This is a genomic window from Spiractinospora alimapuensis (genome assembly GCF_018437505.1).
GTDB classification, from domain to species: Bacteria; Actinomycetota; Actinomycetes; order Streptosporangiales; family Streptosporangiaceae; genus Spiractinospora; species Spiractinospora alimapuensis.
In genome coordinates, this window is the sequence record NZ_CP072467.1 from 3,534,909 (window position 1) to 3,592,579 (window position 57,671).

Annotated in this window: 51 protein-coding genes, 1 tRNA gene and 2 pseudogenes (2 of these 54 cut by a window edge); 31 read left to right on the forward strand and 23 right to left on the reverse strand. The window is 67.5% G+C overall.

Features of this window, described 5'->3' with window-relative positions:
* The 11 genes from J4H86_RS16395 to J4H86_RS16445 form a co-directional block, all read left to right on the forward strand.
* Positions 1-463, forward strand: partial view of a DUF4231 domain-containing protein gene (locus J4H86_RS16395; RefSeq protein WP_236538628.1) — the 3' portion only. Its footprint begins 446 nt before the window's first position; the window shows 463 of its 909 coding nt (coding positions 447-909); its start codon lies beyond the left edge, outside the window; the stop codon is at positions 461-463.
* Positions 464-515: 52 nt separating this feature from the next.
* The gene (locus J4H86_RS16400) at positions 516-1,298 is read left to right on the forward strand and encodes a helix-turn-helix domain-containing protein (RefSeq protein ID WP_236538629.1); all 783 of its coding nucleotides are present in this window, start codon (positions 516-518) and stop codon (positions 1,296-1,298) included.
* Positions 1,299-1,385: 87 nt separating this feature from the next.
* Positions 1,386-1,781, forward strand: coding sequence for an ATP-binding protein (locus J4H86_RS16405; protein ID WP_236538631.1), 396 nt, complete (start codon positions 1,386-1,388; stop codon positions 1,779-1,781).
* Positions 1,782-1,915: 134 nt separating this feature from the next.
* The gene (locus tag J4H86_RS16410) at positions 1,916-2,761 is read left to right on the forward strand and encodes an RNA polymerase sigma factor sigma-70 region 4 domain-containing protein (RefSeq protein WP_236538632.1); all 846 of its coding nucleotides are present in this window, start codon (positions 1,916-1,918) and stop codon (positions 2,759-2,761) included.
* Positions 2,758-3,582 carry a protein phosphatase 2C domain-containing protein gene (locus tag J4H86_RS16415; RefSeq protein WP_236538633.1) on the forward strand — a complete coding sequence of 275 codons (825 nt, stop codon included), beginning with the start codon at positions 2,758-2,760 and terminating at the stop codon, positions 3,580-3,582. Before J4H86_RS16410 ends, J4H86_RS16415 begins: the two co-directional genes overlap by 4 nt.
* Before the next feature lie 122 nt (positions 3,583-3,704).
* Positions 3,705-4,109, forward strand: a complete 405-nt coding sequence (locus J4H86_RS16420; RefSeq protein WP_236538634.1) for a plasmid replication, integration and excision activator — start codon at positions 3,705-3,707, stop codon at positions 4,107-4,109.
* Positions 4,110-4,206: 97 nt separating this feature from the next.
* The gene (locus tag J4H86_RS16425) at positions 4,207-4,470 is read left to right on the forward strand and encodes a hypothetical protein (RefSeq protein WP_236538635.1); all 264 of its coding nucleotides are present in this window, start codon (positions 4,207-4,209) and stop codon (positions 4,468-4,470) included.
* Complete coding sequence (locus J4H86_RS16430) at positions 4,470-5,906, forward strand: FtsK/SpoIIIE domain-containing protein (protein ID WP_236538636.1); 1,437 nt, start codon at positions 4,470-4,472, stop codon at positions 5,904-5,906. The genes J4H86_RS16425 and J4H86_RS16430 overlap by 1 nt, the downstream gene beginning before the upstream one ends.
* Entirely contained in the window at positions 5,906-7,588 is a 1,683-nt protein-coding gene (locus J4H86_RS16435) for a helitron helicase-like domain-containing protein (RefSeq protein WP_236538637.1), read from the forward strand. The genes J4H86_RS16430 and J4H86_RS16435 overlap by 1 nt, the downstream gene beginning before the upstream one ends.
* Positions 7,585-7,776, forward strand: coding sequence for a helix-turn-helix domain-containing protein (locus J4H86_RS16440; RefSeq protein ID WP_236538638.1), 192 nt, complete (start codon positions 7,585-7,587; stop codon positions 7,774-7,776). The genes J4H86_RS16435 and J4H86_RS16440 overlap by 4 nt, the downstream gene beginning before the upstream one ends.
* Positions 7,776-8,987 carry a tyrosine-type recombinase/integrase gene (locus J4H86_RS16445; protein WP_236538639.1) on the forward strand — a complete coding sequence of 404 codons (1,212 nt, stop codon included), beginning with the start codon at positions 7,776-7,778 and terminating at the stop codon, positions 8,985-8,987. The genes J4H86_RS16440 and J4H86_RS16445 overlap by 1 nt, the downstream gene beginning before the upstream one ends.
* Before the next feature lie 75 nt (positions 8,988-9,062).
* Here the strand turns inward: J4H86_RS16445 and J4H86_RS16450 are convergent.
* The 3 genes and pseudogenes from J4H86_RS16450 to J4H86_RS16460 form a co-directional block, all read right to left on the reverse strand.
* A tRNA-Ile gene (locus J4H86_RS16450) sits at positions 9,063-9,136 on the reverse strand.
* Positions 9,137-9,201: 65 nt separating this feature from the next.
* Positions 9,202-10,835: pseudogene (locus tag J4H86_RS16455) on the reverse strand (glycoside hydrolase family 13 protein).
* Between the two features lie 126 nt (positions 10,836-10,961).
* A pseudogene (locus J4H86_RS16460) lies at positions 10,962-11,891 on the reverse strand (LacI family DNA-binding transcriptional regulator); the annotation flags it as partial.
* Between the two features lie 224 nt (positions 11,892-12,115).
* Here J4H86_RS16460 and J4H86_RS16465 point away from each other — a divergent pair.
* The 3 genes from J4H86_RS16465 to J4H86_RS16475 are packed head-to-tail and all read left to right on the forward strand — an operon-like array spanning position 12,116 to position 15,212.
* Positions 12,116-13,423, forward strand: a complete 1,308-nt coding sequence (locus J4H86_RS16465; protein ID WP_236538640.1) for an ABC transporter substrate-binding protein — start codon at positions 12,116-12,118, stop codon at positions 13,421-13,423.
* Between the two features lie 5 nt (positions 13,424-13,428).
* Entirely contained in the window at positions 13,429-14,325 is an 897-nt protein-coding gene (locus J4H86_RS16470; RefSeq protein ID WP_236538641.1) for a carbohydrate ABC transporter permease, read from the forward strand.
* Positions 14,322-15,212 (forward strand): carbohydrate ABC transporter permease, encoded by an 891-nt coding sequence (locus J4H86_RS16475; protein ID WP_236538642.1) that lies wholly within the window; start codon positions 14,322-14,324, stop codon positions 15,210-15,212. Before J4H86_RS16470 ends, J4H86_RS16475 begins: the two co-directional genes overlap by 4 nt.
* Before the next feature lie 120 nt (positions 15,213-15,332).
* On the opposite strand, the gene J4H86_RS16480 is transcribed toward J4H86_RS16475, so the two are convergent.
* The 9 genes from J4H86_RS16480 to dnaA all read right to left on the reverse strand — a co-directional run bounded on the left by J4H86_RS16480 (position 15,333) and on the right by dnaA (position 27,668).
* The gene (locus J4H86_RS16480; protein WP_236538643.1) at positions 15,333-16,094 is read right to left on the reverse strand and encodes a DUF3566 domain-containing protein; all 762 of its coding nucleotides are present in this window, start codon (positions 16,092-16,094) and stop codon (positions 15,333-15,335) included.
* 42 nt (positions 16,095-16,136) lie between these two features.
* Positions 16,137-18,701, reverse strand: a complete 2,565-nt coding sequence (gene gyrA / locus J4H86_RS16485; protein WP_236538644.1) for a DNA gyrase subunit A — start codon at positions 18,699-18,701, stop codon at positions 16,137-16,139.
* Between the two features lie 65 nt (positions 18,702-18,766).
* Positions 18,767-20,704 carry a DNA topoisomerase (ATP-hydrolyzing) subunit B gene (gyrB, locus tag J4H86_RS16490; protein WP_269134474.1) on the reverse strand — a complete coding sequence of 646 codons (1,938 nt, stop codon included), beginning with the start codon at positions 20,702-20,704 and terminating at the stop codon, positions 18,767-18,769.
* Between the two features lie 304 nt (positions 20,705-21,008).
* Positions 21,009-21,263: a DciA family protein gene (locus J4H86_RS27660; protein WP_394356387.1), complete on the reverse strand. Its 255-nt coding sequence runs from the start codon at positions 21,261-21,263 to the stop codon at positions 21,009-21,011.
* 23 nt (positions 21,264-21,286) lie between these two features.
* Positions 21,287-21,562, reverse strand: a complete 276-nt coding sequence (locus J4H86_RS27665) for a hypothetical protein (protein ID WP_394356388.1) — start codon at positions 21,560-21,562, stop codon at positions 21,287-21,289.
* Complete coding sequence (gene recF / locus J4H86_RS16500) at positions 21,555-22,706, reverse strand: DNA replication/repair protein RecF (RefSeq protein WP_236538645.1); 1,152 nt, start codon at positions 22,704-22,706, stop codon at positions 21,555-21,557. The genes J4H86_RS27665 and recF overlap by 8 nt, the downstream gene beginning before the upstream one ends.
* A 10-nt stretch (positions 22,707-22,716) precedes the next feature.
* The gene (gnd, locus tag J4H86_RS16505; protein WP_236538646.1) at positions 22,717-23,616 is read right to left on the reverse strand and encodes a phosphogluconate dehydrogenase (NAD(+)-dependent, decarboxylating); all 900 of its coding nucleotides are present in this window, start codon (positions 23,614-23,616) and stop codon (positions 22,717-22,719) included.
* 27 nt (positions 23,617-23,643) lie between these two features.
* Positions 23,644-24,777: a DNA polymerase III subunit beta gene (gene dnaN, locus J4H86_RS16510; RefSeq protein WP_236538647.1), complete on the reverse strand. Its 1,134-nt coding sequence runs from the start codon at positions 24,775-24,777 to the stop codon at positions 23,644-23,646.
* A 956-nt stretch (positions 24,778-25,733) separates the two neighbouring features.
* Positions 25,734-27,668, reverse strand: a complete 1,935-nt coding sequence (dnaA, locus tag J4H86_RS16515) for a chromosomal replication initiator protein DnaA (protein WP_236544061.1) — start codon at positions 27,666-27,668, stop codon at positions 25,734-25,736.
* Positions 27,669-28,348: 680 nt separating this feature from the next.
* Here dnaA and rpmH point away from each other — a divergent pair.
* The 8 genes from rpmH to J4H86_RS16555 all read left to right on the forward strand — a co-directional run bounded on the left by rpmH (position 28,349) and on the right by J4H86_RS16555 (position 34,134).
* Positions 28,349-28,492, forward strand: coding sequence for a 50S ribosomal protein L34 (rpmH, locus tag J4H86_RS16520; protein WP_236538648.1), 144 nt, complete (start codon positions 28,349-28,351; stop codon positions 28,490-28,492).
* A gap of 91 nt (positions 28,493-28,583) precedes the next feature.
* Positions 28,584-29,039 carry a ribonuclease P protein component gene (gene rnpA / locus J4H86_RS16525; RefSeq protein ID WP_269134475.1) on the forward strand — a complete coding sequence of 152 codons (456 nt, stop codon included), beginning with the start codon at positions 28,584-28,586 and terminating at the stop codon, positions 29,037-29,039.
* Positions 29,032-29,343 carry a membrane protein insertion efficiency factor YidD gene (yidD, locus tag J4H86_RS16530; protein WP_236538650.1) on the forward strand — a complete coding sequence of 104 codons (312 nt, stop codon included), beginning with the start codon at positions 29,032-29,034 and terminating at the stop codon, positions 29,341-29,343. The genes rnpA and yidD overlap by 8 nt, the downstream gene beginning before the upstream one ends.
* 35 nt (positions 29,344-29,378) lie before the next feature.
* The gene (yidC, locus tag J4H86_RS16535; protein ID WP_236544062.1) at positions 29,379-30,308 is read left to right on the forward strand and encodes a membrane protein insertase YidC; all 930 of its coding nucleotides are present in this window, start codon (positions 29,379-29,381) and stop codon (positions 30,306-30,308) included.
* Between the two features lie 69 nt (positions 30,309-30,377).
* Complete coding sequence (locus J4H86_RS16540; RefSeq protein ID WP_236544063.1) at positions 30,378-30,902, forward strand: Jag family protein; 525 nt, start codon at positions 30,378-30,380, stop codon at positions 30,900-30,902.
* 403 nt (positions 30,903-31,305) lie between these two features.
* Entirely contained in the window at positions 31,306-32,016 is a 711-nt protein-coding gene (rsmG, locus tag J4H86_RS16545) for a 16S rRNA (guanine(527)-N(7))-methyltransferase RsmG (RefSeq protein WP_236538651.1), read from the forward strand.
* A 272-nt stretch (positions 32,017-32,288) separates the two neighbouring features.
* A complete protein-coding gene (locus tag J4H86_RS16550) occupies positions 32,289-33,194 on the forward strand; it encodes a ParA family protein (RefSeq protein WP_394356389.1) in 906 nt (301 codons plus the stop codon).
* Between the two features lie 118 nt (positions 33,195-33,312).
* A complete protein-coding gene (locus J4H86_RS16555) occupies positions 33,313-34,134 on the forward strand; it encodes a ParB/RepB/Spo0J family partition protein (protein ID WP_394356521.1) in 822 nt (273 codons plus the stop codon).
* Between the two features lie 443 nt (positions 34,135-34,577).
* Here the strand turns inward: J4H86_RS16555 and trxA are convergent, their stop codons facing one another.
* The 8 genes from trxA to J4H86_RS16595 all read right to left on the reverse strand — a co-directional run bounded on the left by trxA (position 34,578) and on the right by J4H86_RS16595 (position 45,110).
* Positions 34,578-34,901 carry a thioredoxin gene (gene trxA, locus J4H86_RS16560; RefSeq protein ID WP_236538653.1) on the reverse strand — a complete coding sequence of 108 codons (324 nt, stop codon included), beginning with the start codon at positions 34,899-34,901 and terminating at the stop codon, positions 34,578-34,580.
* A 30-nt stretch (positions 34,902-34,931) separates the two neighbouring features.
* On the reverse strand, positions 34,932-35,864 hold the full coding sequence (gene trxB, locus J4H86_RS16565; RefSeq protein WP_236538654.1) for a thioredoxin-disulfide reductase: 933 nt from the start codon (positions 35,862-35,864) through the stop codon (positions 34,932-34,934).
* Positions 35,865-36,011: 147 nt separating this feature from the next.
* Positions 36,012-36,992 carry a zf-HC2 domain-containing protein gene (locus tag J4H86_RS16570; protein WP_236538655.1) on the reverse strand — a complete coding sequence of 327 codons (981 nt, stop codon included), beginning with the start codon at positions 36,990-36,992 and terminating at the stop codon, positions 36,012-36,014.
* Positions 36,989-37,612 carry an RNA polymerase sigma factor SigM gene (sigM, locus tag J4H86_RS16575; protein ID WP_394356522.1) on the reverse strand — a complete coding sequence of 208 codons (624 nt, stop codon included), beginning with the start codon at positions 37,610-37,612 and terminating at the stop codon, positions 36,989-36,991. Before sigM ends, J4H86_RS16570 begins: the two co-directional genes overlap by 4 nt.
* A gap of 5 nt (positions 37,613-37,617) precedes the next feature.
* Positions 37,618-39,120 (reverse strand): protein kinase family protein, encoded by a 1,503-nt coding sequence (locus J4H86_RS16580; protein WP_236538657.1) that lies wholly within the window; start codon positions 39,118-39,120, stop codon positions 37,618-37,620.
* A 260-nt stretch (positions 39,121-39,380) separates the two neighbouring features.
* Positions 39,381-41,222, reverse strand: a complete 1,842-nt coding sequence (gene murJ / locus J4H86_RS16585) for a murein biosynthesis integral membrane protein MurJ (protein ID WP_236538658.1) — start codon at positions 41,220-41,222, stop codon at positions 39,381-39,383.
* A gap of 92 nt (positions 41,223-41,314) precedes the next feature.
* Positions 41,315-43,015, reverse strand: coding sequence for a murein biosynthesis integral membrane protein MurJ (gene murJ, locus J4H86_RS16590; RefSeq protein ID WP_236538659.1), 1,701 nt, complete (start codon positions 43,013-43,015; stop codon positions 41,315-41,317).
* On the reverse strand, positions 43,005-45,110 hold the full coding sequence (locus tag J4H86_RS16595; protein ID WP_236538660.1) for a DUF6049 family protein: 2,106 nt from the start codon (positions 45,108-45,110) through the stop codon (positions 43,005-43,007). The genes murJ (J4H86_RS16590) and J4H86_RS16595 overlap by 11 nt, the downstream gene beginning before the upstream one ends.
* A gap of 264 nt (positions 45,111-45,374) precedes the next feature.
* Between J4H86_RS16595 and J4H86_RS16600 the strand changes: the two genes are divergently transcribed.
* Positions 45,375-46,877, forward strand: a complete 1,503-nt coding sequence (locus J4H86_RS16600) for a CCA tRNA nucleotidyltransferase (protein WP_394356390.1) — start codon at positions 45,375-45,377, stop codon at positions 46,875-46,877.
* A 130-nt stretch (positions 46,878-47,007) separates the two neighbouring features.
* On the opposite strand, the gene J4H86_RS16605 is transcribed toward J4H86_RS16600, so the two are convergent.
* From J4H86_RS16605 to J4H86_RS16615, 3 genes are all read right to left on the reverse strand, one after another.
* Entirely contained in the window at positions 47,008-47,613 is a 606-nt protein-coding gene (locus J4H86_RS16605) for a hypothetical protein (RefSeq protein ID WP_236538661.1), read from the reverse strand.
* Positions 47,614-47,805: 192 nt separating this feature from the next.
* On the reverse strand, positions 47,806-48,885 hold the full coding sequence (locus J4H86_RS16610; protein ID WP_236538662.1) for an inositol-3-phosphate synthase: 1,080 nt from the start codon (positions 48,883-48,885) through the stop codon (positions 47,806-47,808).
* A 100-nt stretch (positions 48,886-48,985) separates the two neighbouring features.
* Positions 48,986-49,555 (reverse strand): PadR family transcriptional regulator, encoded by a 570-nt coding sequence (locus tag J4H86_RS16615; RefSeq protein WP_236538663.1) that lies wholly within the window; start codon positions 49,553-49,555, stop codon positions 48,986-48,988.
* 633 nt (positions 49,556-50,188) lie between these two features.
* Between J4H86_RS16615 and J4H86_RS16620 the strand changes: the two genes are divergently transcribed.
* From J4H86_RS16620 to dnaB, 8 genes are all read left to right on the forward strand, one after another.
* Positions 50,189-52,465: a transglycosylase domain-containing protein gene (locus tag J4H86_RS16620; RefSeq protein WP_236538664.1), complete on the forward strand. Its 2,277-nt coding sequence runs from the start codon at positions 50,189-50,191 to the stop codon at positions 52,463-52,465.
* 12 nt (positions 52,466-52,477) lie between these two features.
* Positions 52,478-53,845 carry a glycosyltransferase family 87 protein gene (locus J4H86_RS16625; RefSeq protein WP_236538665.1) on the forward strand — a complete coding sequence of 456 codons (1,368 nt, stop codon included), beginning with the start codon at positions 52,478-52,480 and terminating at the stop codon, positions 53,843-53,845.
* Between the two features lie 65 nt (positions 53,846-53,910).
* Positions 53,911-54,201, forward strand: coding sequence for a 30S ribosomal protein S6 (gene rpsF, locus J4H86_RS16630; RefSeq protein WP_236538667.1), 291 nt, complete (start codon positions 53,911-53,913; stop codon positions 54,199-54,201).
* Between the two features lie 45 nt (positions 54,202-54,246).
* Positions 54,247-54,795 (forward strand): single-stranded DNA-binding protein, encoded by a 549-nt coding sequence (locus J4H86_RS16635; protein ID WP_236538668.1) that lies wholly within the window; start codon positions 54,247-54,249, stop codon positions 54,793-54,795.
* 203 nt (positions 54,796-54,998) lie between these two features.
* Positions 54,999-55,235, forward strand: a complete 237-nt coding sequence (gene rpsR / locus J4H86_RS16640; RefSeq protein WP_236538670.1) for a 30S ribosomal protein S18 — start codon at positions 54,999-55,001, stop codon at positions 55,233-55,235.
* Positions 55,236-55,255: 20 nt separating this feature from the next.
* Positions 55,256-55,705, forward strand: coding sequence for a 50S ribosomal protein L9 (gene rplI / locus J4H86_RS16645; RefSeq protein ID WP_236538672.1), 450 nt, complete (start codon positions 55,256-55,258; stop codon positions 55,703-55,705).
* Positions 55,706-55,887: 182 nt separating this feature from the next.
* Entirely contained in the window at positions 55,888-56,712 is an 825-nt protein-coding gene (locus J4H86_RS16650) for a peptidoglycan recognition protein family protein (RefSeq protein WP_236538674.1), read from the forward strand.
* 312 nt (positions 56,713-57,024) lie between these two features.
* Positions 57,025-57,671, forward strand: the start of a protein-coding gene (dnaB, locus tag J4H86_RS16655) for a replicative DNA helicase (RefSeq protein WP_449451338.1). It continues 700 nt past the right edge of the window; the window shows 647 of its 1,347 coding nt (coding positions 1-647); the start codon lies at positions 57,025-57,027; its stop codon lies off the right edge, out of view.

Here is a 57,671-nt window from a genome sequence, read left to right on the forward strand (position 1 = left end):
CCTCTGGAACTACCACTCGGACATCGCGGCAGCCATCGATGACTACAGAGCCAGCGCTCGCAGCTACAGGACCATCCACAATAGATTCCAGACCTTCATCATTGTTGTCTCCCTCCTGGTTACCGCAGTAACCACCGCCTCTGCACAGTTCTCTGGACTCGAATGGATCGCCGCAGTCCTCAGCTTCTTGGTCGCCGTATCGACAGGAATTCTTGGCTACTTCAAGTTCCGCGATCGCGGAGTAAACTTACAACGAGCGGCGGATGACCTGGAATACGAATACAATTCAGTCGAACTTGGGATCAATTCTTACCGCAATGAGGAGAATACAGACAAACGTCTGAAGCTATTTGCAGAAAAATCCGAGTCCATCAAAATTGAACAAAGGAAGCGAGAGCAACAAATGGAGCAAGGCCCAGAGCAGCAGACGACATCCGGCGGCAGCGAAGGCTCAGGACAATAGATCTCGCATCATCCCATGAATTCATCTTGCTTCATTCCTGTAAAGTGTCCCCATGAGCCCGGAACGACTCATAAACCTTGGGCAAGAGCTTGGCCGCCTGAGAAAGTCAGTCGGACAGTCAGGCCGCACGTTGGCCTTCCTAGCGTCGGTCCCACAGCCGACCATATCCCGCGTTGAGAACGGACAGCGGGTGCGATCGGTTGAGGTGGTCGAACGCATCATTTCTGCTTTGCCGCTGGATGAGGGCGAGGCGGCCCGGTTGCGATCGAATGCGCGGGCCGCGTATGCGGAGGAGGCTCCTCCTCGGATCGATTCGGGGTTCTCGCTGAAGTCGGACGCTGTGCGCAGGTTGGAACGTTCGGCGACGGTGGTGTGGAGCTTTCAGTCCGCGGTACTGCCTCGGCTGCTCCGGACTGCCGAGTACAGCCAGGCTGCGGGCATGCCGCGTCTGAACAGTTCGGATCTCCTCGACGACGAGAGTCGAGCCTTCCGGTTCCTGGTGACTGAGGGCGCGCTGCGGACCTGGCCGGGTGCCGCCGAAGTGATGCCAGGTCAGCTCAACCACCTGACGTACGCGTCGACCCGGCCGAACCTATGGCTCGGTGTAATCCCCTGGTCGACGCCCATGCACACCATGCCTCCCCACGGGTTCACCGTGTACGACCAAGCGGCGGTGTCGGTGGAGACCTTCACGGCCGAGTTGACGATCACTGACCCGAACGACGTGACCGCCTACCGGGACGCCTTCGCAGATCTGGAACGCGCTGCCGTGACTGGGGACGAAGCACTGGCCGTGTTGGACACGATCCGTGAGGACCTCGGACGATTCCATTGATTCAGTGAATTCGTTGAATCATTCTGCCTTGGTGGCTTACCCTGCCCACAAGCAAGGTGTATAGCCCCCTAGACGATGGTGGTTTTGATGGATCGCTGGTCTCGAATGTTCACCGCGCGCCCTGACCAAGTCGGTGCGGCGCGGGCCTTTACGTGTGGCGTACTGGAGGGACACCCCTCGTGCGATGACGCGTTGGTCGTCGTCAGCGAGCTGGCCACCAACTCCGTCCAGCACTCCTTAAGCGGGTGCTACGAGGGTCCGTTCATCGTCTCGATCGAGGTCCACGAGGAATCGGTACGTCTGAGTGTCCTGGACCTCGGCTCGGACTCCGAGCCGGTGCTTGAACAGCCAGAGGACGCCACGCAAGAACGTGGACGTGGACTGTGGTTGGTCGCGCAACTCTCCAAGGAGTGGGGTGTGGAGGCGGTGCAGGCAGAGTTCCTGCGGGTGTGGGCCGAACTCGTTCCCGAAACCGCCCCATGACCGGTCCGCGCATGCCTCGGCGGCGCCGACTGTTCAACGCCATCAGCTCAACATCGGGCCAGGTCATGGATCCTGCCTTGTCTAGGGACCTAGACTCTCCCTCAGAGGACTGTGCGCACGAGGGAAGGGGGCCGATGTCCAGCGAGTTTGAGCGCATTGCCGCCATGGAGGACCCGTTCGCGCTCCTGCGTGCGGCGACCGACCGGCTCAGTGAGGCACAGCAGGAGGTCACGGACCTGTCCCGGCTGCGCCGTCGCACAATTCAGGACCTGCACGCGCAAGGTCTCTCCTACGCGCAGATCGCCACACAGGCCGGCCTGAGCCGCGGTCGCATCCACCAGATCCGTCATACCGGTCCCGCTCCGGAAGGCGCGTTCTTCGGATCGGGCACGGTCACCATTGTCACGCCACTGCGGCCCGAGCCGGGCAAACCGCGGGCTGCAGTGTCCCTGGATGACCTCAACACCGGCAAGCGACTGGAGGACCTTGTCCGCTCCTTCGACCTGACGGTGCAGGACGATCATGTCAGCGTTGACGGGGTGGTCGACCTGGATCGCCCTGGCCTGGTGGTCGTGTGCGGGCCGCGGATGTCGGAAGCGATGGCCAGGACCTACGCGCTCGATCCCGTGTTCGCCTGGGAACGTAACGATGCCGGCCCATGGTGTATTCGGGACCGGCGCACCGGGAAGGCCCACTACGCGGGCTCGGACGAGGCGCCGCCCTCGGCTGGTGACATCGGATACCTGGGTCGCCTTCCTCGGCCGGATGGTGCTGGCTCGATTCTGGCCATCGCTGGTATCCACCCGGTGGGCTCGCTGGGGGTGGCCCACTGGCTGACCACCGACATCGCCACCCTCTGGGGCCAGGTCGGGGATCAGGACTTCTCCGTCCTCATCCGTACCGAGTACGACCCGGACACCAATGAACCGGTGAAAACCGAGATGGCGACTCCGCTCTACCGTCACGAGGACGGGCGTTGAGTTTCCGCCTGGCCACAGCTCGCGCCAAACCCGATCGGCCCAACGAGGACTTCGCCGCCGTGGGAACGAACGCGGCGGTCCTCCTCGATGGTGCGGGCACTCCGCCCGGAACCGTGTCCGGGTGCGTTCACGGAGTCGCGTGGTACGCCTCCACCCTCGGCGGGCTGCTCCTGGGGGCGCTCGGCTCTGCGAACAGTCCTGCCGGCGCGTTGGCTGACAGCATCGAGCGGGTCAACCAGCTCCACGCGGACACCTGCGACCTCAAGCACTCCGAAACACCCTCCTCCACCGTCGTCGCCCTGCGCTGGGATCACGCACACTGCGAGTACCTCGTGCTGGCGGATTCCGTGCTGGTCTTCGACCGAACCGGGAACGCGTCCCCGGACGTGGTGACAGACGACCGGGAAGCCGTCATGGGCGCTGAACTTCGCGGCCCCATGGACGCTCTACACACGGGGACGCCCGAACACTCCCGCGCGTGGAGCGACTACGCGGCCACTCTCGCCGACCACCGCAACCAACCAGGCGGATTCTGGGTCGCCAGCACCGATCCAAGCGCCGCAGACGAGGCGATCGCCGGTCGGGTGCCTCTGGACCAGGTGAACGCGGTCGCACTGCTCAGTGACGGTGCGAGCCGTCTGGTCGACCGCTTCCGCCTGACGACATGGCGCGCAACCCTCGATTCCCTCGCCCACGCCGGCCCTGCCGACCTGATCGACCAGGTCCGAACGGCAGAGCACGGCGACCCAGACGGGCGACGATGGCCACGCGCCAAGAACCATGACGATGCGACCGTGATCTACGGACACCCCAGAGCCTGAATACCCCCCTAGACAACCGGCGGACATCGCGCTACCTTTTGTCTATACCCCTAGACAACATCAACGGGAATTAGGCGTTCGCAGCGTCTAGGGGGCTAAACGGACAAGAGAGAGGCTGACCGATGGCGATTCAAGGTGCGCTTCCGGTGGAGTTCGGAGTCGTGTTCCCGCACGGTGCTTTCGCGCTCGGCGTGGAGGCGATCACGGATTTCGAGACGAAGAAGCCGCAGATGGACAAGGCGACCGGGTTGCCGCTGTGGGCGGTGGAGGTGATCGACGCCGATCCGGAAGCGCGCGGTAAGGCGAAGTCGGTGAAGGTGAAGGTTGCCGCGGACGTGTGCCCGACACTGCCGGATGAGGTGGGCGGTATGCCGTTTCGCCCGGTCGAGTTCGAGTCGATGTCCGTCGTGCCCTACGTCGACGACAACGGGCGCCGACCGCGTGTGGCCTACTCGCTGCGTGCTCGCGGTGTGAGGACCCCCGGATCTGGGGCGCGAAAGTCGCCTGCGGCCAAGGAAGCCGCCTAGAACGACGGTGGGGCGGCGCGATGTTGGCGCATCACGTCGCCCCGGAATCCTCCCCCTGCTATCCCTTGCGAAGACCTGGAAGAGGTGTCCCCTCATTATGTCCGACCACCCTGCCCAAGTCCGTCTGGCTGCGCAGATCTCGCACTTCCTCGCTCTGGCCGGAGAGCGGATGCGCCGCCCCGCTGGCGACGTCATGGCCCCGGATGACGACCTGGCGTTCTTCGAACACAAGGCCGCGCTGTTCACGCGGATCGCCGCTGAGAGCCCCGATGACGAGCTCCGCCAGGAGGTGGCCGCCCGCGCGCGTGCTCAACTGTCCGAGGCGTTGCGGCGCCACGGGGTGGGCGGGGGCGAGCGGTGATGGCGTTCCTGAGCAACGGGGCCACCCAAGTACAGCCGACGGTGCCGCTTCCCTCTTCCGCGCTGCGCTTCACGACGCCTGTGGTGCGCACACCGGCCGCCTTCGTCCTCGCTGGCTGGTTGCTACGCCTCCTGACCTTCACTGCCAAGCTCCCCCTCCGTTTCCCCACGGCGGTCACCCTGGCCGCGACTTCGTCCGTGGTCGCTTCCATGCTGGGCTGGGTCGCCGCGACTGGGCTATGGGTGGTGCTCGGGACGCTGCTGGGCGTGTGGGCCTGGCGTCGACCGGCCTCCTTTCGCCGGCTGGTCACGCTGCGCCTGCTGGCGGCATGGCGGTGGTGGTGGGTCTACGCTCGCCACTGGCAACCCGTGCTGGTGGTCGCTGGGCTGGCGGAGTCCTACGCTGAGCGGCGCTACCTGCCGCGGATTCGCCGCGTGCGCTGCACGGACCATTCCGATCGGGTGCGCGTACGTCTCGTCTCCGGCACCGCGCCCTCCGACGTCGAGAAGCGGGTCACCGAGCTTGCCCACGGGTTCGGCGCACCGTCGTGTCGGGTGGAGGTCGCCGGTCCGCGGGACGTGGTGCTGGAGTTCCCTCGCTTCGATCCGCTGGCCGACCCGGTCGATGCCCTGGACGTTCCCGCAACCGCCTCCCCGGCCGCACTGCCCATAGGAGTTCGGGAGGACGGCGGTACCTGGTGGCTGCGGCTGCACGGCACCCATGTTCTGACCGTGGGAGTGACCGGCGCCGGGAAGGGGTCGGTGATCTGGTCGACGATCCGTGCCCTGCTCCCCGGGGTGGACGACGGGTCGGTACAGATCTGGGCGATCGACCCCAAGCGTATGGAGCTCTCCTTCGGGCGGCGCCTGTTCGCGCACTACGCAGACACCGCTGAGTCCGCGGTGGACCTGCTGGAACAGGCAGTTGCCGACATGCAGGGACGAGCGTCGCGCTACGCCGGGCACCAACGCACCCACCGGCCTACCAAACGTGACCCCTTCGTGGTCGTCGTGGTCGACGAGGTGGCCTTCCTGACCGCCTACCACCCTGACCGCGACATCCGGCGGCGTGCGGAGAACGCGATCGCCACCCTCACCTCGCAAGGGCGCTCGGTCGGGTTCTCAGTACTCGCCGCCTTGCAGGATCCCCGCAAGGAGGTGCTGAACCTCCGCAACCTGTTCCCCGACAAGATCGCCCTCCGGCTCGACGAGGCGTCCCAGGTTGACATGGTGCTCGGTGCGGACGCTCGGGAACGGGGCGCCAACGCACACCTGATCGATCCGGCGCTCCCTGGGGTCGGATTCGTGCGCTGTGAAGGTTCACCCGTCCCACTGAGGGTCCGGGCCGCGTTCGTCACCGACGACGACATCGACCACATGGCCGACCACCACGCCCGTCCCGCACTGTCGGCCGTACCCCACGAGGGGGCCGCCTGATGCCAACCCCAACCGGCAAGAGCACCCGTGCCGAACGTATGGCCCAACCTCTCGCGCGTGAGGTGGCCGAACAGATCGCGGCCGACAAGGGGGTCTGCATCCGCCCTGTCTCGCTGCGACGTGTTGATACGCGTACCGGAGACTCCGAGGTGATCGACGTTCCGTGCGGCTCGACCCTCGAATCTCGGTGTCCGGCCTGCGCCAAGCGCAAGCGATCGATCCGCCGCACCCAATGCGAGGAAGGGTGGCACCTGGCAGAGGACCCCACACCCGAACCCAACGATCCCACCGAGGTTCAGCGCTCCTGGGTGGAACAGCGCGCTCTCGTGACCGCGGAACGCGACCTCCTGGCCACCACCGACCTCGACGCCGACCGCCTGGCCGCGCTGGACGCCGCGATCGCCGACCTGGACGAAGAGATCAAAGCGTCCGGGCTTCGGGGATCGGTGTCTCCTCGCTCGTCCTCGTCGGGCACCTCCCGGCGCGTGCGTTCCACCAAACGGCGCAAGGACGCACCAGACCTCCCTAAACGCCAGATGGCCAAAACGACCGTGGGGCGGTCCTACGAGGACCCCGCGACGGGCAAGACGTTCCGACCGTCGCTTTTCCTCACCCTCACCTGCGACACCTACGGGCGCGTGAAGCCCGATGGCACGCCGGTGGATCCCGCGACCTACGACTACCGGCGGGCCGCGCGGGACGCGTTGCACTTCTCCAAGCTCATCGACCGGTTCGTGCAGAACCTGCGGCGCGTGGCGGGCTTCGATGTCCAGTACTTCGCGACGGTCGAACCCCAACGCAGGCTGGCACCGCACCTGCACATGGCCACGCGTGGGACGCTCCCACGGGCCGAGTTGCGCCAGATCGCCGCCGCCACCTACCACCAAGTCTGGTGGCCACACGTCGACAAGCCCCTCTACGGCGGCACCAACCTGCCTGGCTGGGACGAGTCGATCGATGGCTATGTCGACAGGACCACAGGGGAAGTACTGCCCACCTGGGACGAAGCGTTGGACGCGCTCGATGCCGACCCCGATGCCGAACCCATGCACGTCGTCCGCTTCGGCCCCCAGATCGACGCCAAGGGCGTGGTGGCCGGCACCCAGGACGCCGATCGGTGCGTGCGGTACCTCGCGAAGTACCTCACCAAGGACATCGCCGACTGCCACGACATCGAGTCCTCAGCACAGGAACGACACGTGGAACGCCTCGTGGACGCGCTGCGCTTCGAACCCTGCTCGCCCCGGTGCTCGAACTGGCTGCGCTACGGCATCCAACCCCAGGACGCCAAAGCGGGCATGACCCCCGGATACTGCCGCTCCAAGGCCCACCGCCGCGAACACCTCGGCTACGCGGGCCGGCGGGTCCTCGTCTCCCGCAAGTGGTCCGGCAAGACACTCGCCGACCACAAGGCCGACCGCCTGGCCTGGGTCCTCGACGCCCTGGGCATCGATCCCAACACCAACCCCACGGACGAGGGCCAGGGCGACGGCCTCACACTCACACCGCCCGCGGATTCCTCCGGTCACCACACCTGGGAACTCGCCAGACCGACTGACCCCGACGTCCCGCCACGGGAACATCGGCTCCTCCGTGCGGTCGGTGAGGCCCTGAAACGCCGTGCGCGACTCGACCACGCACGCGAGACCAACCGTTCGGCAACCAGAGAGGCCGCGGCATGAGTGCCCTTCCGACGCGACGCCTACTGACCGTCCCCGAAGTCATGGGCGCGTTGCGCCTCGGGCGCTGGAAGGTCTATGAGCTGATCCGATCCGGCCGGCTGAAGTCGGTGAAGATCGGGCGCGACCGCCGCATCCCCACAGAAGCCCTGGACACGTTCATCTCCGAGCTACGAGAGGAAGCCGCCTGATGGCCACACGTAACCCCGCTTCTCGTGACGAGCCGGAAGGCCGCAAAGGCAAACGCGACCGTGCCAACGGGGAGGGAACGGTCTACCAGCGCAACGACGGTCGGTGGGTCGCTGAAGCGTACGTACTCGCCTCGGATGGTTCCCTGAAGCGCGTTCAGCGCTATGCCCGTACGCGCAAAGCGGCCTATGACAGGCTCACGGCGCTTCAGGAGAACAGCAACCGGAACATCGCGGTTCCGAATCGCCCGTGGAAGCTGGGGGAGTACCTCGACTACTGGCTGGAGCACGTGGCCAAGCCGTCGGTGCGGGCGACGACCTACGCCAAGTACGAGCAGATGGTGCGCCTGTACTTGAAACCAGAGCTCGGCAGTCAGCGACTCGACCGGCTACGGGTCGCCACGATCCAGACGTGCCTCAACGGGCGGCTGAAAGGAGGCGACTCTATCGCCAAGGTGCACGCGATGCGCACCACGCTCAGCTCGGCGCTGACCCGTGCCATGCGGGAAGAGCTGATCACGGTGAATCCCGCTCGGCTCGTCACTCTGCCCGCGGAGTCGCCCGAACGGCTCAGGCCCTGGAACGCCGAGGAGGGGAGGCGGTTCCTCGACCACGCCCGAAGCCACCACCTGTACCCGGTGTTCGTGCTCATGCTCATCTACGGGCTGCGGCGGGGCGAAGTGCTGGGGCTGTCCTGGGAGGACGTCGACCTGGAACAGGACGTCATGTCGATACGTCGCCAAGTCCAACGCGTTGACGGTTCCCTCGAACTGGTGGAGGTGAAGACGCGCGCCGGTCGGCGGTCATTGCCGCTGCTGTCCTGGGCTCGCGACGCCCTGACCGATCAAGCGCAATGGCAGACGCGGAAGCGCCGCACCGCCGGAGAGGCTTGGGTCGATACCGGCCTCGTCTTCACCACCAGGACCGGGCGGGCGATCCAGCCGCGGAACCTGTCACGCAGCTTCGAACGACTGTCGGCGTCAGCCGGCATGCGCCCTATCCGGCTGCACGACCTGCGGCACTCGGCGGCCTCGTTGCTCAAGCGTTCTGGAGTCGCTCCGCGGGACGCGATGGAGATCCTCGGGCACAGCCGGATCTCGGTCACGATGGAGATCTACACGCACAGCGACGAGGAGACGCAGCGGGAAGGGCTCGGCCGACTGGGCGGGGCGCTCTTCGGCGACGAGGACGAGAACCAGAACGGGGATTCGTGACCGCGTTGCTGTCACTACTGCTGTCAAAGGCCCCTGCCGGATTCCGGACAGGGGCCTTTGTGCAGCTTATGGACGTGGGCGTACGTGGACTTGAACCACGGACCTCATCCTTATCAGGGATGCGCTCTAACCGACTGAGCTATACGCCCGCAACCGGGGGAAACTTTACCGCATCTGTGCCGTGGCGGCGAACTGGTGCGGTTCTGGGTTCAGTCTAGCGTGTGCGGCGGATCCATGCGGCCGTGTTTCCGGGGAGTTCGGGGGTGTGGATGGGGTGGCTGGAGATGAGGATTTCGCCGGGGGGGAGGGGGGTGGGGGTGGGGCCGGTGTTGACGAGGACGAGGACTGAGGGGTCGCGTCGGAAGGCGAGGACGGGGCCGGTGTTGTGGTGGGGGTCCCAGTCGAGGGTTTCGGTGGGGGTGAGCTGGCGGCGGATGGCGAGGGCCGCTCGGTACAGCTCGAGCGTCGAGGTGGGGTCGCCGGTTTGGGCTTGGACGGATTCCTCGGCCCAGTGGGGTGGTTGGGGGAGCCAGGTTCCGTTGGGGCCGAAGCCGAGGGACGCGCCGGTGCGGGTCCAGGGGAGGGGGACGCGGCAGCCGTCTCGGCCTTTCATGGTGTGGTCGCTGCGCGCGTACTTGGGGTCTTCGATTGAGTCCGGTGGGAGGTCGGCGACCTCTTCGAGGCCGAGTTCCTCGCCTTGGTAGAGGTAGGCGGATCCGGGGAGCGCGAGTTCGAGGAGGGCGGCGGCGCGGGCGCGGCGTCGGCCCAGGTCGAGGTCGGCGGCAGGGGCGGTCCCGTCGCTGAGGAGCCATTTCTCGAGGTCGGTTCCGGGCGGGAGTCCCAGCACGGAGGGCTGGCGCACGGTGTCGTGGTTGGCGAGGACCCATGTCACCGCCGAGGAGACGGATCGGGCGGCGGCGATGGAGGCGTCGATCACCTGTCGGTAGGCGTCAGCGTCCCAGGGGCAGGAGAGGAAGTCGAAGTTGAAGGCCTGGTGGAGTTCGTCGGGCCGGGTGTAGCGGACGCGCCGATCGCTGGGCAGCCACGTCTCGGCGACGGCCATGCGGGGCTCGTCGTACTCGTCGAGGACCGCACGCCACTCCGGTACACCTCGTGCACGTTGGGGCGGTCGAGGTAGGGGTGGTCGGGGTTCGCGTTGAGGTCGTCGAGTCGGTTGCCGCCCTCGACCACGGTCACGTCGCGCAGCGGGTCCGCGAGGTCCTTGTTGAGCGCGTAGGCGACGTCGATACGGAACCCGTCCACACCACGGTCGGCCCAGAAGCGCAGGATGTCCCGGAACTCGGCGCGGACCTCGGGGTTGTCCCAGTTGAAGTCGGGCTGCTCACGGGCGAACAGGTGGAGGTACCACTGGCCGTCCGCCACTCGGGTCCAGGCGGGGCCGCCGAAGGTCGAGACCCAGTTCGTGGGGGGCAGTTCGCCGTTGGTTCCGCGCCCGTCCCGGAACACGTACCGGTCGCGGGCGGGCGATCCGGGTGCGGCGGCGAGCGCGTCCTGGAACCAGCGGTGGAGGACAGAGCTGTGGTTGGGGACGACGTCGATCAGGATCTTGAGACCGCGATCGTGCGCGGCGCGCACGAGAGCGTCGAAGTCCGCCAGTGTGCCGAGCAGGGGGTCCACGTCGCGGAAGTCCGCGACGTCGTATCCGCCGTCGGCCCACCCTGAGGGGTAGAAGGGGGAGAGCCACAGGCCGTCGACGCCCAGTGCCGCGAGGTGGTCGAGGCGCTCGGTGACGCCGGCGATGTCGCCCACGCCGTCGCCGTCAGCGTCGGCGAAGCTCCGGGGGTAGACCTGGTAGATCACGGCGTCGCGCCACCATGGAGAAGTCACGTCCCGCCTCCAGCTCGTTCGTCGGGTGCTCGTCGGGTCAGGCCCCGGGTCGGGGCGTGGTGTCGAGGTGGACCGGCGTAGGACCAGTTGCGTGGGCAGTACCACGTGATAGTCCCGGGGCACGTCCCCCTCGAGGGCCGAACCAGCGAGTTGCCCCGCCTGGAAGCCCAGGTCGTAGACGGGTTGCGCGACCGTGGTCAGGTCGAGAACCTCCGCTACGTCGTTGTTGTCGAAGCCGACGACGGAGATCGCGTCGGGCACCGCGACCCTCGAGCGCTGCAGGGTCGTGAGGACACCCATCGCGATGTCGTCGGACTCGGCGAGTACAGCGGTGGGAACTGTATCGCTGGACAGCAGTTCGGCCATGCCCGACGCGCCGCCACGGTGTCCCGGCCCACCGATGACGAGCCTGCGGGGCAGGCCGGCCGCCGCCATCGCCTCCGCGTGCCCCCGCCACCGCTCGTCGGAGGTCCAGGCGAACCCGGTGGCGTCGCGGGATCCGATGAAGGCGACGTCAGTGTGCCCGAGGTTGAGCACGTGCCGGGTGGCCGCGACGGACGCCGCCTCGTTGTCGATATAGACACTGGGATACTCGTCGACCCGCTGGTTGCAGAAGACCAGCGGCACGCCGAGCTCGTCGAGACGGGCCCGCTCGGTGGTCTTCAAGTCCAGGGCGACCGCGATCACGGCGTCGGCGTTACGGCTCAGCGGTAGTCGCCGCAGGCACGCGTCGAGCTGGCCGACGTCGCCCACCTGGTACACGAGGAGGTCGAGGTCCGCGTCCCGGAGGGCGTCGCTCACGCCGGCCAGCGCCACGCCGAAGAACCAGGGCTGGAGGAACGGCACCAGCGCCGCGATCCTCCCGGTGCGCCCGGTGACGAGCCCGGACGCGTTGCGGGACACCACGTAGGACAGTTCCCGCGCGCAGCGTTCCACCCGGCGGCGAACCTCGGGATCAACCCCGGGCGCGCCGCGCAGAGCCCGGGACACGGTCGACAGGGACACTCCCGCTCGGTCGGCCACGTCCCGCATGCGCGAACCAGGGGAGTTCTGCATGATCCTCACGGTATGGCGGAATCGACCGTCTTGGCAACGTTTTCACAATCTCCCAGGTGATTTCTTCCCCTATAGCGCACCACAAATGTCTATAGCCCGACTTACGGGTGTTGACCATGTCACATCCACCTGGCAACGTTTGCACTGTCCGAGTTCGCATCGTCCGGCTGGAAAATCCAGCTCGTCGGCACCAGTGCCGTCGGGACCGTGAGCGAGGGAGCATCATGTCCGTCCGGCAACGCTCGCAACGCCCGGCTCGTCGGTGGAGCGCTGTCGCGGCGACGGCGGCACTCGGTCTCGTCCTCACCACCTCATGCGGGGAGCCACCAAGCTCCGGCGAAGCCGGGAGCGCCGCGGGCCTCGCGGACGACCCCCAGTTCGTCTGGGCGGTGACCGGCGCCGACCGCCAGATCCACGAGGACGTGGCCCGCGCCTGGAACGAGGCGAACCCGGACCGACAGGTGGAGATCTTCTTCCTGCCCCCGACCGCCGACGAGCAACGGCAGGCGATGTTCCAGGACCTGCAGACCCAGGCGGGACAGTTCGACGTGCTGGGGCTCGACGTCATCTGGACCGGGGAGTTCGCCGACTACGGCTACATCACCAGCATGGAGGACCATCGGGACGCGGTCGAGGGGGTGAGCCTCGATGGGCCGCTCAGGAGCGCGGAGTGGGACAACGAGCTCTTCGCCCTGCCCTACTCCTCCAACGCCGCCTTCCTCTACTACCGGACCGACCTCGTGGACGAGCCACCGGAGACCTGGCAGCAGCTCATGGAGTCCGGACTGGAGATCGCGGAGCGGGAGGGCATCTCCGGCTACGTCGCCCAGGGGGACCAGTACGAGGGTTTCGTCGCCAACTACCTGGAGTTCTTCTGGGCCGCGGGCGGGGAGATCTTCGACTCCGACCAGTCGCGGAGCGAGTTCCTCGCCGGGGACGCCGCGGACACCGCGCTGAGCTACATGCACGACGCCTACGCCAACGGCCTGTTCGCACCGGGGTTCGACTCCATGGTCGAGGACGACGCCCGGGCGCTCTTCCAGGCGGGCGACGCCGTGTACATGCGGAACTGGCCCTACGCGGTACCGCTGATGGAGGGCGAGGGGGGGGAGGAGACCGCGGTCGCGGGCTCCTTCGACATCGCCCCCCTGCCGACCTTCGACGGCGAGGGGACCACGAGCGCGCTGGGCGGTCTCAACAACGCGGTCAGCACGATCAGCGACAAGCGCGAACTCGCCGAGGAGTTCGTCGTCTGGGCGGCCACGTCCACCGAGGCACAGGAGGTCCTGGCGTCCCACAATCTTCCGCCCACCATGGAACGCCTCTATGACGAACACACCGACGACCGAACGTTCCAGGTGCTCCGTGAGGTCCAGCGGTACTCACAGCCGCGCCCACCGGTCCCCGGCTACAACTCGCTCTCACTGGCCATGCAGGACAACCTGCACCCGGCCTACCGCGGCGAGAAGAACCTCGACAGCGCGCTGAGCTCCGTCGACACCGCTGCCACCGACGCCCTGAGCAACAGGTGAGGACCATGACGCACTCCACGCCACCGGTTCGTCGACACCTGGGAGAGCGAGCGCTCGGGCGCATCTTCCTCACGCCGTCGTTCACGTTCATGGCGCTGATCGCCCTGTTCCCCGTCGGCTACGCCGTGGTGATGAGCCTGTACGCGATCCGCGGGTTCCACCAGGACTTCGTCGGGATCCGGAACTACGTCGACGCGCTGACGGACGTGAACTTCTACTCCGCGGCGTGGAACACCCTGGTGTTCACCGTCGCGTCCGTCACCCTGGAGTTCGTGATCGGGATGGCGTTCGCGTTGATCATGCACAACGCGTTCGTCGGCCGAGGCCTCACCCGGGTGGTCATCCTGATCCCCTGGGTGGTCCCCACCGCGGTGGCCGCCCAGGTGTGGCGCTACATGTTCGACCCCAACCCCGGCTTCGTGAACTCCGTTCTGGGAACGGACGTCAACTGGCTGCGCGACCCGGGCTGGGCCATGGTCGGCATGATCACCGCCGACGTGTGGAAGACCGCGCCGTTCGTCGCCTTGCTGCTACTGGCCGGACTCCAGACCATTCCGAGGGACTTCTACGAGGCGGCACGGGTCGACGGGGCGAACGCTGTGCAGCGCTTCTTCTCCGTGACGCTCCCGCTGCTACGCCCCGCCATCGTGGTGGCCCTGCTCTTCCGGACCGTGGACGCCCTGCGAATGTTCGACTTCGCCTACATCTTCGCGGGCTACTCCAACTCGCTCGCCACCCTGTCGGTCTACGCCCAGCGCTACCTGGTGGCCGAGCCCCTCCTGGGATACGCCAACGCGCTCTCAACCATCACGTTCGTCCTGGTGATGGTCGTCGGGCTCCTCTTCATCAGTCGCATGGGCCATTCGATGCTCGGCGACACCGTCCGAGAGGTGAAGCGATGACGGCCGCCCACGACGCCCAGCCCACGCTCGCCCGCCGACGCCGCCGCTCGGCCGTCGGCAACATCGCCAAGCTCGTGGGTCTCGCCCTCGTCCTCGTCTGGTGCCTCTTCCCGTTCCTGTGGATGGCGATGACGAGCCTCCGCGGCGGCGCCATCGCACTCACCGACCCCAACATCCTGGTCGGACCGTTCCGCATGACCAACTACCAGGACGTGGTCGGGCAGGGGTTCCACTTCGCCCTGCGGAACTCGCTGATCGTCGCTGGAGTGACCACGCTGATCGGCATTCCCGTGGCCGCACTCGCCGGCTACACGCTGGCACGCCTACCGCTGCGGGGGCGCTACCTGCTGCTCGCCGCGACACTCGTGGTGACGCTCTTTCCGCCGGTGGCGCTGGTGAACCCGCTTTACCGTCTCTACCTCGAGATCCACGAGCTCGTCGGGATCAACCTATTGAACTCCTACGCCGGGATGATCATCCCGTACGTGGCCCTGACGTTGCCGTTGTCCATCTTCATCCTGACGACCTTCTTCGCCAGCATCCCGACGGAGATCGAGGAGGCCGCGAAGGCCGACGGCGCGACGCCCTGGCAGGCCTTCTCCAAGATCGTGGTCCCGCTGGCGGCGCCGGGGGTGGGGGCGGCGGCGATCCTGACCTTCGTCTACGCCACCAACGAGTTCCTGCTCGCCTACTCGTTCGCTCCCCGTGACCTCAACGTGCAGACCGTCCCGGTGTTCATCGGGACGTTCGAACGGGTCGGCTACGAGAACCCCATCGGTCAGGTGATGGCCGCGTCCGTCCTCGTGTCGATTCCCCTGGTCATCTTCGTTCTGATCATGCAGCGCTGGATCGTGAGCGGGTTGACCTCGGGAGCCGTCAAGGGCTGAGCGGGGGAACGGGAGCCGGAGCCAGCGCAGGCGCGAACGACGGACGCCTTGTCTCCACAGGTCTGTGGAGACAAGGCGCCATGTCGACAATCGCCTCGATCCGGCGGGCGATGCCCCGGTCTACTCCGACTCGCTGAGGGTGATGTCCAGTCCCCCCACGAGGTCGGCCGCCAGGTTGTACAGCATGGAGCCGAACGTGGACAACGCGGTGATGAGGACGATGTTCGCCGCGCCCCACAGGCCGGTGTAGCCGAGCACCTTCGCCGCGGAGAACCAGGTGTCCGGGTTCAGCCCCAGGTCGTCCTCCTCCCCACCGTCGGTGAGGGAGGTGATCAGCTCGGTGATGGCGTCGAAGACCCCGAGCGCCGAGAGGATCACGTAGACGACGGACACGGCGACGAACAGGATGATGAAGCACACCAGCGAGATGACGAAACTGAACTTCATCACCGACCAGGGTTCGACCCGGCTCAGCGTCAGGTGCGCGCGACGCACCTCCCGCTCCCCGGTGCCCGACCCACCGCCGGAATCCCCGGGGCCGTCGTCGTCGGACCCACCCGACGACGACGGCACGGGTTGCGGCCGGCCGCCCGCCGACGAGGAACCCCGCGCGGAAGCGGAGTCGGAGTCACTGTCGGAGTCGCCGCCCGAGGACTCGCTCCGGGAAGCCCTCTCCCGGACGGACGCGCGGGCGCTGGCCGTGACAGCCGTGGGGGAGTCGTCGTCGGAGTCCCGCGAGTCCCGTTCCCGACTCTCGGTGTCCGTGTCCTCAGCGCCTTCCTCCGTGGCGTCCGTCTCGGCCTCGGTGGCGTCGGTGTCGTCCTCCTCCGACAGGGTGTCGACACCGACGGAGTCGTCCTGGTTGTTCTTGGCTTTGGCCACGGTAGCGCTGCACTCTCTCTCGTTCGGCGCCCAAGAGCTGGGCTACAGGTCGTCGTCCCCGTTGTCGTCCTGCCCGCCGTCGTCGTCCAGAGACTCCGCGTTGCGGGCGATTGCCACCACAGTGGTGCCTTCGTCGAGATTCATCAACCGCACACCCATCGTGGCCCGACTGGACTGCTTCACCTCCTCGGCGCGGGTCCGGATGACCCCGCCGGCCGAGGTGATGGCGAACACCTCGTCGTCGGGTGCCGCCATGAGCGCACCGACCAGCTTGCCGCGCGCCTCGACCACCTTCGCCGTCAGCACGCCCTTGCCACCGCGGTTCTGGACCGGGTACTGCTCGGCGGGGGTGCGCTTGGCGTAGCCGCCCTCCGTCGCCACGAAGACGTCGGTGGCGCCGTGGTCGTCCGCCTCGCGGATGACGTCCATGCTGAGCAGGTAGTCGCCGCTCACGAACCGCATACCGATGACGCCGCTGGTCGCGCGTCCCATCGGCCGCAGCGACTCGTCGGTCGCGTTGAACCGGATGGCCTGAGCCTGACTGCTGATCAACAGGAGGTCGTCCTCGGCGAAGACGAGACGGGCCGAGATCAGCTCGTCGTCCTCCCGCAGGTTGATCGCGATGATCCCGCCGGAGCGGGTGGAGTCGAAGTCGCCCAGCTTGGACTTCTTGACCAGACCCTCACGGGTCGCCAGGACGAGGTACGGCGCCGCCTCGTAGTCCCGCAGGGTGAGAACCTCAGCGATCTCCTCCTCCGGCTGGAACTCCAGCATGTTTGCGACGTGCTGCCCACGCGCGTCGCGCGCCGCCTCGGGGAGTTCGTAGGCCTTCGTGCGGTAGACCCGACCCTTGTTGGTGAAGAACAGCAGCCAGTGGTGGGTCGTCGTGACGAAGAAGTGCTGGACGATGTCGTCCTGGCGCAGTTGCGCCCCCCGGACGCCCTTGCCGCCGCGCTTCTGCGCCCGGTAGGAGTCCAGTCGGGTGCGCTTGGCGTAGCCACCACGGGTGATCGTGACGACGACGTCCTCTTCGGCGATGAAGTCCTCCATGCGCATGTCGCCCTCGTCGGGGACGATCTGGGTGCGCCGTTCATCGCCGTACTTCTCCACGATCTCCGCTAGCTCGTCGCGCACGATCCGCCGCTGGCGTTCCGGCGAGGCGAGGATGTCGTTGTAGTCCGCGATCTGCGCCATCAGCGCTTCGTGCTCGTCGGTGAGCTGCTGGCGCTCCAGGGCGGCGAGCTTTCGGAGCTGCATGTCCAGGATCGCGCGTGCCTGCACGTCGTCGATCTCCAGCAGCCGCATCAGGCCCTGCTGCGCCTCCTCGGCGGAGGCGCTGCCACGGATCAGGGCGATCACTTCGTCGATCCGGTCGATCGCCTTGAGCAACGCACGCAGGATGTGGGCCCGCTCCTCGGCCTTACGCAGCAGGTACCGCGTACGGCGCACCACGACCTCGATCTGGTGCGCCACCCAGTAGCGGATGAGCTGGTCCAGGCGCAGCGTCCGTGGAACACCCTCGACCAGCGCCAACATGTTGGCCCCGAAGGTCTCCTGGAGCTGGGTGTGCTTGTACAGGTTGTTCAGCACGACCTTGGCGACCGCGTCCCGCTTCAGGACGATCACCAGTCGCTGGCCGGTCCGACCGCTGGTCTCGTCCTTGACGTCGGCGATGCCCGTGACCCGGCCGTCCTTGACCAGCTCGGCGATCTTCAGCGCCAGGTTGTCCGGGTTGACCTGGAACGGCAGCTCGGTGACGACGAGGGTCTGCCGTCCACGGCTGTCCTCCTCGACCTCCACGGCGGCACGCATGGTGATGGAGCCCCGCCCGGTCCGGTAGGCGTCCTCGATCCCACGCCGGCCCACGATGAGACCGTTGGTCGGGAAGTCCGGACCCTTGATCCGCGCGATGAGGGCGTCGAGGAGTTCCTCGTCCTCGACGTCGGGGTTGTCCAGGAACCAACTGACGCCGTCGGCGACCTCGCGCAGGTTGTGCGGCGGGATGTTGGTGGCCATACCCACCGCGATCCCCGCCGAGCCGTTCACCAACAGGTTGGGGAATCGGGCCGGGAGTACCACCGGCTCCGAGGACCGGCCGTCGTAGTTGGGCCGGAAGTCGACGGTGTCCTTGTCGATGTCCCGCAGCATCTCCATGGCGAGCGGGGCCAGCTTGCACTCGGTGTAGCGCATGGCGGCCGCGGGGTCGTTGCCGGGAGAGCCGAAGTTGCCGTTGCCGTCGACGAGCGGCATCCGCATCGACCACGACTGGGCGAGGCGCACCAGGGTGTCGTAGATCGGGCTGTCGCCGTGTGGGTGGTAGTTACCCATCACGTCACCGACCACGCGGGCGCACTTGAAGTACCCACGGTCCGGCCGGTAGCCGCCGTCGTACATCGCGTAGAGCACGCGCTGGTGCACGGGCTTGAGGCCGTCCCGCACGTCGGGCAGGGCTCGACCCACGATGACGGACATCGCGTAGTCCAGGTAGCTACGCTGCATCTCCGCCTGGATGTCGACCGGTTCGACCCGGTGGGCGGGCGTGTCCTCCGTCCCCTCGCCGCCCTCGTCGGTCACCGCTGGTGTCTCGGGTGTGTTCGCGTCCGCCACTGGCTGAAGGGTCCTTTTCTGATCGTTCGTGGAGTCGAGGGGACGTCGCCGTCCGTCGCCCGGGCTCAGATGTCCAAGAAGCGCACGTCGCGTGCGTTGCGCTGGATGAAGGACCGTCGGGACTCGACGTCCTCACCCATCAGCACGCTGAACATCTCGTCCGCCTGCGCGGCGTCGTCCATGGTCACCTGGAGCAGCAGTCGCGACGCCGGGTCCATGGTGGTGTCCCACAGCTCGGTGGCGTTCATCTCGCCCAGGCCCTTGAATCGCTGCACCAGGTCCCGCGGCCGGGGGTCGCGCTTTCCGCCCTCGATGCCCGCGGTGATGACCGCGTCCCGTTCCCGGTCGGAGTAGGCGTAGTCGGCCTCGTTCCCGCGCTGGTCCCACTTGATCTTGTACAGGGGGGGCTGCGCGAGGTACACGTAGCCGGCCTCGATCAGTGGCTTCATGAACCGGAACAGCAGCGTGAGCAGCAGTGTGCGGATGTGCTGGCCGTCGACGTCGGCGTCGGCCATCAGGATGATCTTCTGGTACCGCAGCTTCTCGATGTCGAAGTCATCGTGCACACCGGTGCCCAGCGCGGTGATGATCGCCTGCACCTCGTTGTTCTTGAGGATGCGGTCGATCCGGGATTTCTCGACATTGAGGATCTTCCCCCGGATCGGAAGGATGGCCTGGTAGTGCGGGTCTCGCCCGCCCTTGGCCGACCCTCCCGCGGAGTCACCCTCCACGATGTAGATCTCGCACTTCTCGGGATCGGTGGACTGGCAGTCGGAGAGCTTGCCCGGCAGGGACGTCGACTCCAGCAGCGTCTTGCGCCGCGTGAGGTCCCGCGCCTGCCGCGCCGCCACCCGGGCCCGGGCCGCCTGGGTCGCCTTGGTGACGATGTCCTTGGCGTCCCCGGGGTTACGGTCGAACCAGTCCCGGAGGTGCTCGTTGCAGACCCGCTGCACGAAGGACTTGGCCTCGGTGTTGCCCAGCTTGGTCTTCGTCTGCCCCTCGAACTGCGGGTCCGCCAGCTTGACCGAGATGATCGCGGTCAGGCCCTCACGGATGTCGTCGCCCGTGAGGTTCTCGTCCTTCTCCCGCAGCAGCTTCTGGTCGCGCGCGTAGCGGTTCACGACCGACGTCAGCGCGGTACGGAACCCCTCCTCGTGCGTGCCGCCCTCGGCCGTGTTGATGGTGTTGGCGAAGGTGTAGACCGACGGTGCGTAGGACTGGTTCCACTGCATCGCGATCTCGCACTCGATCCCCTCACCCGCTTCCTCGAAGTGGATGATCGACGCGTGCGCGGCCTCCTTGGCCGTGTTGATGTGCCGAACGAAGTCGGCCAGGCCCTCGTCGTAGTGGTAGGTGCGCACCACCACGCCGTCGCCGGACTCCTCCGAGCGCTCGTCGCGCAGAGTGATGGACAGCCCCTTGTTGAGGAACGCCATCTCCTGCAGTCGCCGGGACAGCGTCTCGAAGCTGTAGGTGGTGGTCTCGAAGATCTCCGGGTCGGCCCAGAACGTGGTCTGGGTACCGGTCTCCGTCGTCTCACCGTCGTTGGAGAGAGGGGCGTTGGGCACGGCCCGGGTGTAGCTCTGCCGCCAGATGTGGCCGTCGCGCCGGATCTCCACCTCGAGCCGCGTGGACAGCGCGTTGACGACGGTCACGCCGACGCCGTGCAGACCACCGGAGACCGCGTAGGACTTGCCGTCGAACTTCCCACCCGCGTGCAGCGTGGTGTGGATAACCTCGACCGCCGGCCGCTGCTCCACCGGGTGGATGTCGACCGGCATCCCACGACCGTTGTCGGCCACGCGGACGCCACCGTCGGCCAGCAGCGTGACCTCGATCGCGGTCGCGTATCCCGCCAGCGCCTCATCGACCGAGTTGTCCACCACTTCGGAGACCATGTGGTGGAGTCCCCGCTCACCGGTTGACCCGATGTACATGCCGGGGCGTTTACGTACCGCCTCGACCCCTTCAAGAACCGTGATAGATCGAGCGTCGTAGGCCAAGTGAGAACACCCTCCTGCTGGGGGACACGCGCCAGCGGGAGAAACCCGCAACAGGGGGCAGCGCCAGGATGGTGGCACCATCGCGCGCGGGGAGCACCCCGCCGGACGGCGCCCCTGCCCCCGATTCCCTGCCCCTCCTCGGGGCGAACGATGCCGGCGGATGCGTCCGAAGAACTACCCGTAATGATACCGTGCGCAGCGACAGAATGCGGCATCTGCGCCGCTGTACCTGTCAGGGACGCGCGTAATCCCGGTGGGTCGAATCCCCCCACACGGATGACCTTCCCGGAATGCGGAGCGCACTTCAGCGCTCACCGATTCCCCTCCGCCGGGCCCCTCCCGGCCCCCGAACCCGCACCGACTGCACGGCTCCATCGCCGAGTTCCCCATTAAGCCTACGCAGCAGCTGCGGTGCCAGTGCCCTGACCTGCGTCGCCCAGGACGGGGAGTCGGCCGTGACCACGAGTTCACCGTTCTCCACCCGTTCCGGACGCACGTGCGCCGCCAGGCGTTCGCCCACGATCTGCTCCCAGCGACCGAACACGCCGCCGATTGCCACCTGGTCCTGCCAACCGTGTTCGATCAGCCAGGCCCGGATCGCCGCGTCGAACGTCTGGGGATCGGTGCGTGCCCGACTGGGCCGCGGTCGGCCACGGCGTCGGTGCGGTGTCGGTGCCGCCCCGCGCTCCCCGCCGCACGCGCCTCGGCCAGGGCCCGACGGGCGAGGTCGGCGCCACTGCGCACGTGGGGGGTCGCGTCGGCTCCTGGTCGCGGTTCCTGCTCCGTGGGTGGCGGGGAGCCCGCCCCGGTCGTCCCGGCGGTGGAGAGGAGCGCGGGCCGCTGTGTCGGCTCAGACATGCTCCACCGTCCCCTCACTGACCTGGTAGCGCTCACCGCGCAGATCGCTCGGCAGGTCCTCGGGCACGGCCGCGCTGACGAGGACCTGTTCGGCGTCGCGCACGTGCTGCGCCAGCCGTTGCCGCCGCGCGGCGTCGAGTTCGGAGAACACGTCGTCCAGGATGAGGACCGGGTCCTCACCGTCGGCACGCAGCAGTTCGAACGCCGACAGCTTCAGCGAGAGGCCGTAGGACCACGACTCACCCTGGCTGGCGTATCCCTTCACCGCGAACTCGTCCAACGACAGCAGGAGGTCGTCGCGATGCGGGCCGACCAGACTCACCCCGCGGCGCAGTTCCTCGGGCCGGGCCCGGTCCAGCGCGTCGCGGAGGCGCTGGGCGATCGCCGTCACGTCCGTGTCCCCCTGGTCGCCCACGGCCTCCGTGCTCTCCGGTGCCTCCGCGACCGAGCTGTCGCGGTAACGCAGCTCCGGGAAACCGCCGGAGTCGGCGAGCTGGGCGTAGGCCTTCGCCACCAGCGGGCGGAGCTCGGCCACCAGCCCCAGGCGCCCGGCCACCAACGCGGCCCCCGTCTCGGCGAGGTGCCCGTCCCACACGTCGAGGGTGCTCAGGTCGGGCCGTGCCCGACCCGACACCTGGGCGGCGGTCTTCAACAGGGCGTTGCGCTGCTTGAGGACCCGCTCGTAGTCGGCGCGCACCGCGGCGAACCTCGGGGCGCGCAGGGTGAGTAGCTCGTCGAGGTATTTGCGTCGCTCACCGGGGTCGCCCTTGACCAGGGCGAGATCCTCGGGGGCGAACAGGACCGTGCGCAGCGTGCCGAGAACGTCCCGGACACGGGGCAGGACCGACCGGTTGAGGCGGGCCCGGTTGGCGCGGCCGGGATTGATCTCGATCTCGATCAACGAACGCCGCTCGTCGGCGAAGCTGGCGGCGCGCACCACCGCGCGCTCCGCGCCTCGACGCACCAGGGGGGCGTCGGTGGACACGCGGTGACTGGAGAGGGTGGCGGCGTAGCCGATCGCCTCGAGCAGGTTGGTCTTGCCCTGCCCGTTGGACCCGACGAACGTCGTCACGCCGGGGGCGAGCTCCAACCGCGCCGCCGCGTAGGACCGGTAGTCGACGAGCTGGAGGTGCGAAACATACATCGCGACCAGCCTATTCGTTCGCGGGAGCCTCAGTGGGTCCACCGGAGAGTGAGTGACCACCGAACTGGTTCCGCAGTGCCGAGATCACCTTCATGGCGGGGGAGGCGTCCTGCCGCGACGCGAACCGGGCGTACAGCGCGGCCGTGATCACGGGGGCGGGAACCGCGTGGTCGACGGCGCTCTGCACCGTCCACCGCCCCTCCCCGGAGTCCGCGGCCCACGCCGGAACGTCGCGCAGTTCGGGGTCCTCCCGCAGCGCCCGCACCAGGAGGTCCAACAGCCAGGAGCGCACGACCGTGCCCTCCCGCCAACTGTCGAGGGTGCCCTCGACGTCGCTCACGAGGTCCGAGGCGGACATGAGCTCGTACCCCTCGGCCAGGGCCTGCATCATCCCGTACTCGATGCCGTTGTGGACCATCTTGACGAAGTGGCCCGCACCCACGGCGCCGGCGTGGACGAAACCTCCGCCCGCGTCGGGCGTGAGCGCGTCGAACAGGGGCTGGGCGCGCGAGACATCCTCGGCGGACCCACCGACCATGATCCCGTAGCCGTTCGCCAACCCCCACACGCCGCCGCTCACTCCGACGTCGAGGTAGCCGATGCCACGCGCCGCGAGGTCGTCCGCGTGGCGCTGGTCGTGGACGTAGTGGGAGTTACCACCCTCGATCACGAGGTCGCCGGCCTGCAGGAGACCACCCAGCTCCGTGATGGTGGCGGTCGTGGCATCGCCCGCAGGCACCATCAGCCACACCACGCGGGGGGCGGACAGGCTCGCCACGAGCTCGGCCACGTCGCGCACGTCGGAGAGCTCGGGGTCCCGGTCGAACCCCACCACCTCGTGGCCCTTGTCGCGCAGGCGGGCGGCCATGTTGCCGCCCATCTTGCCCAGTCCGACCAATCCCAGTCGCATGACAGTCGCTTTCACTCGCGCGTTCGGTTAGCCGGCCATCCGCACCGGCATGATCAGGTACCGGTAGTCCGCGCCCGCGTCGGGGTCGGCGGGCTTGCCCGTGATGATCGCCGGCTTAGTGGACGTCGTGAACTGCAGCCGTGCGGTGTCGGAGTCGATCGCGCCGAGACCGTCGAGGAGGAAGGTCGAGTTGAACGCGATCTGGATGTCGTCGCCGTCGAGGCTCGCGTCCAACGCTTCTACAGCCTGTGCGTCGTCGCCCGTCCCCGCCTCGAGGACCAACTGTCCCGCGCTGAACGAGGCCCGCAGCGGAGTGTTGCGCTCGGCGACGAGGGACACGCGCTTCACGGCCTCGATGAACGCCGCCGTGTGCACCTCGGCCACCGAGTTGAAGGAGTCCGGCAGCAGGGCCCGGTACTTGGGGAAGTCCCCGTCCAGGAGACGGGTCGTGGTCCGGCGCCCGCCACCCTCGAATCCGATCATCCCCTCGCCGGTGTCGCCTGTGGACAACGCGATGGAGACCTCCGCGCCGGAGGTGAGGGACTTGGCCGTGTCGGCGAGTGTCTTCGCCGGAACGAGCGCCACCGCCTGGATGTCGTCCTGCTCCGGCTTCCAGCGCAGCTCCCGCACGGCCAGTCGGTACCGGTCCGTGGACGCCAGGGTGACGTTCTCGCCGTCGATCTCCACCCGCACACCCGTGAGCATGGGGAGCGTCTCGTCCCGCCCGGCGGCGACGGCGACCTGCGAGACGGCCGCGGCGAAGACGTCGCTCCCGATCGAACCGGCGAGGCTCGGCATCGTGGGGAGGGTGGGGTAGTCCTCCACAGGAAGTGTGGGGAGTGTGAACCGGGCGCTGCCGCAGGACAGGGTGGCCTTGGACCCGTCGACCCCGAACTCCACAGTCTGTGGAGGAAGGTTCCGGGTGATCTCGGCGAGGAGTCGTCCGGAGACGAGCGCCTGGCCCGGTTCGACGATGTCCACGTCGACGGACACCTGTCCGGACACCTCGTAGTCGAACCCGGACAGCTTCAGCCGGGACCCGTCCTCACTGACGTCCAGCATCATCCCGGCGAGCACCGGAACGGAGGGACGAACCGGCAGTGTTCGCGCGGTCCAGGCGACGGCATCGGCCAGGACGTCGCGCTCGACCCGAAATCTCATGACCGCTCGCTTTCCCTGAAGGCGTGGTGGTTCTGTGCCGTATGCGCTGCGAAGAGGCGCAGGCGCCTACTGAGGGGACAGGTTCTCACGCTACCGGGATCCGGCGTTGGTCGTCGCCGTGGAGCGCTCGGAGTCGCCGACCGATCGTTCGTCCACAGCTTGGGCACGAATCGGCTTTGAAGCCAAAGGGGATCTAGATAAGGAGCGTCGTAGTAGTAGGGGCTGTGGATAGTGTGGATAACCGGTTGCGACGCAGGTCACCCCGGCTTTTTTATCCACTGCGGCTTGTGGGTGAATCTGGGGAAAACTCGCGTCGCTGTGGACGGGCGAAAGTTACCCACAGACTGTCCACTGGTTATCCACCGTTCGTCCCCAAGTTATCCACGGTTTGTCCCCAGAGGCGGTCATCCCACCAACGGATGACCGGATGGGATACACACACGCCGCCCACAACTTACCCACAGGGTTCGGGGAGTTATCCGCAGGTTCTCCACAAGGTTATCCACAGATCCTGTGGATAACTCGCTCGGTATCTCAATGGAATTGTTACCAGGTGGCGCGTCGATCCACGTTATCGCACGAATGTTCGACGGACAAGTGTTCGATCGTGTTTGTCGTGGTGGTGTCGATCACCGGATGACCTGCGAAAACACAGAGCGTCGCCGAAACGTCGAACGGGGCCGCACGTGAGGGGCCCAGGTGCCGTCGTTCTCCACAACGGATGGGGATATGTGGACATGTCGACGAATTCCGCGTGGAAACGACGACGGCCCGGCACATGCCGGGCCGTCGCCGTTCGTGGCCTCCGCGCTGTGGAGAGTGGAGAACTGTGGCGGGTGTGGCCCAAGGCCCAGGCCACGGTTCCTGAGGCTCCCGTCCGCTGTCCGTGGACGTGTCCGTCGTCCCCCGCCTGTGGACACCGACTCGTCCACGGCGGCCCCGGAAAGGGGTGGGGGCTACGCCTTGGACTCCTGCTTGATGCGGTTTGTCAATTCGGTGACTTGGTTGTAAATCGACCGGCGCTCCGCCATGAGGGACCGGATCTTGCGGTCGGCGTGCATGACGGTGGTGTGGTCCCGTCCACCGAACTGCTGGCCGATCTTGGGCAGGGAGAGGTCGGTCAGCTCCCGGCAGAGGTACATGGCGATCTGGCGGGCGGTCACCAGGACCCGCGAGCGGGAGGTGCCACACAGGTCCTCTGTCGTCAGACCGAAGTAGGAGGCCGTCTCGTGCATGATCGTGGCCGCGGTGATCTCGGGACCCTCGTCGTCGGGGATCAGGTCACGCAGCACGATTCCGGTGAGATGCAGGTCCACCGACTGGCGGTTCAGGCTCGCGAACGCGGTGACCCGGATCAGCGCGCCCTCAAGCTCCCGGATGTTGGTCGAGATCTTGCTGGCGATGAACTCGAGCACCTCGGGCGGGGCGGCGAGGCCCTCCTGTGCCGCTTTCTTGCGCAGGATCGCGATCCTGGTCTCCAACTCCGGGGGCTGAACGTCCGTGATCAGGCCCCACTCGAAGCGGTTACGGAGCCGATCCTCCAGGGTGACCAACTGCTTCGGTGGTCGGTCGCTGGAGATGACGATCTGTTTGTTGGAGTTGTGGAGCGTGTTGAAGGTGTGGAAGAACTCCTCCTGCGTCTGTTCCTTGTTCTCCAGGAACTGGATGTCGTCGATCAGGAGGATGTCGATGTCCCGGTAGCGGCGGCGGAACCCGTCGGCCTTTCCGTCCCGGATCAGGTTGATGAACTCGTTGGTGAACTCCTCCGAGCTCACGTAGCGCACCCGCGCCCCGGAGTAGAGCCGCTGGGCGTAGTGGCCGATCGCGTGCAGGAGGTGGGTCTTGCCGAGTCCGGAGCCACCGTAGATGAACAGCGGGTTGTAGGCCTTCGCTGGTGCCTCGGCGACCGCGACGGCCGCGGCGTGCGCGAAACGGTTACTGGAACCGATGACGAAGGTGTCGAACGTGTACTTGGGGTTCAGCCGCGCGTGCTCCGGGGGAGCGGTCGGGCTGGTGGTCGGGGCGGGGCTGACGGAAGGGGCGGGGGCGACGGACGGGGGGGACTCGTCGCTCAGTCCCCCCCGCGGTGGGGACACGTCCACGAACGACGCCTGGGGCCCCGAGGGAGGGGGAGCGGAGTGTGCGGCGGGGGGAGGCGACACGTCGCCGCCACCGGCACCGAGGGTGTCCCACGGCTCGGGTGCGGCGGCCCCGTTCGGTCGTGGCTGGGTCGGGCCTCCGACGCCGTCACCGTCGGAGGGAGTGCCGGCCAGGACGCCGTCGTCGGCGCCGCCACTCGCGGTGTCCTCCTCGCCGAAGGCCTCCGTGCCGCCGGTGTCGCGGACGGGGGTCGGACCGAACCGATCGGGGTGGTGGCTTTCCCCTTCGCTGGGAGCGGGGGACGCGGACACCGGACCGGAACGGGGCGGCGTGCCCTCGGAACCGAGCAGGTCACCGGGATGCTGACGGTCGGGGCCGCCCGTGTCCACGCCCGGTTGGTCCGTGCCGCCCGGGTGGGGACTCACCGGGTGTGAACCGACCAGTGGAGCGCTGTGCGCGGTGGGTACGACGGAGGCCGACGACGGCGGCATCGACGGCATCGACGACACGGGTGGCGTCGCGGGTGACACCGTGGGTGACACAGCGGAGACAGAGGTCGTGGGCTGCACCGCGGTCGGATCCACCGTGACCGCGACACGGATGTCCCGCCCGAACTCCTGGGAGAGGGCCTGAGTGATCGCTGGACGAAGACGCGTCTCCAGGACTCCTTTGGCGAAGTCGTTGGGCGCGGCCAGGAGTGCTGTGTCCTCGATTAACCCGAGCGGACGTGTCTGCGGCAGCCAGGCCCGCTGCTGTGGGGGCAAGATGCTGCTGTCGAGCTTCTCCAGCACTCGCTGCCAGACCGTGTTCAGGTTTGCCTGTGCTTCAGACACGGTGGACTTCCATGGGTCTGTTGCCCCCTATGCGCGATTGACCTTGGCGTGTGACGGAGTCTGACGATCGGTGGTTCACGGGGGTGGGTCACGTGCCTCGCCTCGGATCGCGGTCAGGGGACAACCAGTGCTGGCTTCCGCGATCCACAGGTCCCGCCGTGTATCCACATCACGTGCGCAGCTATGAACACAATCTCAGTTGTTGGGAATCGACATGGAGACTTATCCACAAATCCCAGGTCAGTCCCTGTGCTTCGTGGGGGACAGCGTAGTCCCTCGTGTGGGGACAGTATGAGGGCCGCGACAGTGACCCCGCACGTTTGGGCCGTTCGACTCCGAGGCTATCCACAGGTTGGGGAGGGAAGGGAAGGCGTGTCCCATTGTGGCTGAGTGCGGACGGCGGGACGTGGGGGGAGCGGTAGCGTGTGCCATGAGCGCACCCCCGTCCGCCTGGACCATGGGGCGCGCCGCGTACCGGAACGACGCACGAACCCCCTTCTGTGTCGGCGACGTCGTGTTTCGCACCTCGTCACCTCCCGAGTGTGTGGTCGGGGACGAATCCCACCCAGGCGTTTCGGCCTGAGAAGTTCTTGTATGCTAGGTGAGCCACTTTCCACGATGTCCCCTGGAGACTTGCAGTGAGTAAGCGTACGTACCAGCCGAACAACCGGCGGCGCGCGAAGACCCACGGGTTCCGGCTGCGCATGCGTACCCGGGCGGGCCGGGCAATCATCGCCGCGCGCCGGCGCAAGGGGCGCGCGCAGTTGAGCGTTCGCCACTAGAGACGACCGAAGCTTCCCGGACCCCTGCGCCGTGTGCGGAGGGGTCCGGTTCACGTAGTGCACCACTCAACCGAGGCAATGGCGGAATCTGATGTTGCCGCGAAGCAACCGCGTCCGGCACCGAACGGAGTTCCGTCATGTCATGCGTCGTGGGCGGCACGCCGGCGAGGAGGCTCTGGTCGCCACGTTGGTGCGTCCCGCCCCGTCCGGCGTCGACACCGCGGGCGAGGCTGAGGACGCGACGCCCGGACCGCCGCGCGTGGGCTTCGTGGTGGGCAAGGCGGTGGGCGGAGCGGTGGTCCGTAACCGGGTTCGGCGTCGGCTTCGGGAGATCGCCCGGAGGCGTCTTCCTTTGTTGCCGCCGGGTAGCCTGCTGGTAGTGCGGGCCAAACCCGCAGCGGCCCGTTCTGGATACGACAGGCTCGCCCGGCAGTTGGACAGCGCGTTGAGTTCCCTTCTGGCTCCGCGACGCGGACGCCGTCACCGTGCCGGAGATGGGCACAGCAGCCAACTGCGGCGAGCGGAGGCTTCGCGTTCTGATGAGTGAAGGGACCACACCTCTCGCGGCGCGCGTGCTGATCGTGCCGGTGCGCGGATATCAGCGTTTCATCAGTCCCGTGCTCCCGCCGACCTGCCGTTTTTATCCTTCCTGCAGTGCATACGCGGTGCAGGCCCTACGCGCGCATGGTGCGTTGCGTGGGCTGTGGCTCACCGTCCGCCGGCTGGCGCGTTGCCATCCGTTCCACAAGGGCGGTTTGGACCCGGTTCCTCCCGGGCGCTTCGCTCCCCCGGACGAAACCCAGGACGACTCCCAGGGCGCCTCCGGGAATCCGGAGCCGAATCCGTCGTGAGAGCCGAATGAAACCCGAGAAGTAAGGCGGTGGAGATGGAGCTCGCGTGGCTCAGTCCCCTCTATAACGTTGTCGGGCACGCGCTGGCCTGGATCCATGCCGGCCTGAGCTTCGTGCTCCCCCATGACAGTGGATGGGCCTGGGGGCTATCCATCGTCCTGCTGACCGTCGCGATGCGGATCATCCTGTTCCCGCTGTTCGTCAAGCAGATGAACACGCAGCGCAAGATGCAGGACCTGCAGCCGCAGATCCAGAAGGTGCGAGAGCGCTACAAGCACGACAAGCAGCGCCAGCAGCAGGAACAGATGAAGCTGTTCCAGGAGAGCGGCACCAACCCCATGATGGGGTGTCTGCCGATCCTGCTGCAGATGCCGGTGTTCTTCGCACTGTTCCAGGTGCTGCGCAGTGTCGCCGAGGGGCACGCGCGCTACGGCTTCTCCCAGGAGCTCGCGGACAGCGCCCGAGAGGCACTGATCTTCGGCGCGCCGGTTGCTGCCACGTTCACCATGCCGGCGGACGTTCTGCAGAACGACTTCGGCGCGAGCCCGATCCTCGCCAAGGTCGTCATCGCCGTGGCCTGCGCCATCATGGGTCTGACCACGTTCCTCACCATGCGCCAAGGCATCAAGCGCAGCATGAGCCAGATGCCCGACAACCCGATGATGCAGCCGCAGAAGATCATGATGTATCTGGCGCCAGGTTTCGGGCTGTTCGGCCTGGCCATGCCGGTCGGTGTCCTGATCTACTGGGTCAGCAACAACGTGTGGACCATGGCCCAGCAGCACTACCTGTACAAGCGCAACCCGATCGGCGGCAAGAGCGCCAAGGACGACAAGTCCGCGGAGAAGTCCAGCGCCAACGGGCGGGGAACCACGCGTGGTGCGGACACCGCGGAGGACGAGGCGCCTAAGATCGAGCGTAGGCAACCCAGAAAGCAACCGCGGGCGAAGCGGCGGCCGAAGTAGGAGCCCATGGCTGGATCAATCGGGGACCTGACGACCTGAAGGAGATACTCCGCTGTGAGCGAGGGCGAGATGGCAGGGGAGAGGGAGCAAGGGGCGTCGGTCGCCGTTGCCGACACTCCGAACGACGACCGGGAGGATGGCGGCGACCTCGAGCGTGAGGGTGACATCGCCGCTGACTACATCGAGGGCCTGCTCGACATCGCCGACTTCGACGGCGATATCGACATGGACGTCGACGGCGACCGCGCGCTGGTGTCGGTCGTCGGCACCACACTGGACGAGTTGGTGGGGGCCGACGGTGAGGTGCTCGAGGCGCTCCAGGAGCTGACGCGCCTGGCCGTGCACCGGGCGACGGGGCACCGTAGCCGACTGATGCTGGACATCGGTGGGTACCGCGAGGACCGGCGTAAGGAGCTGGCACAGCTCGCCGAGGAAGCGGTGCAGGCCGCACGGGACACCCAGGAAGCACAGTCGCTTGAGCCGATGAGCCCCTTCGAACGCAAGGCGGTGCACGACGTGGTGTCGGACGCCGGGCTGCGTAGCGAGTCCGAGGGCGAGGAGCCCAACCGGTATGTGGTGATCCACCCGGGCTGACCCGCTGCCGGCTCCGGTCTCCCTTTCCTCGCTGCCTGGCTTCACGTGCTGTGCTTCTTTGATTCACGTGCTCTGCTTCCTGGTTTCACGTACTCTGCTTCTTTGTTTCACGTGAAACGGGCGGCGTCAGGTGGCGGGGGAGGGTCGAGGCGCGGACGTCATGGGGCGGTGCTCCCCAGTCGATGCTTCGGCCAACGGATGCGAGGCATCGACCGGGGACGGGAGTCGCGTAGGTCAAGTTTCACACCGAGTTCGCCGGGGTCACCTGCCCCCGCACCCCTGGTTCCGCTGACGATACGGTGAATCCACCGCTGAGCGGAGGGAGTGCGGGGGCATTTGTGGATAAGGAGCCCTGGCGGTTTGGTGGTTTGTCGACATCGATGGAGGGCGGAGTGGCGGGGCGATGACGTCCTCGGATGATTTCGAGATCGAGACCCCCGAGCAGGCGCGAGAACTGTTCGGATCGAACCTTCCTCGGATTGAGAGCTACGTGGAGCTGCTCAGTCGGGAGGGTGTTCGGCGCGGTCTGATCGGCCCGAGGGAAGTCCCTCGACTCTGGGAACGCCATGTGATGAACTGCGCCGTGGTCGAGGAACTCATCCCGTGGGACACTGAGGTCGTCGATCTGGGCTCCGGCGCGGGTCTCCCCGGGATCGTTCTGGCTATTCTGCGACCCGATCTGCGCGTCACACTGCTCGAACCGCTGCTTCGCCGTACGGTGTTCCTTCAGGAAGCCGTGGACTTCCTTGAACTTGACAATGCTGTCGTTTGGCGCGGGCGCGCCGAGGAACAGAAGTCCGAGCTCCGCGCGGGCGTGGTCACCGCACGTGCGGTCGCCCCACTGACGCGGCTCGCACGCTGGGCCCTCCCGCTCCTGCGCCCCGGCGGGACACTGCTCGCCCTCAAGGGCGAGCAGGCCGAGGCCGAGCTGAGGGAGGCATCCATGGAGGTGGCGAAGATTCGCCCCTGCGTCTCCGAGGTGGTCCAGGCGGGTGCGGGTAAAGTCGACCCCGCCACGACAGTGATTCGGATCAAGGTCGTCGGCGAGAATGCCGGTGGGGCGGAGGCGAAGCGGAACCCCAAGGGCAGGAGACAGCGTGGACGAAAGAGGTGAGTTCACTCGTGCACAACAGTCAGCACGGTGACACCGGATTCGAAACCCCTGTTCCGCGAGGGCTGGGCGGACCCGCGGGGACGCAGACACCGTCCACGACGGCCCCCGCGGACTACCAACACCACCCCGGGTCGGCGTCCCCGGCGTCGGGTGCTTCCGGTGGGGCGGTTTCACGTGAAACGTGGGCTGATCCCGTACATGGATCCTCGGCCAGCGCGAGCCAGGGGACGCCGTTCGCGGGTGCCCCGGAGACACACGGCGCCGCGGCGTCGATGACTCCCGCGCACGGTTCCGGTGTGTCGGTCGAGGGTGGCGTGGACCTGGATACCCCGATCGCTCGGGCCGCGCGTGCGGCGATGACGGTGCGGGAGCCTGAGAGTGGCGATTGGCCGCGGCCGTCGCGGTGTCGGGTGATGAGCGTGGCGAATCAGAAGGGCGGGGTCGGTAAGACGACGACCACGGTCAACATCGCCGCCTCGCTGGCCATGCACGGCAATCGCGTCGTGGTCGTGGACCTGGATCCGCAGGGGAACGCCTCGACGGCGCTGGGGGCGGATCGTACCGAGGGTGTGCGCTCGATTTACCACTGTCTGGTCGAGGGTGAGGACCTGATCAAGGTCGCCCACCCGGTCGCCGACATCCCCAACCTGTGGTGCGTCCCCGCCACGATCGACCTCGCCGGCGCGGAGATCGAGCTGGTCTCCTTGGTGGCTCGAGAGTCTCGACTCAAGCGGGCACTGGGCGCGTACGACACCAGCGAGATCGACTACATCCTGATCGACTGCCCGCCGTCACTGGGGTTGTTGACCGTCAACGCGATGGTCGCGGCCGAGGAGGTCCTGATCCCGATCCAGTGCGAGTACTACGCACTGGAGGGTCTCGGTCAGCTGCTGCGCAACGTCGAGTTGGTGCGTACCCACCTCAATCCGGGACTGGCAATCTCCACCATCCTCCTGACGATGTACGACGGGAGGACCCGTCTGGCGTCGCAGGTTGCCGACGAGGTTCGGGAGCACTTCGGTGAGCTGGTGCTGGACACGGTGGTGCCCAGAAGCGTTCGCGTCTCCGAGGCGCCCAGCTATGGTCAGTCGGTGATGACCTACGACCCCGGGTCGACCGGCGCGGTGGCCTACATGGAGGCCGCGCGGGAGATGGCCGTGGCAGGGGCCGCTCAGTGATCGGAACTGAAGGGAGACCGCGGTGAGCCAGCGTCGGGGACTCGGTAAGGGTCTGGGGGCGCTCATTCCCCAGGGGCCGATCGAGACCGAGAGTCCGGGAGTGCCCCCCGGTGGTTCGATGGGGGCCGCGCCGGAGTATCTCGGTGCCTATCTGGCCGAGGTCGCGGTCGCGTCCGTGTCACCCAATCCGCGCCAACCGCGGCAGCACTTCGACGAGGACGCCTTGGAGGAGTTGACGGCCTCCATCGGTGAGGTCGGACTGCTTCAGCCCGTGGTGGTCCGACTCGTGGGCGAGGGCGCCTACGAACTCATCATGGGGGAGCGGCGCTGGCGTGCCAGTAAGGCCGCGGGCTTGGACACCATCCCGGCGATCGTGCGCCGCACGACCGACGACGACCTTCTGCGTGACGCCCTTCTGGAGAACCTGCACCGTCAGGAGCTCAACCCACTGGAGGAGGCGGCCGCCTACCAGCAGCTCCTGGACGACTTCGGCGCCACCCACGAGGAGCTGGCGAAGCGGATCGGCCGGTCCCGGCCGCATATCACCAACACGCTCCGGCTGCTGAACCTGTCGCCCGCGGTACAGCGACGGGTCGCGGCCGGGGTTCTGACGGCTGGCCACGCCCGTGCCCTTCTGTCGGTGGACGACTCGGAGCTTCAGTCCCACCTGGCGCAGCGGATCGTGGCCGAGGGGCTCTCCGTTCGGGCGTTGGAGGAGATCATCGCCCTGGGCATGGACGAGGGACGCAAGAAGCGCAAGGAGCGCCAGCGTCCGGACCGGGCGCCGGAGATGGACGAGTTCGCCGGCCGACTGTCCGACCTGTTGGACACTCGGGTGAAGGTGGATATGGGGCGACGCAAGGGCAAGATCGTGGTCGAGTTCGCCTCACGTGAGGACTTGGAACGCATCGTGTCGGCCATCGGTGAGCGGGGGAACTGAGCCGCTCGCCTTGACGCTTTGTCGACTCCTCGCCGTCGACGTGTCGACTTCACTATTCGTTTCCCCGTGGGGGCCGTGGTCACAGGACCACGGCCCCCACGGCGTTCGCGGGCGCGTCGGCTCTCACGGCACGGAGTCGGCGGAGCGTCCGGTGGACTGGGGGACAAATCCACACGTCGACATCTCTCCTGTCGTGAGCGGCGCATGGGCCCGGTGTGGCGGCCGGTGGGACCGGAGTGGGAGTACCCCCTGTCGTGGAGTCGTGGAGGATCAGACGTTCCCTCGAGACCTCCTGTCGTCCTGTCGTCCAGTGACTCGGCGAGTCCTGTGGGGCTCCGTGCGCTGGGGCAGACGAAAGGGGGCCCGGGAGAGTCTCCCGGGCCCCCTTCATGTCCCTTGTTTCACGTGAAACGGCGCGAGAAACGCACGCCGTACGAGGAGGGTCAGATGAAGTCCTTGAGTTCCTTCAGCATGGCCGCCTTGGGCTTGGCGCCCATGATCTGCTTGACGACCTCGCCGCCCTTGTAGACGTTCATCGTGGGGATCTGCATCACACCGTAGACCTGGGAGGTCTTCGGTTCCTTGTCGATGTTCATCTTGACGATGGTGATCTTGTCGCCGTGTTCCTGGGCGATCTGCTCGAGCACCGGAGCCACCTGGCGGCATGGGCCGCACCACTCCGCCCAGAAGTCGACGAGGACCGGCTTGTCGCTCTCCAGCACGTCCGCGTTGAAGCTGGCGTCGGTGACTTCCTTGACACTGCCCACCTTGTTACCCCTTTGCGTGTCGGCGGTTGATTAGTCGTTGAGGTCGGCGAGGAACCGCTCCGCGTCGAGCGCGGCGGAGCATCCGGTGCCGGCGGCCGTGACGGCCTGACGGTAGGAGTGGTCGACGACGTCGCCACAGGCGAACACGCCGGGCACGTTCGTCTTCGTCGTGGGGGAGTCGACGGACAGGTAGCCGTCGGCGTCAAGGTCGAGCTGGTCGGTGAACAGCTCGACCCGCGGGTCGTGGCCGACCGCGATGAAGAGACCCGTGACCTGGAGGTCACTCGTCTCGCCGGTGTTGGTGTTGCGCAGGCGCAGCGAGCTCACCTTGGTGTCGCCGAGGACCTCGGTGACCTCGGTGTCCCACAGGAAACGGATCTTCTCGTTCGCGAACGCCCGCTCCTGCATGATCTTGCTGGCGCGGAGCTGGTCGCGACGATGGATGATGGTCACCGACTTCGCGAACCGGGTGAGGAACGTCGCTTCCTCCATCGCGGTGTCGCCACCGCCGACGACGGCGATGTCCTGGTCGCGGAAGAAGAACCCGTCACACGTGGCGCACCACGAGGTGCCGCGGCCGGAGTACTCGTCCTCGCCCGGCACACCGAGCTTGCGGTGCTGCGACCCGGTGGCGACGATGACGGTTCGGGCCAGGAAGGTCTGGTCACCCGATTTGACGACTTTCGGATTCGCCGTCAAGTCGACTTCGGTGACGTCCGCGGCGCGGAGGTCGGCGCCGAAGCGCTCGGCCTGCTTGCGCATGTTGTCCATGAGATCAGGACCCAGGATCCCGTCGGGGAACCCAGGGAAGTTCTCCACATCGGTTGTGGTCATCAAAGCCCCACCCGCGGTGACTGAGCCTTCGAACACCAGGGGTCGAAGCTCCGCTCGCGCCGCGTAGACCGCGGCCGTGTATCCCGCGGGTCCGGAACCAATGATGATCACGTTACGCACGTCACTCACGCTGGCCGGCCCCTCTGCAGTGGTCACATCGCTGTGCTGGTCTCAAAGTCGTTCAGTACCAACAGATGGTAGGGGCAGGCCATTCCCGCCGGGGCCATGTCCCTGGTGAGGGCATGACCACGACGGGAACGAGCGTCGTCGACGCGCCTAGGGCGCGGACACCGTGCCCGAGTCGAGCGCTTCCGCGGAACCGGAGTCCGCCGCGCCACAGGTGTCGGCGACGACTCGGTAGTGAAACTCCTCGGTGGACTCCGGTGGGAGTCCGGCGCTGTCGACCAGGACCCAGGCCGTCACGCCCTCATACTCCGCGAGGTCGACGAGGAAGGGATGACTGCCGCCTTCCTCAACAACCTGTGCGGTGCAGGCCGCGAGGGCCTCAGGCTCGGCCTGGGCGGCCGGAGGCGCGTCCGTGGTGTCCGCGTCGCCGGCAGGGTCCTCCTCCAGTGGCACAGAGTCAATGAGTTGTGACACCTGGGAGTCGATCGCGTCCGCGGTATAGGCGGTCCCGCTCTCCACGGAGGCCTTGTACGGCTGGGCGATCTCCGGGTCGTCCTGTGGAGCCGGTTCGGCCACCGCTGGTCCCTCGGCCGACTTGTCGGCGAGTACGGAGTTGAGGACGGCGATACCACCGCCGACGACGAACACCGCGGCCGCCGCGGCCACGAGCATCGGAGTCCACCGACTGAACCGGGTCTTGTGCGTCAGGTGCAGCACCTGCGCCGATCCGGTGTCCTCTCCGTCCGACGGAGGCGTGCCACCGTCGGAACCGGACCTCCCCCGGGCGAACTCCGCGGCCAGGCGCTCGTCGAGGGCCTGCGCGGTGGACGGGGGCAGGGAGGGGAGATGGTCGGTGGTGAGCGTCGCCGAGGCGTCGTCCACCTGTTTGAGGAACACGTCACCCAATGGTGGGCTGGGCGACGTACGAAGCAGCGATGCGGTCTCCTCCAGCCCCGAGAGCGCCGCGTCACACTCCGCGCACTCGGCGATGTGGGAACGCATCACAGCCGCGTCATCCTCCTCGAGCGCTCCTTCGTGGTACAGAGCGATAAGAAGCATGCTCGCGTCTTCTTCGTCCAGCGGCTCCTCGACATAGCGTCCGAGGGCCACGGACTCGACGTGCGACGTCACGATCCCTTGCCACCTCCTCCGTGAGATGTGACGTCTGAGGGAGGCTGTCGGTTCCTGAGATGCTGCAGATAGGGCAGAAGTCGGGACCTACCGCGCGCACACCGACTCTTCACCGTGCCCGGAGCGATCGCGAGAATTGTCGCCGCCTCGTCAACGCGATATCCCAACATGTCGACAAGGATGAGAGCGTGCCGCTGCTCCTCGGGGAGCTGCCTCAGGGCGTCGTGGACGTCGATCGACGCGTCGCTGGAGGAAGCGGGGTCGTTCGGCGTCCCACGCGTGTGCTCGTGCGCCAGGAGGTCCAGGTTCGCTCCGTCCCCGGACGGGTAGTGGGGCCGGACCATCTTGCGTCGCAGCCGGTCGTTGCAGGCGTTGATGACGATCCTGTGCAGCCATGTGGTGACCGCCGAGTCGCCACGGAAGCGGTGCGCCGCCCGGAACGCCGACAGGAAGGCGTCCTGCAGCGCGTCGGACGCCTCCTCGGGGTCGCCCAGGACACGGATCGCGACCGCCCACATGCGGGCGCGGTGTCGACGAACGAGCTCACCGAAGGCGCGTTCGTCACCCTGCCGATGCTGTTCGAGGAGCTCGGGGTCTGACAGGTCGGGAGGTTCAGTCAGCGCGTTCACGGGGTTCCACGCAGCTCCAGGTCATTAATCGTGGCGCGGTACTTCGAGCCGTCCGAGGCCAGCTCGGTGAACCACACGACGACGTAGCGTCCTTCGGCGGGCTCATCCAGCGTAATGGCGGTCTCACCACTCGCCCCAGTGTCGGAGTGGACACTGGTTAGTGCCCCCAGGTCGGCCTCGTCACCGACGAGCAGCTCGTAGGAGGTGGCTCCGTCACCGAGGTGCAGGTCGGCTTCGTTGATCTCCACCGTGTCCCCCATGTCGACAAGGAGACCCACGCCGTCCTTGAGGTTGCCCAGTTGGGCGCTCGTGTAGCCCTGGGTGTTCCACTGTGTGCTCGGGTCGCCGTCGATGGCGAGGTCGGCCTTGTCGCCGTGTTCGTCACCGTCGCCCTGTGGGTCGAAGCCGTCGGCACTCGCCGGTTGCAGGACCTCGAACTCCTCGCTCGCCTCGTCCTCCGTGTCCTCCGGCTCTTCGCTCACGGCGGGACCGTAGTCGTTCCACTGGCTGCCGAGTGACCAGGCGCCGAGGACGACGGCGACGAGTACCAGGAGCCCGACGGCCGCCACGGCGATTCGAGGGGTCATCGATCGTCGCTCGGCGTTCGCGCGACGACCACCCCCACCGGAGGACGGGTGCGCCCCACCCGACGGTGCCGCCGCGTTGGAGGGAGATCCCACGGCCGTCGCGGCCGCCGCGGGGGCGGGAGGCGCGGGTGGGGACGCGGGCAATGGCATGACCCGCGGGAGCGCGGCCAGTGCGTCGGCGACCTCGCGGGGGTTGCGCAGTGGCGCCCCACTGCGTCCGCCGTCCTGGAAAGCGGACCGACGGACGATGTCGTTGGCGGCCTCGGGGATCCCGGCCCGGACCTGGCCTGGATCACACGGGGCGCCGGCCACGATGGGAGCGGGACGTAGACCGTGGTTTCCCTCACCGGGCCACAACGCCGTGAGCGCCGCGTACAGCAGACGACCCAGGCCAATGGCGTCGGCCAGCTCGGGATCCTCGGTGGAGATCCCGTGGAGGGCGGCGTCCACGCACACACCGGTGATCTTCACCGAGCCGCCGGCGGTCCAGATGAGCTTGCGAGGGGTGAGGCACACGTGGTGCAGGCCGGCGGCGCCGGCGGCGGCCAGCGCCTCGGCGGCCTCACCGACGAGGCCTGTGGCCCACTCCGACTCACGCGGTCCCTGCGCGAGTAGATCGGTCAGGGTCTGCCCGGCGATCCACTCCTCGACGACGTAGGGCTGTGCGCCACGGTCGTCGGCGTCGAAGACCTGGGTCAGTCGAGAGTCGGCGATACGACTCGCGGCCCTGGCGGCCCGGACGACCTCCCCTGTTCGGGGGAACCCCGGTGCGAACGTGCGGATCGCGACAGGGCGGGCCAGGATCTCGTCGGTCGCCTTCCACAGCGCGGCCCCGCCGGACTCGTTGACCAGATCCTCAAGCAAATAGCGGCCGGCGACCCGTGCGCCGGGTTCGATCATGGAGGTGCTCATAGTGGGAGGGGTGGACACAACACGGTCCTGCGCGGCCGAACCACGAGACTCGGGATGCTCATGTTGTGTCTTCCGAACCTCCCTTCCGAGGTCTCGGTGTAAACCGCTCGCATGACACGGCGCGAACCGGGCCACGCGAGCGGCAACAAAAGTTCCGTTCCATGCTAGGACGCGTAGAGAATCCCGCTGGTGGACAGGTGTGACGTGATTCGCACGTCAGAGGGTTCTGGGGCTGGTTACGTAGGGTCATACGCCGCTGATCACCGGCGGCGTAGCACGCGCGTGCGGGCCACTTGGACGATGGTTGTGACTTCCGTCACTTTAAGCATTCTCGCCACGAGAATGAAGAGCATGGCGCCGATGCCTCCCCCGATCGCGAGGGCGGCGATGGCCGAGAGCGTGGGCGGGAAGATCACGTCGAAGGTGAGCTGCATGGCCGCACCGAAGATCATGCTGGGAACGCAGGCGACGTAGAGCAGGAGGATCGTGCGGAGCGTGCGCTTCCCGTCCAGTCCGTCGAGCCGCTTGTTGAGGATGGTCCACGCGAAGATCGACCCGATCACGTAGTAGAGGCCGTAGGTCACGGGGAGCCACAGCACCACCTGCTGCGGCGGGACGAGGAAGAGCAACGCGAACGAGGTGACACCGTGCGCGAGCTCGGCGGGGATGGCGATGAACGCGGGGGAACGGGTGTCGCCGAGGGCGTAGAAGATGCGTTGGAGCAGTTGGAAGAGAGTGAACGGGATCAACATCAGGGAGAAGATCCGCAGGATCTTCCCGATCATCGCCGCGTCGTCCAACGACGTGCTGCCCTGGGCGTAGACGAGCACACACAGCGGAACGGAGAAGACGACCAACGCCATCGAGATCGGGATGATCAACGTGGCGGAGAGCCGGAACCCTCGGGAGAAGTCGCTGCGGACGAGGTCCTTGCGACCGTCGGCGACATGGGCGCTGAGTCGGGGGAGCAGCGCCGTGATCACCGTGACCGCGATGATGGCGTAGGGGAGCTGGAAGAGCAGGAACGCGTACTTGTACGCGGTGATGCCGGCTCCCGCGGCGTCTCCCTCCGCCGCCGCGCGCACACCGGCCGCGTTCGCCACGTTGGTGGAGATCAGCATTCCGACCTGGGCGATCCCGATGTACATCATCATCCAGGAAGCCGCCCGCATGGCCTCGCCCATGCCGGAGCCCCGGAGGTCCAGGCGCGGGCGCCAGGAGAATCCGGCGCGCCACAGCGCGAACATCAGGATGGCGGCCTGGATCACCTGGCCGAGGGTCGTTCCGATGCCCAACAGGGCGATCTGCGAACCGGTGATCGTCTCCGGGGTGGAGTTCGTGCCGGCGACGACGATGAACATCACCGCGACAGCGATGATCGTCAGGTTGTTCATCACCGGAGCCCACATCGGGGCGATGAGGTGGCCACGCGCGTTGAGCATCGCGCTCACGATGCCGCTGCCGCCGATGAAGAAGATCTGCGCGAGCAGGAAGCGGGCGAGGTAGACCGCCACCTCGTGTTGCTGCGGGCCGAACTCGCTCGCGTAGAGCCGGATCAACAGCTCGGCGCAGAGGATCGCGCCCACCGTGATGAGCAGGAGAGCCAGGAGACCGGTCGTGAACAGTCGCTGTTCGGTGGCGTTGCCGCCGTCGGGGTCCGCCTTACGACGTTTCACGAGAAACGGTACGAAGACGCTGGCCAGGAGGCCACCGATCAGCAGGTCGTTGACGATGAACGCGACACTGTTGGCCGTGTAGTACGCGTCGCCCAGGAGGTGCGTTCCCAGCGCGGCGGCGAGCATGATGGTGCGCAGGAAGCCGGTCCCGCGGGAGAAGACGGTACCGACCGCCATGAAGGCACTGGTACGGAAGAGGTTCGGCCCCCGCGCGGTATGTGCCGCGCCACCAATCTCGTCGCCTTCCTCGCCCGGCCGGTCCGCCGTCCCCGCGTCCCCGAAGTCGGTCGGGTCGTGCGTCGTGCGGAGTCCGGTGTCGGCCTGGCTCGCGGGTTCGGAGCGCTCGACGGCGTCCAGGACCTCCTCCGGGCTCGGCACGCGTTGGAGGACTCGCTCGTCCCGTTGACCGGAGTTCACTTCTGACACTTCCGCACCCTTCCTCGATACGTCGGTGCGCAGGGGGGCCGTGCAGGGGCAGTGCACGGTGCCTTACGTCCCGGAGCGCGCCGGGGACCTGACTATCCGCGACGAAGGCGGGACCGAACCAGGTCGGTCATGGCCCGCAGCTCCCGCACCCGCAGGATCCAAGTCATCAGCAAGAACAGGGGCGCACCGAGGAGACAGCCGACCACGGGGGCACCGATATCCGTGCCGAGCCCCGCGCCGAACTGGTTGTCGAAGAACCAGTATGTCGCGATGCCGATCGCCGCGCTGGGCAGAGCGGCCACGTACAACCGGAACAGTGTGCCACATATGGCCTTTCCGTCAAGCCCTCCGAGTCGGTGGCTCAGAACGCCCGCCGCGATGAGGATGCCGGACAGGAAGGACAACATGAACCCGGCGGACACACCGATGACGACCCGGTCCGGCGGCAGCAGGATCGACGCCGTGGCGGCGAGCGCGCCGTGGACCACTACGTTGCCGATGGAGATCAGCGCCGGGGTCCGGGTGTCGCTCATGGCGTAGAAGACCCGAAGCATGAGCTGGAAGATCGTGAAGGGCAGCAGCCCCAGGATCATGACGGTCAGCACGAGGCCGATGTTGGTCGCGTCGGCGGTACTGGTGGCGCCGCGGGCGAAGACCAGTCGGGACAGGGGTACCGCGTAGATGGCGATCGCCAGGGACAGCGGCACCAGGATGAAGGCCGAGACGCGCAGTGTCCTGGAGAAGCCGGCGCGCACGTCCGCCCAGCGCTGGTCGGCGGCGTGGGCGCTCATGGTGGGAAGCAGCACGGTGATCAGGGAGACGGCGACGATCGCGTACGGCAACTGGAAGAGCTGGAAGCCGTAGGAGTAGGCCGTGATTCCGGCCCCGACCTCGTATCCCTGTTCCACGCTCATCACGCCGGCGCGGTTGGCGGCGTTGGCGGTGATCACGAAACCGATCTGCGTGGTGCAGAGGTACACGAACATCCAGCCGGCGCTGCGCAGTGCCTCACCGAGTCCGGAGTTGCGCAGGTCGAACCGGGGCCGCCACCGGAACCCGCTCCGGCGCAGCGAGACCAGCAGGATGAGGGCTTGGGCGACCATGCCGAACGCGGTGCCCAGACCCAGCAGGGTGAGCTCACCCGAGGTCACGGACTCGGGGGTCGGCTCCGGGCCGGACACGAACAGGAAGAGGGCCGCCACGATGATGATGACGACGTTGTTGGCGATGGGGGCCCACGCGCCGATCGCGAAGCGCCCCCGGGTCTGCAGCATGGCGGTGGCCAGGCCGCTGAGGCCGATGAAGAAGATCTGTGCCAGGAGGAAGCGCGCCAGGTAGACGGCGGCGTCGTACTGGGAGGAGGTGAAGCTTCCCCCGTAGAGACGGATGAGGATCTCCGCCCCGAGGATCGCCACGAGGGTGACGGTGCCCAGGGCCAGCACGGCGGCGGTGAACAGCCGGTTCTCGTTGGCCACACCCCCGTCGGCGTCGCGTTTGCGTCGACGCACCAGCAGCGGCACGATCACGCTCGCCATCAGACCGCCGATGAGCAGGTCGTTGATGATGAACGTGATGGTGTTGGCCGTGTTGTAGGCGTCGGCGAGGAGGTGGGTCCCCACCGCCGCCGCCAGCATGATGACCTTGCCAAACCCGGTCAGTCGGGAAACCAGCGTCCCGACCGCCATACCGACACTCGAGCTCATCATCCCGCGCTCGGTGCTGTCCCCTTCGCCGGCGCTCCCGCCGGAGCCGTCGCCGGGGGAAGGCTGGTCGTTCGTGGTGTCAGTCGCCACCGGGCTCCTTCGAAGAGACGTGTTCGACCTTCCGCGTCCTGGTGCGGCGCCACTTGCGGATCGCGCGAGGCAGCATCAGGGCCAGCAGTAACGCGGCCGCCGCTCCACTCACCAGGAGGGCGGAGGTTCCCAAACCCGTGACATTGACCGGCTGGGTCGTCTCCTGTGCGGAGATCGGTTCGCCGTCGGGATTGTGCAGATTCAGGTGCAACAGGGTTCGGCCGTTCACCGTAGCGGACAACGGGACGTGGACCGTAGTCCGACTTCCCGGGCCGATCTCCATCGTCTCGGTGTAGTCGCCGACCGCGAGGCGCTCGCTGTTCTCGGAGAAGACCGACAGGGTCACCGAGACGGAGTAGGGAAGGTCGTTGGCCACCAGAATCGGGGCCTCACCGGTCTTGCTGGCCATCATGACGGGCTCGCCGGGGAGGATCCGGACGTCGTTGGTGGCCTCCTCGACCGCGACTTCGGTTCGGTCCATGGCCTGCGCGGCCTCACTGTCGTCCTCCCGCCAGGCGGCCGACTCCAGCCGGAGCACCGACCGACGGAAGGGGTCCTCGTCGTCCACGAGGATGCTGTTGAAGAGACGCAGCGAGCCGTGGAGTTCCTCCATCCTCTCCACGTTGTCCTCGCCGCCGATCCAACTGCCGCCCGCGCCGTACTCGGGGCCCTGTCTCCCGGTGTCCTCGATGGGCTGGGCGCCGTCGGCGACGTCGGTGAGGTCCACCGGGTCCAGCCAGGGCAGGTCCTGGGAGGCCTCCAGTACCCCGGTGGCTAGCTCCGGTCCCGGGTCCCATTGGGTCGGTGGAACGGCCACCACGGACTGTTCCGCGTCCGGCTGCTCCGCGGCGATCATCACGGTCTCGGCGCTGAACCGTTGCAGCGCGAGGGCGGAGTCGGCGCGGCTCTGCCCGTTGACCGACAACGCGCTCGTGAGCTGCGCGTCGGCGACGACACCGACGGCGGGCTCACCCTCGTCGGTCTCGAAGGGAAGCTCGACGGCCGGGGGGTGGGTCGCGCCGGACCAGGGGTCCGAGGGGAGCACGGACTCGCGGAGCAGAATGGTGTCGGCGCCCTTGTCGACGAGGAACCGCGCTGTCTCCTCGTCGACATGTCCATTTGGCGGCCAGGCGAGTTCCCGGTCGGCGTCGTAGTTCAGGACCTCGCCCACCGTCTGGCGCCCCAGTGTCACGCCCGCGTCCGCGTCCGTGTCCATCCCGCCGGCCAGCAGGGCGGAGATGTCCGGGTTGGCGTAGGGCGTCGCCAGGATCGACTCGCCCTCCAGGGTGTCCCGCGCCTGGTCGAGCCAGAGCTGGGCGTTGGTGTCGGCCTCGAGCTCCTCGAAGGAGGGGCCGGTGGGGCCGGGGCTCTCCGCGGCGTCGACGAGGAGTTGTGAGCCCTCGCCGGAGAGACGGTCGACGTCGTCGAGGAGTCCGGGGTCGATCGCCCAGGTGACCGGTGCCCCCTGTTCGCCCGCCGTCAGCAGACGGCTCAGCCGTCCGCCGGGAATGACGTCCTGGGCGAGGGAGTCGGTCAGGAAGGTGTCGGCGTCCGCGCGGTGCGGGCGGTCCATCAACGGCCACACCCAGGCGATCTGGGTGGGCTCCACGTCGACGTCGTCGGGCAGGTAGGGAAGGAACGTGCGGACCGCGGCGAGCTGCTGCCCGGCGGCGTCCACCGCCTCGACCGCGATCGGGTAGACACCGAAACCGCCGAGCGTGAGGTCGTCGGCGTCGAACCGCAGTGAGTACTGCTGGCGCGCCCCGGGCTCCATCGAGCCGTCGGCGTCCCACTCCGGGCCGAACACCTGGGGGATGCCGCGGTCGCCCTCGGCGAAGTCGGCGAGCTCCTCGCGGCTCTGCAGGGGAGTGGAGGAGTAGCGAAGCCGGATCCGGACCTCGTCCAGGGCCTCATCCGTGGTGTTGGCCAGAGAGCCGTTCAACGTGATCTCGTCGTCCGGATCCACCGCCTGCGGCGTGATCTCGTCCACCGTGAGTGTCTCGCCGTCGGTCGCGCCGACGGGGTCCCCGGCCGCGGGAGTGGCCACGACGACAAACGCGGACAGGGCCGCGACGATCAGAGCGAATAGGCGCATTCCTCGGATACCCGTCACGTGGGAGTTGGTTAACGCCAAGTTATCCCCTCGCGCACCCTTGGATGCGCATCGTGGTTCGTGGTAGGTCCGGGCCGGACGGACCGTTGGAGCCCGAAAGTTCGGCACACACAGGTCACCGACCGATACGTTCGGTCACGGTATCTGGGGGTTGTGTGGTGGGGCTCGCGTGAACCGGGCGGGCGGACGGGGTGAGCGCCGCCGGTAACCTTTCCGGGAAGCCGTCCGGATCGATTCGTGAGTGAGATGCCCAGAGAAGACCACGTGGCCGCCACACAAGCCGCACCCACTTCCGGGGTGTCCGCGACGAACATGATGGAACTCAGCGACCATCAGCGTGCGTCCCTGGCGCGCCTCTCGCACAGTTTCGGGACCACGGTCACCGAACTCGGGCGTATGTTCGCCGACGCGGGATTCCAGCTCGCCGTCGTGGGCGGTCCGGTGCGCGACGTCCTGCTCGGGCGCCCGGCGCACGACCTCGACCTCACCACCGACGCCCACCCGGAACAGATCCTCGCCCTGGCCGAGCCCTGGGCCGACACCGTGTGGACGGTGGGCATCGAGTTCGGCACCGTTGGCCTGCGCAAGGGCGCGCACCATTTGGAGATCACCACCTTCCGCAGCGAGTCTTACGATCCGACGTCGCGGAAGCCCGACGTCGAGTACGGCACGTCACTGGAAGGGGACCTGCGCCGCCGCGACTTCACCGTGAACGCGATGGCCGTGACCCTGCCCGACGCCACGTTCGTCGACCCGTTCGGCGGTCTCGTCGACCTCGAGGCGCGGCGACTGGCCACCCCCGGTTCGCCCGAGGACTCCTTCAACGACGACCCACTGCGCATGATGCGGGCGGTCCGCTTCTCCGCCCAGTTGGAGTTCGGGATCGACGCCCAGGTCGGTGCCGCGATCCGGGGCATGGCGGACCGGCTGACGATCGTCTCCGCGGAGCGGATCCGCGACGAGCTCACCAAGCTCATGCTGAGTCCTGATCCGCGCACCGGGGTCGAGCACATGGTCGAGCTGGGGCTCGCCGAGCACGTGCTTCCCGAGGTGCCCAAGATGAGCCTGGCGATCGACGAGCATCACCGGCACAAGGACGTCTACGAGCACTCGCTCACGGTGCTGGACCAGGCCGTCGCGTTGGAGCGCGAGCGCGGTATGGAGCCGGACCTCGTGCTGCGACTCGCCGCGCTGCTGCACGACGTCGGAAAGCCCAAGACGCGCGCGTTCGAGTCCGGTGGCCGGGTCACCTTCCACCACCACGAGGTGGTGGGGGCGTCAATGAGCCGCAAGCGACTCAACGCGCTGCGGTTCTCCAAGGACACGGTCAAGGACGTCAGCGGTCTCGTGGCGCTGCACCTGCGGTTCCACGGGTACGGCAAGGGCGAGTGGACCGACTCGGCGGTACGCCGCTACGCGCGGGACGCCGGCCCGCTCCTGTCCCGGCTGCACATCCTCACGCGGGCCGACTGCACGACCCGCAACCGGCGCAAGGCCACGGCACTGGCCCGCGCCTACGACGACATCGAGCGGCGCATCGAACGGCTCTCCCAGGAGGAGGAGCTGAACAAGGTCCGCCCCGACCTCGACGGTAACGAGATCCAGCGGATCCTGGGGATCGGCCCTGGGCCAGGCGTGGGGAAGGCCTGGAAGTTCCTGCTGGAACTGCGCCTGGAGAACGGGCCGATGGACAAGGCCGACGCCGAGGCGGCCCTCCGGGAGTGGGCGGCCGGAGCCGACCTGACCTGATTCCCGCCGCTCTCAGCTGGGGGACGCGGTGTCGACACGGCGTCGCGCCGACATGTCGACACCGCCACTCGTCGCCTCGACGACAACCGGGGTGAGTCACGGGGCGGACGCCGTGGGACCCGCTGGGACGTCACTCGACCGGGTAGAGCACACCGTCGGAGACGTCGTTGGAGCTGATGTCGGCGGCACCCCAGTCGTGGAAGACGATCTCCGCGTCGCCGGTGTTCGCGCAGCTCTGGTCCTGGTGTTCGGGCACGACCTCGTAGTCGAAGCGCAGGGTGTCATCGGTCCAGACCACACCGCTCACGTCCCACTCACACAGGTCGAAGGCGAAGTCCTGGCTGGTCTCCTCGGCGTGGACGACCTCGTTGCCCTCGATCGTGACGGACACGTCGAAGAAGCCGTGGATGTCGCCCGAGCTGTCGTACTGGGTGAGGGTGCCCGCCCACTCGCCGTCGACGTCGAACCCCGGGCCCTCCCCGGTGGCGCCGGGACGGTTACTGACGGGGTCCTCGTTGGCCTCGGAGTCGGCGAAGAACAGAACGAAACCCACGACACCGACGAGGAGGAGGATCGCCGCGGCGACCACCGAGATGATGACGACCGCCACGGTGTTCCCCCCACTCGAGGGAGGTTTGGGGGCGGCGCCGTAGCCGGGCTGCGGGGCGTACTGGGGACCTGTCCCTGGATGGGGCCCGTACTGGCCCCCGGGCGGGTACTGCGGTGGGTAACTCATGGTGTCCCTCTCCTCGCTCTGTCCCCTCTACCGCGTTCGCGGTCACACAGGGTGTCCACGCCGGCCAAGACCCGCGGTTGTCTAATGGTCAGACGTTGCCACACTCAGGAACGTTCCCACAAAAAAGGGACCCCGCTTCCGTGGACCCGGTGAGGTCGGAGAAGCGGGGTTCGGGCTCCGTGGGTGGGCGGGTCAGTTGTCGGTCTTGCCCGCGATGAAGTCCTCCACCAGTTGGTACGCCTCGGAGTCGGAGTACTGGCGCGGAGGTGACTTCATGAAGTAGGACGACGCGGACTCCAACGGGCCGCCGATGCCCCGGTCCTTCGCGATCTTCGCGGCGCGGATGGCGTCGATGATGATCCCGGCGGAGTTCGGGGAGTCCCAGACCTCCAGCTTGTACTCCATGTTCAGCGGGGCGTCGCCGAAGGCACGGCCTTCGAGGCGTACGTAGGCCCACTTGCGGTCGTCCAGCCACGGAACGTGGTCCGAGGGACCGATGTGCACTGAGCCCGCGCGCATCTCGTGTGGCACCTGCGACGTGACCGACTGGGTCTTGGAGACCTTCTTGGAGACGAGCCGCTGCCGCTCCAACATGTTCATGAAGTCCATGTTCCCGCCGAAGTTGAGCTGGTAGGTACGGTCCAGCACGACCCCGCGGTCCTCGAAGAGCTTGGCGAGTACCCGGTGGGTGATCGTCGCCCCGACCTGGGACTTGATGTCGTCGCCGACGATCGGGACGCCGGCCTCGGTGAACTTCGCGGCCCACTCCGGGTCCGAGGCGATGAACACCGGCAGCGCGTTCACGAAGCCGACACCGGCGTCGATTGCGCACTGGGCGTAGAAGCGGTCCGCCTCCTCCGAGCCCACCGGAAGATAGGAGACCAGGACGTCGGCCTTGGTCGCCTTGAGCACCGCGACCACGTCGACGGCGTCCTCGGTCGACTCCTCGATGATCTCGCGGTAGTACATGCCGAGACCGTCGAACGTGGGCCCGCGCTGTACCGTCACACCCGTCGGCGGGACGTCGGTGATCTTGATGGTGTTGTTCTCGCTGGCCACGATGGCGTCAGCGAGGTCGTGTCCGACCTTCTTCGCGTCGACGTCGAAGGCGGCGACGAACTCGATGTCCCGCACGTGGTACGGACCGAACTGCGTGTGCATCAGGCCGGGTACGCGGGTGCCAGGGTCGGCATCTCGGTAGTAGTGAACGCCCTGCACAAGTGAGGCAGCACAGTTCCCCGCGCCTACGACGGCTACGCGTACCGAAGCCATGGGTGGTCTCTCCTTCAACGTCGTGAGCAAGTTGTCTGTCGGTGTCGCACGGACACCGACGTGTCGCGTGGCAGGCTGCGCAGCGCGCTGCGTAGCTCTCTCAGGTATTGGGGGCGGCGGCTTGTTCGCGTTCGCGCCGGATCAGGTCACTCAACCAACGCACCTCCCGTTCCACCGACTCGGCACCGTAACGGCGGAGCTCATAGGTGTAGGGGTCGACGCGCTGCCGCGAGTCGTGGGTGACGGAGCGAAACCGCTCCAGGCGCTCCTGTAACCGCTCACGTCGCTCTTCCAGAATGCGCAGCCGGACGTCGGCGCGGGTGGAGCCGAAGAGTGCGAAGTGGACCCCGAAGCACTCGTCGTCGGAGATGGCGGGCCGGGTCTCCGCCAGCATCCGGCGCAGGTGTTGCCGACCCTCGGGGGTGAGTTGGTAGATGATGCGCGAGCGCCGGTTGAGGGACATCGTCTGTTGGGTGGGCGGGTCCTGCTGCGAGATGAGTTCCTCGTCCAGGAGTTCGCGGAGGCACGGGTAGAGCGAGCCGTAGGAGAAGGCTCGAAACACGCCCAACTCAGTAGTGAGGTGTTTTCGCAGCTCATAGCCATGCATGGGAGTATCCTGGAGGAGGCCGAGCACCGCGAGCCGCAGGATCCTGGCTCGTCGCGTGGTCATTCCCACACCCCTCGTCGTCGGTCCGTCCCGCACGGGCCCGACACTGAGGGTCGGACCGCCGGAGTTGCCGGCTTTGTCGTGTTCCGTGCGTACTCGAGTATATCGAAGCAATATATCGTGCTGATATATGGCTGCCTAAGAACGACACCAGGTGTGTCCAGCCGTGCCGAATCTCGCCCGCGCGAACCCTCGCGATCTTCGGTGGTTTGCCCCTACCCTGACACCCATGTGTGTGATGTGCTCCGCGGTGCCCGGTTGGCGTGAGCGAGCGGTAAGCTCGCGCGCAAGCCGTGCCCTGCGGTGGGACACGAACGGTCCGCCCCGCCGCTCTCCAGGCGGAGTTGGCTGACGCATGGTGGCTCCTCCCGTACGCCAGGGGAGCTCACTCGAAGGTCGCGCATCGGGTCCGATGCCTGGACTTCGGGGACAGATCACGGCCCGGACGTCATGGACGCCGACAATCGGTCAAGTCCGGGTAATTGGGAACAGATGGCGGCAAACCTTGGACGCCCACGGACCGTCCAATAGGCAGGACTCGCGAGAGCCCCCGAGTTCCACCTGGATACCCGATCCCGGAAGCGCCGGGCCCCCTCCTGCATGACGGAGCCCCGGACCAGTACGTAATGAGGACGCGTGAGTACCGAGAGACGACGAAGTTCCGGCGGTCGCCGACGCGCCGACTCCGGCCGCGGTGGTGGCCGGGGGCGCAAACCGGCCCGGGGTAATGCCTTCCAACGGTTCTGCTCCAAGGCGTGGAAGCCCTTCCTCGCCGTGTCTGGCCTGGGTCTGGTCGGTGCGATCGCTTCCTTCGGCATCGCCTACGCCATGACGCCGGACATCGAGGACATCGAGGCGCAGGCCGACGCGTCGCAGCAGGCGACGGTGATCCGCTTCGCGAATGAGGACGAGGTCGGCACCTTCGGTGAGATGAACCGGGTGCCCATCACTTACGACCAGATCCCCGACAGCGTCGTCAACGGGGTCCTCTCCGCGGAGCAGCGGGCGTTCTTCGACGAGCCCGCGATCTCGCCCACGGGTACCGCCCGAGCGGTCCTCTCCCTCGGTGCCGAGGGCGGTGGTTCCGGCATCACCCAGCAGATGGCCCGGAACTACTACGACGGGCTCTCCCAGGAACGCTCCTACATGCGGAAGATCAAGGAGATCCTGATCTCCTTGAAGGTGGATCAGACTCTCAGCCGAGAGGAGATCCTCACGCAGTACCTGAACACCATCTACTTCGGCCGCAACGCCTACGGCGTCCAAGCCGCGGCCCAGGCCTACTTCGACAAGAACGTCGAGGACCTGGACGACGCCGAGGGCGCGTTCATCGGGGCGATCATCCAGCAGCCCGGAAACTTCGAGAACGCCAACCCCGACGACCCCATGTGGGAGATCCTCGTCGAGCGGTGGGACCACGTCGTCAGTGGCATCCCGGAGGTCCACGACACGAACCCCGAGCTGGGGATGCCCCAGGCCGAGGCCGACGCGCTGGAGTTCCCCGAGATCGTTCCCCGGGACGCCGGCGACACCCACGACGGCTACAACGGCTACGTCATCGAGGCCGCCCGTCGGGAGCTCACCGAGCGCTACGACGTCACCGAGGAGCAGGTCAACCGCGGTGGGTACGTGGTCTCGACCAGCATCGACGAGGAACTCATGGCGGCCGCCGAGGAGGCGGTGGCGGAGAACCGGCCGGAGGGCACACCCGAGGAGACCAACTTCGGTCTCGCCGCCATCGACCCCAGTACAGGCGAGATCCGCGGCTTCTACGGCGGCGAGAACGTCTTCGAGGACACCGACAACTCCATGCTGCAGTGGGGACAGGCGGGGTCCTCGATCAAGCCCGCCGTGCTCGCGGCGGGCCTGCAGAACGGCATCGGGCTGCGCAGCACCTTCGACGGGGACTCGCCACAGACCTTCGAGGGCGTCGGCGACCCCATCCAGAACAACGCCAACCGCTCCTGGGGCACGGTCGACCTGGTGGAGTCCACCGCCCACTCCGTCAACACGAGCTTCGTGCAGCTCGCCATCGAGGTGGGGCCACAGAGCGTGCGGGACATGGCCGGCAGCCTCGGGCTGCCGGAGGAGAGCCTTGAATCGGCGGAGCTGGGCCCGAACATCGCCCTGGGTACGTACTCCGTGACGGCGCGGGACCAGGCGGCTTTCTACGCGACCTTCGCCAACCAGGGCGTCCACTTTCCCCAGCACATGATCACCGAGGTGCGTAACGCCGAGGGGGACGTCCTCGAACCCCTCGACGCGGAGGAACTCGAGGGCGGATCCGAGGCCATGAGCCCCGATGCCGCGGCGGACGCGACCTACGCCATGCGCCAGGTGGTCGAGGACGGTGGTGCCGAGAGCGCGGCGCTCAGCGACGGCCGTCCCGTGGCGGGCAAGACGGGTACCTCCAACGACGCGGCGTCGGCGTGGTTCGGGGGCTACACGCCGCAGCTCGCCGCCGCGGTCGGGATTCACCGCAGCGACAACGAGCCGGTTCAGATCCCCGGCCTGGACAGCCTCTACGGAAGCACCGTCCCGGCCGCGATCTGGAAGGACTTCATGGAGACCGCCATGGAGGGCGAGGAGGTCCAGGACTTCCCCGAGCCCGCGTGGATCGGCTCCGAGGACAGCTACCTGCCCACGCCGGAGCCGTCGGAATCGCCGGAGGAGACCGAGACTCCCGAGGAGACGGAAGAACCCAGCGAAACACCGTCGGAGACTCCGTCCACGGATCCCTGTGAGGACCCGATGGACTGGCGTTGCGACGACGACGGTCCCGGAGAGCCGACTGAGTCCCCCGATCCCACCTTCCCGCCACCGGGCAATGGTGACGATGACGAGGATCCGCCTGGCCAGGGCTGGCCCGGCAACGTGGGTAGCCAGGGCAACCGAGAGACCAACGCGCCCTAGGCGGAGGTAGCAGTGCGCGACCGGGGGACCACCGGCGTCCGTAGGGATCGCCGGCGGTCCCCCGTCGTCGTTCCCGGGGCCGGCCGTCCGCCGTGGGTCGGACTGGTGCTGCTCGGCCTGCTCGGCGGAGCCGCGGCCTACGCCGCGAACCTGCCCTGTCGGATCGCCGGCTGGCGGGGCGGCGTGCAGTTCACCTACGGCTGCTACACCGACATCCATCCCCTGTTCTTCCGGGACGGACTGGCCGAAGGAACGCTGGTCTACGTGGACCAGCCGGTGGAGTACCCGGTACTGACCGGTGCGTGGATGCAACTGGCGGCCGGCGCGGTCTCCTGGATCCCCGACGACCGGCTCGCCGGGGGCGTCTACTTCGACCTCACAGTGGTGGCGCTCACGGTGTGCCTGGTGGCGACCGTCGTGATGGTGGGGGCCATGGCGGGCCGCGACCTCAGGGGCGGTGCGGCACGGTTCGACCCGAGCGTGGCGTTGCTGGCGGGCGCGGGGGTGGCGTTGGTTCCGGCGACGGTGCTCAACGCCTTCATCAACTGGGACTTCCTGGCGATCGCCCTGGCCACGGGGGCACTCTTCCTCTGGCAGCGCGACCGCCCGTGGCTCGCCGGCGCCCTGTTGGGACTGGCGGTCGCCGCCAAGTTCTACCCCGTCTTCTTCCTCGGGCCGCTGCTGGTGCTGGGATTGCGGGACTGGTGGCGGGATCGGGACGGCGGGGCGACGCTGCGCGACGTCGCCCGCTGCACGGGAGCCGCCGTGGTGGCGTGGGCGGTGGTCAACCTTCCGGTTCTGCTCGCCAGCCCCACCGGGTGGGCGACGTTCTTCGTCTACAGCGGAGAGCGGGGAGCGGACTGGGGGACGATCTACTACGTGCTCGGCCAGGCCGGGGTCGGCTGGGCGCGCGGTGGTGAGACGCTCAACACCGTCGGCACCCTCGGCTTCCTGGTGGGCTGCGTGGCGGTCGGTGCCCTCGCCCTGTTCGCCCGGAACCGGCCCCCGTTGGCGGCGCTGGTGTTCCTCACGGTCGCGGCCTTCATTCTCACCAACAAGGTGTGGTCGCCGCAGTTCGTGCTCTGGCTCCTTCCGCTGGCCGCGCTCGCCTGGCCCCGCAACCTGCGGACGTGGATGGTCGTCGCGGCCATCGGTTTGTGGCAGATGGCGGAGCTCGGCTACGCGCTGGGGATCTGGCCCTATCTCGACCACGTCACACGCGATTCCGACGTTGCCGCCACGACTGTCACCCTCGGTGGATACGCTGTCCTCACACTTGGGCGGTTCTGCGGACTCATCCTGGCGTGTGCCGTGGTCTGCGCGGGGTGCCTGCGCCGACCATCGCACCCGACAGTCGCTGGTAGCCTGCGTGCGGACTAGCTGAATAGACCCTCCTGCCATGGAAAGGCCATGGCCGTGACAGTCCAGAGGAGGTGCACGCACTGATGCGTCGCTACGAAATGATGGTCATCCTCGACCCGAGCCTCGACGAGCGCACCGTTTCGCCGTCGCTCGAGCAGTTCCTCGCGCGCGTGCGCGACGAGGGCGGCTCCGTGGAGAAGGTCGATGTCTGGGGCAAGCGTCGGCTTTCCTACGACATCGAGAAGAACTCCGAAGGGCTCTACGCGGTGATCGACCTGACCGCCACGCCCGCCACGGTCAAGGAGCTGGACCGTCAGCTTCGCCTGGCCGAGGTCGTGCTGCGCACCAAGGTGCTGCGGCCCGAGGTGCACTGAGTCCGCGCTCGTTCGCGTATCCGACCGACGGACCGGAGTTAGCTAATGGCAGGCGACACCCAGATCACTCTTGTCGGCAACCTCGTCGACAACCCCGAGTTGCGTTTCACGCCGAACGGGGCCGCGGTGGCGCGGTTCCGGGTGGCGTCGACGCCGCGCTTCTACGACCGCCAGTCGGGTGAGTGGAAGGACGGCGAGGCGCTGTTCCTGACCTGCAACGTGTGGCGTCAGGCGGCGGAGAACGTCGCCGAGACCCTGCAGCGGGGTATGCGCGTCATCGTGCAGGGACGGTTGCGGCAGCGCAGCTACGAGACCCAGCAGGGTGAGAAGCGCACCGTGTACGAGGTCGAGGTCGACGAGGTCGGCCCGGCACTGCGCAACGCCACCGCCAAGGTGACCAAGACGTCCCGCCCCGGAGGGGGCGGTGGAGGCTTCGGTGGCCAACAGGGTGGTGGCCAGCAGGGCGGCGGCTTCGGCGGCGGCGGTGGCCAGCAGCAGGGGGGCTTTGGTGGCCCACCCCAGGGCAACGCTGGCCCGCCCGCGGACGACCCCTGGGCGCAGAGCGGCGGGTTCGGCGACGAGCCACCGTTCTGACGTGAAGACGTGCTGACGACCGGCGACGGTCGTCAGCGGATCGCCGCGATCCGGCCCTCGCGTCTCTGGAGGTCCACCAGAGGCACCAGCGGCGAGGCTCACTCGGCTGCCTCCACCGTTGGCGGGCGATCGCGGCACGAGCCGAGTATCTGCCCACACCATCCCCGGACTTTCCGGGGCTCTATGTGAATTGGAGCACCACGATGGCTAAGCCGGCAGCGCGCAAGCCCAAGAAGAAGGTTTGCCTGTTCTGTCAGGAAAAGACCACCTACGTTGACTACAAGGACACGACGTTGCTGCGGAAGTTCATTTCCGACCGCGGCAAGATTCGTGCCCGACGGGTCACCGGTAACTGCATGCAGCACCAGCGGGACGTCGCGACAGCGATCAAGAGTGCCCGCGAGATGGCGCTGCTTCCGTACACCAGCACCGCACGCTAGAGGGGATCGGAGGTTCAATCGTGAAGCTGATCTTGACGCAGGAGGTCAGTGGCCTCGGCGCCCCCGGCGATGTTGTCGAGGTGCGCGACGGGTACGGGCGAAACTACCTGTTGCCACGGGGCTACGCCGTGAAGTGGACCCGGGGCGGGCAGCGACAGGTCGACGCGATGCGTCGTGGTCGTCAGGCCCGTGAGATCCGGAACCTGGACGAGGCCGAGCAGATCGCGTCGCAGTTGGCGAACCTTCGGGTCACGCTGCGCCGGCGCGCGGGCGACAGTGGCCGCCTGTTCGGTTCCGTCGTCGGCGGGGACATCGCCGAGGCCGTGACGAACTCTGGGGGGCCGGCGCTGGACAAGCGTCGGATCGAGATCCAGAACCCGATCAAGGCCACGGGCGACCACCGGGTGCGGGTGCGCCTGCACCCCGAGGTGAGCGCCTCGATCCAGGTCCAGGTCCTGGCCGCGAAGTAGTCGCCTCGGTCGGCTCTCGACGGAGAGTCCGCCGACGCTCAGCGAGGACGATTGGCTCCCGTGTGCTGCGCATGCGGGAGCCAATCGTATTTTTCAGGACACGCCCAACTTCGTTCCGTGGTCAACTGGCAACCGACAGGCATACTGGTGCGTTGAGTTGAGCATGGCGGAGGGATGGGTCGATGGTGAGTCGCGATGTACGCGGTCAGGATCCGAGCAGGCGTGCGGTCATGCGGGGAGCGGCCGTTCTGGCCGGAGGGGTGATGCTGGGGGGCGCGGGCCAGGTCCTGACCGCGCCGGGTGCCCTGGCGGCCAACGAGCCACGCGTCTACACCCGGTCGGAGTGGGAGGCGCGCAAGCCCACGCAGACTCCACAGGTCCTGGACACTCCGCCGGACCACATCGTCGTGCACCACACGGCGACGGAGAACCAGTCGGACACCTCCCGGGAGCGCGCCTTCTCGCTGTCCCGCGGTATCCAGAACTGGCACATGGACAACAACGGCTGGGTCGACGCCGGCCAGCACCTGACCATCAGCCGTGGCGGACACGTCATGGAGGGGCGCTGGGGCTCACTGCCCAACATTCGGGACAAGCGTCACGTGGTCGGCGCACACACCGCTGACCACAACTCCCACACGATCGGGATCGAGAACGAGGGCAGCTACGGTTCCGCGGAGCCGCCGGCGCTGCTCATGGGGGCGCTGACCGAGACCCTCGCCTGGCTGTGCACGGTGTACGGGCTGGATCCGCGGAAGGCGATCGTCGGGCACCGGGACTACAACTCCACCGAGTGCCCGGGCGACAAGCTGTACGCCCGACTGGACGAGTTGCGCGGCGCGGTCCGGGAACGGCAGTCCCAGATGGCCGCCCGCCTGGAGATGATGGACTACGCCGAGATTCCGCAGGAGTTCCGGCCGTCCTACCCGCCGCTGCCTCGGAACGAGCGGGTCGAGCGGTACTACCACGGACCGGTGCTGGGCGACGGAGAGCGCGACGCGGGATAGATCTCGTTGCGACGACCTCGGCGCGCCCTGTGGACAGCCTGTGGAAAAGTATTTCGCGAAGAATATTTCTCACACCATCCGCGAGGCATGTTTGTGCAGGTCAGACGGCCTTTTGCGTGCCGGGGTCGTGGTTATCCACAGGTGTTGTGCACAAGCTATCCGCAGAAGTTGGCCAGTCATACACAAGTTGTCCCCAGGTCTGTCCACAGGTCCGCTTTGCGCGGTGTCTTCGCAGGGCGCACACTGAGTCCTCGGGGAACCAATTCGCGGGCGTAGGTCCGCGAACACGTGGCATCGACGCAGGGGGACAGGGTGAGCGAGTATCCGCAGCAGGACAGCGGATATGACCGGACGCCACCGCACGACATCATGGCCGAGCAGTGTGTGCTCGGCGGGATGCTCCTCTCCAAGGAAGCGATCTCCCAGGTCGTGGAGATCGTGCGCTCGGGCGACTTCTATCAGCCGTCCCACCAACTGGTCTTCGACACCGTCGTCGACCTCTTCTCGCGTGGCGAGCCCGTCGACGCGATCTCGGTCAACGCCGAACTCACCAAACGCGGCGAGATCACCCGCGTGGGGGGTGCCCCCTATCTGCACACGCTGACCGACGCCGTTCCGACCGCCGCGAACGCCGGGTACTACGCCCGCATCGTGGGTGAGCGGGCGGTGCTCCGCCGCCTCGTGGAGGTGGGGACTCGCATCGCCCAGTTGGGCTACAGCGGCGACGGCGACGCCGACCAACTGGTCGACATGGCGCAGGCCGAAGTCATGCGGGTGGCCGACAAGCGCACCACCGAGGACTACCAGCCCCTGGCCGAGGTGATGCCGGGAGCGTTGGACGAGATCGAGGCGATCTCCAGCCATGACGGTGGCATGGTGGGGGTGCCCACCGGCTTCACCGACTTCGACGCGTTGGCCAACGGGCTCCAGCCGGGGCAGATGGTCATCATCGCCGCGCG

Coding starts and splice junctions, on each gene's coding strand:
- J4H86_RS16400 (WP_236538629.1), top strand. CDS start 516: ATGAGCCCGGAACGACTCATAAACCTTGGGCAAGAGCTTGGCCGCCTG.
- J4H86_RS16405 (WP_236538631.1), top strand. CDS start 1,386: ATGGATCGCTGGTCTCGAATGTTCACCGCGCGCCCTGACCAAGTCGGT.
- J4H86_RS16410 (WP_236538632.1), top strand. CDS start 1,916: ATGTCCAGCGAGTTTGAGCGCATTGCCGCCATGGAGGACCCGTTCGCG.
- J4H86_RS16420 (WP_236538634.1), top strand. CDS start 3,705: ATGGCGATTCAAGGTGCGCTTCCGGTGGAGTTCGGAGTCGTGTTCCCG.
- J4H86_RS16425 (WP_236538635.1), top strand. CDS start 4,207: ATGTCCGACCACCCTGCCCAAGTCCGTCTGGCTGCGCAGATCTCGCAC.
- J4H86_RS16430 (WP_236538636.1), top strand. CDS start 4,470: ATGGCGTTCCTGAGCAACGGGGCCACCCAAGTACAGCCGACGGTGCCG.
- J4H86_RS16435 (WP_236538637.1), top strand. CDS start 5,906: ATGCCAACCCCAACCGGCAAGAGCACCCGTGCCGAACGTATGGCCCAA.
- J4H86_RS16440 (WP_236538638.1), top strand. CDS start 7,585: ATGAGTGCCCTTCCGACGCGACGCCTACTGACCGTCCCCGAAGTCATG.
- J4H86_RS16445 (WP_236538639.1), top strand. CDS start 7,776: ATGGCCACACGTAACCCCGCTTCTCGTGACGAGCCGGAAGGCCGCAAA.
- J4H86_RS16465 (WP_236538640.1), top strand. CDS start 12,116: ATGTCCGTCCGGCAACGCTCGCAACGCCCGGCTCGTCGGTGGAGCGCT.
- J4H86_RS16470 (WP_236538641.1), top strand. CDS start 13,429: ATGACGCACTCCACGCCACCGGTTCGTCGACACCTGGGAGAGCGAGCG.
- J4H86_RS16475 (WP_236538642.1), top strand. CDS start 14,322: ATGACGGCCGCCCACGACGCCCAGCCCACGCTCGCCCGCCGACGCCGC.
- J4H86_RS27665 (WP_394356388.1), bottom strand. CDS start 21,562: ATGTCTGAGCCGACACAGCGGCCCGCGCTCCTCTCCACCGCCGGGACG.
- recF (WP_236538645.1), bottom strand. CDS start 22,706: ATGTATGTTTCGCACCTCCAGCTCGTCGACTACCGGTCCTACGCGGCG.
- gnd (WP_236538646.1), bottom strand. CDS start 23,616: ATGCGACTGGGATTGGTCGGACTGGGCAAGATGGGCGGCAACATGGCC.
- dnaN (WP_236538647.1), bottom strand. CDS start 24,777: ATGAGATTTCGGGTCGAGCGCGACGTCCTGGCCGATGCCGTCGCCTGG.
- rnpA (WP_269134475.1), top strand. CDS start 28,584: ATGTTGCCGCGAAGCAACCGCGTCCGGCACCGAACGGAGTTCCGTCAT.
- yidD (WP_236538650.1), top strand. CDS start 29,032: ATGAGTGAAGGGACCACACCTCTCGCGGCGCGCGTGCTGATCGTGCCG.
- yidC (WP_236544062.1), top strand. CDS start 29,379: ATGGAGCTCGCGTGGCTCAGTCCCCTCTATAACGTTGTCGGGCACGCG.
- J4H86_RS16540 (WP_236544063.1), top strand. CDS start 30,378: ATGGCAGGGGAGAGGGAGCAAGGGGCGTCGGTCGCCGTTGCCGACACT.
- rsmG (WP_236538651.1), top strand. CDS start 31,306: ATGACGTCCTCGGATGATTTCGAGATCGAGACCCCCGAGCAGGCGCGA.
- J4H86_RS16550 (WP_394356389.1), top strand. CDS start 32,289: ATGACTCCCGCGCACGGTTCCGGTGTGTCGGTCGAGGGTGGCGTGGAC.
- J4H86_RS16555 (WP_394356521.1), top strand. CDS start 33,313: ATGGGGGCCGCGCCGGAGTATCTCGGTGCCTATCTGGCCGAGGTCGCG.
- J4H86_RS16580 (WP_236538657.1), bottom strand. CDS start 39,120: ATGAGCACCTCCATGATCGAACCCGGCGCACGGGTCGCCGGCCGCTAT.
- J4H86_RS16595 (WP_236538660.1), bottom strand. CDS start 45,110: ATGCGCCTATTCGCTCTGATCGTCGCGGCCCTGTCCGCGTTTGTCGTC.
- J4H86_RS16600 (WP_394356390.1), top strand. CDS start 45,375: ATGCCCAGAGAAGACCACGTGGCCGCCACACAAGCCGCACCCACTTCC.
- J4H86_RS16605 (WP_236538661.1), bottom strand. CDS start 47,613: ATGAGTTACCCACCGCAGTACCCGCCCGGGGGCCAGTACGGGCCCCAT.
- J4H86_RS16610 (WP_236538662.1), bottom strand. CDS start 48,885: ATGGCTTCGGTACGCGTAGCCGTCGTAGGCGCGGGGAACTGTGCTGCC.
- J4H86_RS16615 (WP_236538663.1), bottom strand. CDS start 49,555: ATGACCACGCGACGAGCCAGGATCCTGCGGCTCGCGGTGCTCGGCCTC.
- rpsF (WP_236538667.1), top strand. CDS start 53,911: ATGCGTCGCTACGAAATGATGGTCATCCTCGACCCGAGCCTCGACGAG.
- J4H86_RS16635 (WP_236538668.1), top strand. CDS start 54,247: ATGGCAGGCGACACCCAGATCACTCTTGTCGGCAACCTCGTCGACAAC.
- rpsR (WP_236538670.1), top strand. CDS start 54,999: ATGGCTAAGCCGGCAGCGCGCAAGCCCAAGAAGAAGGTTTGCCTGTTC.
- J4H86_RS16650 (WP_236538674.1), top strand. CDS start 55,888: ATGGTGAGTCGCGATGTACGCGGTCAGGATCCGAGCAGGCGTGCGGTC.